General features: G+C 60.1%; 50 protein-coding genes and 3 pseudogenes (1 of these 53 cut by a window edge). 20 read left to right on the plus strand and 33 right to left on the minus strand.

What is annotated here, in order from left to right; all coding sequences use genetic code 11:
* Positions 1 to 279: 279 nt before the first annotated feature.
* Positions 280 to 1,113, minus strand: coding sequence for a metal-dependent hydrolase (locus tag DMX10_RS04595; protein WP_111260008.1), 834 nt, complete (start codon positions 1,111 to 1,113; stop codon positions 280 to 282).
* A gap of 123 nt (positions 1,114 to 1,236) precedes the next feature.
* Between DMX10_RS04595 and DMX10_RS04600 the strand changes: the two genes are divergently transcribed.
* The 3 genes and pseudogenes from DMX10_RS04600 to DMX10_RS04610 form a co-directional block, all read left to right on the plus strand.
* Positions 1,237 to 2,256 (plus strand): AraC family transcriptional regulator, encoded by a 1,020-nt coding sequence (locus tag DMX10_RS04600; protein WP_111260009.1) that lies wholly within the window; start codon positions 1,237 to 1,239, stop codon positions 2,254 to 2,256.
* Positions 2,257 to 2,304: 48 nt separating this feature from the next.
* Positions 2,305 to 2,379: pseudogene (locus DMX10_RS04605) on the plus strand (MBL fold metallo-hydrolase); the annotation flags it as partial.
* A 199-nt stretch (positions 2,380 to 2,578) separates the two neighbouring features.
* Positions 2,579 to 3,193: pseudogene (locus DMX10_RS04610) on the plus strand (transposase); the annotation flags it as partial.
* 529 nt (positions 3,194 to 3,722) lie between these two features.
* On the opposite strand, the gene istB (DMX10_RS04615) reads toward DMX10_RS04610, so the two are convergent.
* Both istB (DMX10_RS04615) and istA (DMX10_RS04620) read right to left on the minus strand, forming a co-directional pair.
* Positions 3,723 to 4,526 (minus strand): IS21-like element ISPst3 family helper ATPase IstB, encoded by an 804-nt coding sequence (istB, locus tag DMX10_RS04615; protein WP_010454871.1) that lies wholly within the window; start codon positions 4,524 to 4,526, stop codon positions 3,723 to 3,725.
* Complete coding sequence (istA, locus tag DMX10_RS04620; protein WP_024012635.1) at positions 4,519 to 6,018, minus strand: IS21-like element ISPst3 family transposase; 1,500 nt, start codon at positions 6,016 to 6,018, stop codon at positions 4,519 to 4,521. Before istA (DMX10_RS04620) ends, istB (DMX10_RS04615) begins: the two co-directional genes overlap by 8 nt.
* Before the next feature lie 720 nt (positions 6,019 to 6,738).
* Between istA (DMX10_RS04620) and DMX10_RS04630 the strand changes: the two genes are divergently transcribed.
* On the plus strand, positions 6,739 to 7,584 hold the full coding sequence (locus tag DMX10_RS04630; protein ID WP_003464995.1) for an AraC family transcriptional regulator: 846 nt from the start codon (positions 6,739 to 6,741) through the stop codon (positions 7,582 to 7,584).
* 29 nt (positions 7,585 to 7,613) lie between these two features.
* Here the strand turns inward: DMX10_RS04630 and DMX10_RS04635 are convergent, their stop codons facing one another.
* Complete coding sequence (locus DMX10_RS04635) at positions 7,614 to 8,132, minus strand: YkgB family protein (RefSeq protein WP_003464991.1); 519 nt, start codon at positions 8,130 to 8,132, stop codon at positions 7,614 to 7,616.
* Between the two features lie 730 nt (positions 8,133 to 8,862).
* On the opposite strand from DMX10_RS04635, the gene sdhC reads away from it, so the two are divergent.
* A complete protein-coding gene (gene sdhC, locus DMX10_RS04640; RefSeq protein ID WP_005005993.1) occupies positions 8,863 to 9,237 on the plus strand; it encodes a succinate dehydrogenase, cytochrome b556 subunit in 375 nt (124 codons plus the stop codon).
* A 467-nt stretch (positions 9,238 to 9,704) separates the two neighbouring features.
* Here sdhC and DMX10_RS32345 read toward each other — a convergent pair whose 3' ends face one another.
* The 4 genes from DMX10_RS32345 to DMX10_RS04655 all read right to left on the minus strand — a co-directional run bounded on the left by DMX10_RS32345 (position 9,705) and on the right by DMX10_RS04655 (position 13,163).
* Positions 9,705 to 9,983, minus strand: coding sequence for a hypothetical protein (locus tag DMX10_RS32345; protein WP_146602984.1), 279 nt, complete (start codon positions 9,981 to 9,983; stop codon positions 9,705 to 9,707).
* Positions 9,984 to 10,578: 595 nt separating this feature from the next.
* Positions 10,579 to 11,286, minus strand: a complete 708-nt coding sequence (locus tag DMX10_RS04645) for a Crp/Fnr family transcriptional regulator (protein ID WP_003090707.1) — start codon at positions 11,284 to 11,286, stop codon at positions 10,579 to 10,581.
* An 81-nt stretch (positions 11,287 to 11,367) separates the two neighbouring features.
* Positions 11,368 to 11,940 (minus strand): hypothetical protein, encoded by a 573-nt coding sequence (locus DMX10_RS04650; protein ID WP_021219115.1) that lies wholly within the window; start codon positions 11,938 to 11,940, stop codon positions 11,368 to 11,370.
* Positions 11,937 to 13,163, minus strand: a complete 1,227-nt coding sequence (locus DMX10_RS04655; protein WP_003090706.1) for a sterol desaturase family protein — start codon at positions 13,161 to 13,163, stop codon at positions 11,937 to 11,939. Before DMX10_RS04655 ends, DMX10_RS04650 begins: the two co-directional genes overlap by 4 nt.
* Positions 13,164 to 13,375: 212 nt before the next feature.
* Between DMX10_RS04655 and DMX10_RS04660 the strand changes: the two genes are divergently transcribed.
* On the plus strand, positions 13,376 to 14,068 hold the full coding sequence (locus DMX10_RS04660; RefSeq protein ID WP_021219117.1) for an SDR family NAD(P)-dependent oxidoreductase: 693 nt from the start codon (positions 13,376 to 13,378) through the stop codon (positions 14,066 to 14,068).
* A gap of 309 nt (positions 14,069 to 14,377) precedes the next feature.
* Here DMX10_RS04660 and DMX10_RS04670 read toward each other — a convergent pair whose 3' ends face one another.
* The 5 genes from DMX10_RS04670 to DMX10_RS04690 all read right to left on the minus strand — a co-directional run bounded on the left by DMX10_RS04670 (position 14,378) and on the right by DMX10_RS04690 (position 17,230).
* Positions 14,378 to 14,644: a hypothetical protein gene (locus tag DMX10_RS04670; RefSeq protein ID WP_003464988.1), complete on the minus strand. Its 267-nt coding sequence runs from the start codon at positions 14,642 to 14,644 to the stop codon at positions 14,378 to 14,380.
* A 169-nt stretch (positions 14,645 to 14,813) separates the two neighbouring features.
* Positions 14,814 to 15,095, minus strand: a complete 282-nt coding sequence (locus DMX10_RS04675) for a DUF427 domain-containing protein (protein ID WP_003464986.1) — start codon at positions 15,093 to 15,095, stop codon at positions 14,814 to 14,816.
* Positions 15,096 to 15,162: 67 nt separating this feature from the next.
* On the minus strand, positions 15,163 to 15,435 hold the full coding sequence (gene grxC / locus DMX10_RS04680) for a glutaredoxin 3 (RefSeq protein ID WP_005005995.1): 273 nt from the start codon (positions 15,433 to 15,435) through the stop codon (positions 15,163 to 15,165).
* A 453-nt stretch (positions 15,436 to 15,888) separates the two neighbouring features.
* Entirely contained in the window at positions 15,889 to 16,635 is a 747-nt protein-coding gene (locus DMX10_RS04685) for a ferredoxin reductase (RefSeq protein ID WP_002118292.1), read from the minus strand.
* Positions 16,628 to 17,230 (minus strand): sulfite oxidase-like oxidoreductase, encoded by a 603-nt coding sequence (locus tag DMX10_RS04690; protein WP_003464980.1) that lies wholly within the window; start codon positions 17,228 to 17,230, stop codon positions 16,628 to 16,630. Before DMX10_RS04690 ends, DMX10_RS04685 begins: the two co-directional genes overlap by 8 nt.
* A gap of 467 nt (positions 17,231 to 17,697) precedes the next feature.
* Between DMX10_RS04690 and DMX10_RS04695 the strand changes: the two genes are divergently transcribed.
* Positions 17,698 to 18,168, plus strand: coding sequence for a hypothetical protein (locus tag DMX10_RS04695; RefSeq protein WP_003464979.1), 471 nt, complete (start codon positions 17,698 to 17,700; stop codon positions 18,166 to 18,168).
* Between the two features lie 325 nt (positions 18,169 to 18,493).
* Here DMX10_RS04695 and DMX10_RS04705 read toward each other — a convergent pair whose 3' ends face one another.
* The 3 genes from DMX10_RS04705 to DMX10_RS04715 all read right to left on the minus strand — a co-directional run bounded on the left by DMX10_RS04705 (position 18,494) and on the right by DMX10_RS04715 (position 20,363).
* Positions 18,494 to 18,787, minus strand: a complete 294-nt coding sequence (locus tag DMX10_RS04705) for a DUF1330 domain-containing protein (RefSeq protein WP_010591688.1) — start codon at positions 18,785 to 18,787, stop codon at positions 18,494 to 18,496.
* Between the two features lie 58 nt (positions 18,788 to 18,845).
* Complete coding sequence (locus DMX10_RS04710; RefSeq protein WP_005006001.1) at positions 18,846 to 19,277, minus strand: heme-binding protein; 432 nt, start codon at positions 19,275 to 19,277, stop codon at positions 18,846 to 18,848.
* A 72-nt stretch (positions 19,278 to 19,349) separates the two neighbouring features.
* Positions 19,350 to 20,363, minus strand: coding sequence for a zinc-binding alcohol dehydrogenase family protein (locus tag DMX10_RS04715; RefSeq protein ID WP_002118279.1), 1,014 nt, complete (start codon positions 20,361 to 20,363; stop codon positions 19,350 to 19,352).
* Between the two features lie 75 nt (positions 20,364 to 20,438).
* Between DMX10_RS04715 and DMX10_RS32930 the strand changes: the two genes are divergently transcribed.
* Positions 20,439 to 20,606, plus strand: a complete 168-nt coding sequence (locus DMX10_RS32930; RefSeq protein ID WP_016487060.1) for a hypothetical protein — start codon at positions 20,439 to 20,441, stop codon at positions 20,604 to 20,606.
* 204 nt (positions 20,607 to 20,810) lie between these two features.
* On the opposite strand, the gene DMX10_RS04720 is transcribed toward DMX10_RS32930, so the two are convergent.
* From DMX10_RS04720 to msrB, 4 genes are all read right to left on the minus strand, one after another.
* A complete protein-coding gene (locus DMX10_RS04720; protein WP_003464971.1) occupies positions 20,811 to 21,779 on the minus strand; it encodes a magnesium and cobalt transport protein CorA in 969 nt (322 codons plus the stop codon).
* Positions 21,776 to 22,480, minus strand: a complete 705-nt coding sequence (locus DMX10_RS04725; RefSeq protein ID WP_003464969.1) for a glutathione S-transferase N-terminal domain-containing protein — start codon at positions 22,478 to 22,480, stop codon at positions 21,776 to 21,778. Before DMX10_RS04725 ends, DMX10_RS04720 begins: the two co-directional genes overlap by 4 nt.
* Before the next feature lie 140 nt (positions 22,481 to 22,620).
* Entirely contained in the window at positions 22,621 to 23,160 is a 540-nt protein-coding gene (gene msrA / locus DMX10_RS04730) for a peptide-methionine (S)-S-oxide reductase MsrA (RefSeq protein WP_003464967.1), read from the minus strand.
* 1 nt (position 23,161) lies between these two features.
* A complete protein-coding gene (gene msrB / locus DMX10_RS04735) occupies positions 23,162 to 23,605 on the minus strand; it encodes a peptide-methionine (R)-S-oxide reductase MsrB (RefSeq protein ID WP_003464965.1) in 444 nt (147 codons plus the stop codon).
* A gap of 163 nt (positions 23,606 to 23,768) precedes the next feature.
* On the opposite strand from msrB, the gene DMX10_RS04740 reads away from it, so the two are divergent.
* Entirely contained in the window at positions 23,769 to 25,040 is a 1,272-nt protein-coding gene (locus tag DMX10_RS04740; RefSeq protein ID WP_004423958.1) for an IS4-like element ISPa1635 family transposase, read from the plus strand.
* Between the two features lie 730 nt (positions 25,041 to 25,770).
* On the opposite strand, the gene istB (DMX10_RS04745) is transcribed toward DMX10_RS04740, so the two are convergent.
* The 6 genes from istB (DMX10_RS04745) to DMX10_RS04770 form a co-directional block, all read right to left on the minus strand.
* Positions 25,771 to 26,574, minus strand: coding sequence for an IS21-like element ISPst3 family helper ATPase IstB (istB, locus tag DMX10_RS04745; protein WP_010454871.1), 804 nt, complete (start codon positions 26,572 to 26,574; stop codon positions 25,771 to 25,773).
* Positions 26,567 to 28,066 carry an IS21-like element ISPst3 family transposase gene (istA, locus tag DMX10_RS04750; RefSeq protein WP_024012635.1) on the minus strand — a complete coding sequence of 500 codons (1,500 nt, stop codon included), beginning with the start codon at positions 28,064 to 28,066 and terminating at the stop codon, positions 26,567 to 26,569. Before istA (DMX10_RS04750) ends, istB (DMX10_RS04745) begins: the two co-directional genes overlap by 8 nt.
* Positions 28,067 to 28,250: 184 nt before the next feature.
* Positions 28,251 to 28,703, minus strand: coding sequence for a hypothetical protein (locus DMX10_RS04760; protein ID WP_178082916.1), 453 nt, complete (start codon positions 28,701 to 28,703; stop codon positions 28,251 to 28,253).
* Positions 28,700 to 30,727 (minus strand): hypothetical protein, encoded by a 2,028-nt coding sequence (locus tag DMX10_RS32350; RefSeq protein ID WP_146602985.1) that lies wholly within the window; start codon positions 30,725 to 30,727, stop codon positions 28,700 to 28,702. The genes DMX10_RS04760 and DMX10_RS32350 overlap by 4 nt, the downstream gene beginning before the upstream one ends.
* Positions 30,724 to 32,694 (minus strand): hypothetical protein, encoded by a 1,971-nt coding sequence (locus DMX10_RS32355; protein ID WP_146602986.1) that lies wholly within the window; start codon positions 32,692 to 32,694, stop codon positions 30,724 to 30,726. The genes DMX10_RS32350 and DMX10_RS32355 overlap by 4 nt, the downstream gene beginning before the upstream one ends.
* An 8-nt stretch (positions 32,695 to 32,702) precedes the next feature.
* Positions 32,703 to 34,160: a site-specific integrase gene (locus tag DMX10_RS04770; RefSeq protein WP_158545574.1), complete on the minus strand. Its 1,458-nt coding sequence runs from the start codon at positions 34,158 to 34,160 to the stop codon at positions 32,703 to 32,705.
* Positions 34,161 to 34,239: 79 nt separating this feature from the next.
* On the opposite strand from DMX10_RS04770, the pseudogene DMX10_RS04775 reads away from it, so the two are divergent.
* The 5 genes and pseudogenes from DMX10_RS04775 to DMX10_RS04795 all read left to right on the plus strand — a co-directional run.
* A pseudogene (locus DMX10_RS04775) lies at positions 34,240 to 34,815 on the plus strand (MBL fold metallo-hydrolase); the annotation flags it as partial.
* Positions 34,816 to 34,897: 82 nt separating this feature from the next.
* Positions 34,898 to 35,602, plus strand: a complete 705-nt coding sequence (locus DMX10_RS04780) for an OmpA family protein (RefSeq protein WP_111260013.1) — start codon at positions 34,898 to 34,900, stop codon at positions 35,600 to 35,602.
* A 193-nt stretch (positions 35,603 to 35,795) separates the two neighbouring features.
* Entirely contained in the window at positions 35,796 to 39,542 is a 3,747-nt protein-coding gene (locus tag DMX10_RS04785) for a response regulator (RefSeq protein ID WP_111260014.1), read from the plus strand.
* A complete protein-coding gene (locus DMX10_RS04790) occupies positions 39,523 to 41,658 on the plus strand; it encodes a bifunctional diguanylate cyclase/phosphodiesterase (RefSeq protein ID WP_111260015.1) in 2,136 nt (711 codons plus the stop codon). Before DMX10_RS04785 ends, DMX10_RS04790 begins: the two co-directional genes overlap by 20 nt.
* 143 nt (positions 41,659 to 41,801) lie before the next feature.
* Entirely contained in the window at positions 41,802 to 42,113 is a 312-nt protein-coding gene (locus DMX10_RS04795; protein ID WP_111260016.1) for an EthD family reductase, read from the plus strand.
* A 222-nt stretch (positions 42,114 to 42,335) separates the two neighbouring features.
* Here DMX10_RS04795 and DMX10_RS04800 read toward each other — a convergent pair whose 3' ends face one another.
* The 4 genes from DMX10_RS04800 to DMX10_RS04815 all read right to left on the minus strand — a co-directional run bounded on the left by DMX10_RS04800 (position 42,336) and on the right by DMX10_RS04815 (position 47,010).
* Positions 42,336 to 43,244 carry an acyltransferase gene (locus DMX10_RS04800; RefSeq protein ID WP_111260017.1) on the minus strand — a complete coding sequence of 303 codons (909 nt, stop codon included), beginning with the start codon at positions 43,242 to 43,244 and terminating at the stop codon, positions 42,336 to 42,338.
* A gap of 164 nt (positions 43,245 to 43,408) precedes the next feature.
* Positions 43,409 to 45,487: a phosphate acetyltransferase gene (gene pta, locus DMX10_RS04805; protein WP_111260018.1), complete on the minus strand. Its 2,079-nt coding sequence runs from the start codon at positions 45,485 to 45,487 to the stop codon at positions 43,409 to 43,411.
* 9 nt (positions 45,488 to 45,496) lie between these two features.
* On the minus strand, positions 45,497 to 46,681 hold the full coding sequence (locus DMX10_RS04810; protein WP_111260019.1) for an acetate kinase: 1,185 nt from the start codon (positions 46,679 to 46,681) through the stop codon (positions 45,497 to 45,499).
* Complete coding sequence (locus tag DMX10_RS04815) at positions 46,681 to 47,010, minus strand: DUF3565 domain-containing protein (RefSeq protein ID WP_111260100.1); 330 nt, start codon at positions 47,008 to 47,010, stop codon at positions 46,681 to 46,683. The genes DMX10_RS04810 and DMX10_RS04815 overlap by 1 nt, the downstream gene beginning before the upstream one ends.
* Between DMX10_RS04815 and DMX10_RS04820 the strand changes: the two genes are divergently transcribed.
* From DMX10_RS04820 to DMX10_RS04840, 5 genes are all read left to right on the plus strand, one after another.
* Entirely contained in the window at positions 46,979 to 47,464 is a 486-nt protein-coding gene (locus DMX10_RS04820) for a peptidylprolyl isomerase (RefSeq protein ID WP_111260020.1), read from the plus strand. The two genes, DMX10_RS04815 and DMX10_RS04820, sit on opposite strands and share 32 nt — an antisense overlap.
* A 137-nt stretch (positions 47,465 to 47,601) precedes the next feature.
* The gene (locus tag DMX10_RS04825) at positions 47,602 to 48,084 is read left to right on the plus strand and encodes a glutathione peroxidase (protein ID WP_111260021.1); all 483 of its coding nucleotides are present in this window, start codon (positions 47,602 to 47,604) and stop codon (positions 48,082 to 48,084) included.
* A 1,083-nt stretch (positions 48,085 to 49,167) separates the two neighbouring features.
* Positions 49,168 to 49,758 (plus strand): TetR/AcrR family transcriptional regulator, encoded by a 591-nt coding sequence (locus DMX10_RS04830; RefSeq protein WP_178082917.1) that lies wholly within the window; start codon positions 49,168 to 49,170, stop codon positions 49,756 to 49,758.
* A 59-nt stretch (positions 49,759 to 49,817) separates the two neighbouring features.
* The gene (locus DMX10_RS04835; RefSeq protein WP_111260023.1) at positions 49,818 to 50,927 is read left to right on the plus strand and encodes an NADH:flavin oxidoreductase; all 1,110 of its coding nucleotides are present in this window, start codon (positions 49,818 to 49,820) and stop codon (positions 50,925 to 50,927) included.
* 186 nt (positions 50,928 to 51,113) lie between these two features.
* A complete protein-coding gene (locus tag DMX10_RS04840; protein ID WP_111260024.1) occupies positions 51,114 to 52,073 on the plus strand; it encodes a DegV family protein in 960 nt (319 codons plus the stop codon).
* On the opposite strand, the gene DMX10_RS04845 is transcribed toward DMX10_RS04840, so the two are convergent.
* Both DMX10_RS04845 and cysZ read right to left on the minus strand, forming a co-directional pair.
* Positions 52,074 to 53,288, minus strand: coding sequence for a glycosyltransferase family 1 protein (locus DMX10_RS04845; protein ID WP_111260025.1), 1,215 nt, complete (start codon positions 53,286 to 53,288; stop codon positions 52,074 to 52,076).
* Positions 53,289 to 53,356: 68 nt separating this feature from the next.
* On the minus strand, positions 53,357 to 54,106 hold the full coding sequence (gene cysZ, locus DMX10_RS04850; protein ID WP_111260026.1) for a sulfate transporter CysZ: 750 nt from the start codon (positions 54,104 to 54,106) through the stop codon (positions 53,357 to 53,359).
* Positions 54,107 to 54,383: 277 nt separating this feature from the next.
* Here cysZ and trxB point away from each other — a divergent pair, with 277 nt between their 5' ends.
* Entirely contained in the window at positions 54,384 to 55,340 is a 957-nt protein-coding gene (gene trxB / locus DMX10_RS04855; protein WP_111260027.1) for a thioredoxin-disulfide reductase, read from the plus strand.
* Between the two features lie 105 nt (positions 55,341 to 55,445).
* On the opposite strand, the gene DMX10_RS04860 is transcribed toward trxB, so the two are convergent.
* A protein-coding gene (locus DMX10_RS04860; protein WP_111260028.1) for a putative glycolipid-binding domain-containing protein crosses the window boundary here: on the minus strand, positions 55,446 to 55,672 show its 3' portion. 376 nt of this gene lie beyond the right edge of the window; 227 of the gene's 603 nt are visible here — the last part of the coding sequence; its start codon lies beyond the right edge, outside the window; it ends in the stop codon at positions 55,446 to 55,448.

A 55,672-nucleotide genomic window follows, 5' to 3' on the forward strand; every position in this document is an offset into this window, starting at 1 on the left:
GCGTAGGGTGGGCTTCAGCCCACCGTTCTCTCTCTCTGCTCCAACTTCTTCGCCTGGTTCTGGATAAGTGTGCGCTCCAATTTCCCGGTGCGCGCAGCACACCCTACGACGGGGCTTCGAGCTCTTTGTAGGCACGACCTACCCATAGGAGCGAGCTCCGCTCGCGAAGCCCTTCGAACGAACCGCAAAAAGAGCGGTGGGCTGAAGCCCACCCTACGATCCCCTTCCACTCCAGAAACGACAACGGCCCCGAAGGGCCGTTGCGTTAACACCGAGGAATCACGCCGCCGCAGGCACGCCGTCGAACTCCTCGCGGGTCTTGTGCAGCAGTTCGAGGTTGTCGTGCTGCCAGGGGTGGAAGCCTTTCTTGAAGAAGTCCATGTACGCCGGGATCAACTGGCGGAACATGCCGTTCTTGCCCCACATCCAGCTCAGGCCGTCGCGCCAGACGCGCCAGTTCCACAGCAGGCCGTCGCGCTTGAGCATGTGGATGAGGCCGCGGTGGGTGTCGAGCATGAAGAAGAAAGTGCCCATGATCATCGCCCGGCGCAGCAGTTTGCGGCTGCCGCAGACCTGGTTGTAGACGTCGAAGGCCACCGCCTTGTGCTCGGTTTCCTCCAGCGCGTGCCAGCGCCACAGGCGGGCCAGGGTCGGGTGAGCGCCGGCGATGTGCTCGGGGTTCTTCAGCAGGCCGTCGGCCATGATCGCGGTGATGTGCTCCAGGGCGGCGGTAGCGGCCAGCTGGCGGCGCTTGGAGAACTTCTTCTGGGTGTAGCGGATGCGCGCCTGGGCGCGGCGCTCAATGCGGCCGATGTCGTAGCCGAGGTCGCGCAGGCGGTTGCTGTATTCCAGGTGCTCGCGGCTGTGGTGGCCTTCCTGGCCGATGAAGCCGCGGATCTGCTCCTTGAGCACCGGGTCGGTGATCTCCTCGCGGAAGTTGCGCACCGAGTCGATGAAGAAGCGCTCGCCATCGGGGAAGAGCACCGACATGGCGTCGAACAGGTGGGTCTTGAAGGCATTGCCACTGTGCCAGTGGCGCGGCAGCGGATTGGGTAGGTCGAAATCCATGTGTCGCGGTCGGATTACCAATCCTTCTGGGGTCGTGCTGGTCATGGGGACTCCCTGAGTCTATGCAGAAACCACGCTCCAACTTTGGCTTGCCGGGTTTTGTCGGACAAGGTTATCTTCTGCCAATCATCGGGTCATATCTGGCCACGGCCGACAACAAGAATACTCATGAAGCAACCGCTGACCTTCTCTGCCGAACTGGTGCCCGTCGCCTATGCCGAGGCGCTGCTGGCCCTCGCCGAAGAGCTGGGCGTAGCCCGCGAAACCCTGCTCGCCCAGGCTCGGGTGCGACCGGAACTCCTCCAGAGCCCCAATGGCCGCCTGTCCTTCATCGACTTCAACCTCCTGGCCAGCGCCGCCCTGGTGCTGTGCGACGAGCCGGCGCTGGGGCTGGTGCTCGGCCAGCGGCTGAATGTCTCCACCCACGGCATCCTCGGCTACGCGGTGCTCTCCAGCGCCAACCTGGGGCGTGCCCTGCAGTTCGCCATGAAGTACTACCGGGTGCTGGGCCTGGCCTACGAACTGGAGCTGGTGGAGCAGGGCGACGACCTGCAGATGCGTGCCGTCGAATCCTTCCCCATGGGGCCCCTCGGGCGTTTCGCCGGGGAGGGGCTGATGACCAGTTTCTGCACCATCGCCCGCTTTCTCCTGGGCGAGGAACTGCACGGCCTGCGCGTGGGCTTCGCGCACCCGGCGCCGGCCTACGCCGCCCGCTATGTCGAGGTGTTCGGCGCCCCGGTGGAGTTCGAGCAGCCGTACCACTGGATGACCCTGCCCAAGCACTACCTCGACCGCCCCATGGCCCTGGCCAACCCGGCGACGGTGCAGATGTGCGAGCAGCAGTGCGAGGCGCTGCTGGCCACCCTCGACGTGCAGGACGCCCTGCTGACCCGCGTACGCCGCCTGCTGCTGGCCCGCCCCGGCGACTTCCCCGACCTCGACAGCGCCGCGCGCTCGCTGCACACCAGCGGGCGCAGCCTGCGCCGCCACCTGGCGTCCATGGGCACCAGCTACCAGCAGGTGCAGGACGAGGTGCGCAAGGGCCTGGCCCTGCAGTACCTCACCACCACCCACCTGCCGCTGTTCGAGATCGCCAGCCTGCTGGGCTTCAGCGACCCCTCCAACTTCCGCCGTGCCTTCAAGAAATGGACGGGCAAGCTGCCCAGCGATTATCGTGCTGACCCCTGATCCGACCGGCCCGCACAGAGGCCGGCGACCTGGCCTGGAGGACCGGCAATGACCGCAGCGCAACCCACCCTGATCCGCGAGACCTTCCCCGTCGGCCCGTTGCAGTGCAACTGCACGCTCATCGTAATCGAAATGTAGGGAGTGCGGACAAGTCCTCTAGGGCTTGCTATACGTGGTATCTGGCATCTTCTTGCGAAGTCCATATGGACATGGCTTTGATGTGGACATGTGAAGTGATCCCGTGTCCACATCAAAGCCTTCTCAGGCACTACCCGTCGGCCGACCAGATTTTCTCGCTGGGGAGTCTTGAAGAGTGCCTGGTGAGCGATGCGCCACGCAGTTCGATCTCACCCCGGAACGCCTTATCGGCGATACCGCTTATGGCACCGCCCCGATGCTGGCCTGGATGGTCGAAGAAAAGGACATCGAGCCGCATGTGCCGGTGTGGGACAAGACCGAGCGCAAGGACGACAGCCTCTCCAGTAACGACTTTCACTGGAATCAGGACGCCAATGAATATCGCTGCCCAGCCGACAAACCGCTGCGCAGTGAATGGCGCGCCTTCACCCAGCAAAGGTCGCGGGTGACCAAGGCCAACACCATCATCTACCGCTCCAGCCAAACCGACTGCGCTACCTGCTCGTTGAAAGCGAAATGCTGCCCCAACACGCCGAATCGGAAGATCGTCCGCAGCATCCATGAGGCTGCCCGCGACGTGGCTCGACGCATCGCCAAGACACCGGAGTATCTCGTCTCTCGCTGCGAACGAAAGAAGGTGGAGATGCTTTTCGCCCACCTCAAACGGATCATGAAACTCGACCGTTTACGACTGCGTGGCCTAACGGGTGCCACTGACGAATTCACTTTGGCGGCCACGGTGCAGAACCTGCGCCGCATGGCCAAGCTTTTGCCTCAAGGGCCACCGCTGATGGGATAGGTACGCCTGCTACGAGCAGAAACCCTCAAATTAACCCTTACACCTGAGCAAGGACGCTCAGTGAAACGCCGAAAGGCAACTTGAAGTGGCTTGCAGCCACTTCGACAGCAGGCACACTTGATCCGCAGGCTGCCGCTGAAGCTACTTTTTCAACAGAATCGACCGACAGCAGTCGTCTGCTAGATGCGGCTTTTGGCCATAGCCAGCCAAGCATTTTGGCTTCATAGCTACTGATCTGAGCGGCGATCAGATTAATCAGTTAGCTGCCGATTTAGCTTCTGTCCTCACTGTGCTTCAACCAATACAAGATAACCCAGGATCAATAGTGGCCATGCTGTTGGCGCTGATGGAAAATTGACCCACCCTGCCGATTGAAATTTGACCCAGGGCGGATTGCTGATTTTGTTACCAGCAACTGTGGATAAGTCTACCAGCGCAGCTGCTGTTGCCCCCACTCCTTCGCTAGCCCAGTTCAGTTGTTTAAGACCTGCCACACGCAGCCATGTAGCAGGCCGTCGTCGCCATGAAATCAGAACGGCTCATCGTCCTCCGGTTCCTGGCCGCCCTTACGCTTTCGCTCCCGTGATTTGATCTTGGCCTGGGCCGCCAAGCTACTGTGTTGCAGGCGATAGGACTCGTTACCGGTTTCGACGATGTGGCAGTGGTGGGTCAGCCGATCCAGCAGGGCGGTGGTCATCTTGGCGTCGCCGAACACGCTCGACCATTCGGCGAAGCTCAGGTTGGTGGTGATCACCACGCTGGTGTGTTCGTACAGCTTGGACAGCAGGTGAAACAGCAACGCACCGCCGGCCTGGCTGAAGGGCAGATAACCCAGTTCGTCGAGGATGACCAGATCCATGCGCAGCAGAGCTTGGGCGATCCGCCCGGCTTTGCCGTCGTGCTTTTCGCGCTCCAGCAGATTGACCAGATCGACCGTGGAGTAGAAGCGCACGCGCTTGCCGTGCCGGGTGATGCCGGACACGGCCAGCGCAGTGGCCAGGTGGGTTTTACCGGTGCCAGGCCCACCGATCAGCACCACGTTCTGCGCGGTGTCGGTAAAGGCCAGACTGGCCAGTTCGCTGATCAAACGAGCGTCTGCGCTGGAGGCGCTGAAGTCGAAGCCGGCCAGGTCGCGGTGCATCGGCAGCTTGGCCATGTTCATCTGGTGGCTCACCGAGCGCATGGCGCGATCTGTGTGCTCTTGTTCCAGCAGGTGTTCGAGCAGCCACTTGGACGAGGCTGTGTTCGACTCACCCTGCGCAGTCAACTCCGCCCAGGCCGTGGCCATGCCGTGCAGGCGCAGCTCCTTGAGTTCCGCCATCAAATCACGCATGACCGATCTCCTCGGTCTGGCCACGCAGGCGGTCGTAGCGCGCCGTGTTAGCGACGGGGGCTTCCTTGAGCGACAAGTGGGTTTCGACGCTGGGTGGTGGTTCGGTCGCGGCCAGGCGCGCCACGACATTGAGGATGTGTTCGGCGCTCAGGCTGCCGCTTTCCAGTACCAGCTCAACAGCCACCAGCACCGCATCGAGCCCGGCGACCGGTACGGCAGCCAGAACTTGCGCCATGATCCGGTCACCGCCGGCATGACGCCCCAGACCGTGCTTAAGCTGACGCAGCGGCGCCGGCAGATCAGCAAAGGGCGCGCCGTTGCGCAGCGCACCGGGCTTGCGTTCGATCAGCGGGAGGTAGTGCTGCCAGTCATAGCTGACCTGGTCGCGATCCAGCAAGCGGACATGGCTGGCGATCAGCGCGTCGTCAGCCACCACCTCGATTCGCGTCGGATACAAACGGCTGCTGACCCACTTACCCGCATACTCACACGGCACCGAGTAGCGGTTGCGCCCGACGCTGACCAGGCAGGTGCTGGAGACCCGCGCAGGCCGCTCGACGTAACCGTCGAATGGCGCTGGCACAGGCATCAGTTCAGCGCGCTCCAACTCCAGCACTTCGGCCACACTCAGCCCGCTGTATTGAGGGTGCGTCAGCTCGTTCCAAAGCGCGCGGCAGCGCTGGCCCAGCCAGGCATTGAGTTCCTCGAAGGAGTGAAACTGGCAGTCCTGGGCGTCTAGCCAGATACGCCTGCGGCTGTCTTGCACGTTCTTTTCAACGATGCCCTTTTCCCAACCAGCGGCGACGTTGCAGAAGTCCGGATCGAACAGGTAATGCGCGCACATCACCGCAAAGCGCGCATTCACCGCCCGGCCTTTGCCCTTATTGACCTTGTCGACGGCGGTCTTCATGTTGTCGTAGATGCCCCGGCGCGGCACGCCGCCCAAGGAGCCGAACGAGCGTGTATGGGCGTCAAATAACATCTCATGGCCCTGGCTCGGATACGCCACAAGCCAGAACGCACGGCTGGCACACAGCTTCAGATGTGCCACCTGCATACGCCGGTAAATGCCGCCGACCAGCAAGCCTTCCTCGCTCCAGTCAAACTGAAACGCCTCGCCAAGAGCAAAGGTCAGCGGCACAAAGGCCTGCGACGCCTTGCCCTGTCCCCCTCGCCAGGCACGGATAAACGCGGTGAGCTGGCTGTAGCCACCGTCATAACCTTCGGCTTTGATTTGCGCCAACAGCGCCTTGGCACTGCGCCGCTGTTGCTTGGGCCGCAGCGAATCGGCTTTTAGCGCCTGCTCCAGCGTGGCGTGAAAAGGGCTGAGTTTGTTGAAGATCGCGCGGCGTTGGTAGACCGGCGGCTTGGCCTCAGGTGCTCTGACCCACTTGCGAATCGTGTTGCGCGCCAACCCGGTGCGCTTGGCTATCTCATGCAGCGACAGCTTGTCGCGGAAATACATCCGGCGAATTTTGCCCATCATTTCCATACTGATCACCCTGTGTTCTCCTGCTCAAAAATTGAGCAGAAGCAGTTGAACACCTGGGTCAGTTTTCAGTCGGCAGAACAGCCTCTACTGGGTCAGTTTTCGGTCAGCGGCAACAGATTAACCATGTTGCTGGCTTGCCACCAACACCGCTCAAGGTACGGGTGGACATTTCCCCGGAAATTTTCGAAAAGGTCGCTTTGGATGACAGTGTGTTCGTTTTCGTACAGACGCTATCGGGCTCCAAGGTACCTCTCGCTACCATACGACTTAAGGTCTCAAGTCTGCCGGCCGAGGTGGAGTTTTCAGGCGCTGATGCAATAGTTACCAGCAACACCTTATCGCAGACAGCCGCGATTCAAGTGACTGCTAGGGTCTCTAGGGGAGGGAAGAGTAGGTCGGGGGAATGGTTGGGCCGAAGCTCGACGACATTAAATTCGAAGAGCGCTAGGCTGAAGCTTACGATCAACCTTCCGGATATCTGATCGACTGCACCGCAAAGTGCTGTTGCCAGGTACTGTAAAATAGAAGAGTGAGCACTTGATTTGCTGGTGCTTTCAAACAACGGTGTTGTTTTTTTAACAGCCGAACTGGAAAGGGAGGCTGAGCTGCTCAGTGATCACTTTATCCGTTGGCTGATTTACGCCGGCATGTTCGCTACAGGCACTGAACGACAACGCAGATGGTATGGTCTGTGCGTTCTGACTCGTCAAGGATCGGCCAATGGATCGTTTGTCTAATTTGCTCTCGCGGTTCGGCGTGCGGGCCAATCTGTTCTATGACGGCGACCTATGCGGCTCTGCATCTTACGATGGCGCCGAGCGGCGAGGTTATATCCATCTGCTTCAGGCCGGCAGCGTGACGTTGCTTGGTCCCGATCGCAAGGATTTGCAGCTCACTCGCCCTAGCTTGATTTTTATGCCACGCCCCGCCAAGCATCAATTGTTTGCGGGTGAGTCCGATGGCGCAAAGTTGTTGTGTGCTTCCATGGAGTTTGAGGGCGGAATTGATAATCCTTTGTCGGCTTCATTACCGGACTGTTTGGTGCTCGCACTCGATGATCTGCCCATGCTGGCAGACACGTTGGAGTGGATGTTTGCCGAGGCGGCAAATGTGCATTGTGGAAGGGAAGCCGCGCTTGAGCGCTTATTTGAGCTCCTAATCATTCTGTTGCTCCGTTACCTGCTCGATCATCACCAGTTGCGCACCGGAATGATGGCTGGACTGGCCGACATGCGGCTTGCCCGATCGCTTTTACAGATGCACAACTCCCCGGAACATGCCTGGTCAATAGCAGAGCTGGCCAGTGAGTCAAATATGTCACGCGCTGCGTATGCCGTGCATTTCAAGAGTGTCATCGGACAGACGCCTGCTGATTATTTGTTGAGTTGGCGAGTTAGCCTGGCTCAGAAGCTGATGCGAGAAGGGCGCTCGATTACGCTGATTGCAGCTCAAGTCGGCTACGAAAGTCCTTCGGCGCTGTCTCGCGCATTTAGACGCAAGACGGGGTTGAGCCCTCGTGACTGGTTGAAAGATCTGGCGGGGGAAAATGATGGCAAAAAGGCCTAAGGCATTACTGCCTTAAGCCATTGAAAAAATTATGCATTAATTTTACGTTTTTCCAGTTCAACCAGCGAATGGCCTGCCACAAATATCGAAACAGCAAGCAACCCTAAGTCTTTAAGCAGAAACTGACCTGGCGCAACGGAAATCGCCGGAAACCCTAAACTAGGCTCAATGACGCCCGGAGTGGAAAACATAAAGCTAAGGGTTGTGAAGAACAGGCCTGCAGACAGAGCGCCTCCTACCACGGATAGTTTGGGCGACAGCATGCGGCCTGCGATCAGAGTGCCGATCGAAATCTCTAGTATGCCGAGCAGGCTGGAGAACATGTCGACCGAAAAAATGCTATACACCCATCCCAAAAGCGGGCTGTTGCTCACCAGTGGAACCAGGCCCTCGGCCTCGTAGTGGGTAAATTTCATGCCGCCGAACCAGAAGTAAATAATAGCGAGAGCCAAGTACGCGCCATAGATACCTAGCCCCATAGTTTTGGTTCCAAGCGTTAAGTGGGCCTGTACGCTGGACTTCGAGTTTTCAATGCCTATGGTTTTCATGTCTGAGCTTCCAGTAGTGAGTGAGAGTGTGTTGGCTGCCGAACGCCGTATGCGTTGGCGATGAGATGATTATGGCTGGCATCTCTAATCAAGAGGCATCAGAAAGTATTGATTTCAGTGCAGATCGTCTTGGGCGGTGCAATTCGCGATGAAGGGATCGCCGTGGAGAGCGATGAGTGCACTATTTCGATAAAGGAGTCGTTTTACATAGGTCGATGAAGCGCGTTGCGGCATCGCCTACTGTCATTTCTCAAATCTGACTATGGGGCTTGGGGCGAAGGGCGGCACTGACTAGGCTTAGAACAGCTACCAACTAGCCGCGCGGCCGCGATGCACAAAGAATGGTAACTGAGCCGTGAGTGCGGTGGGCGCCCGCATTTATTTCCAAACCCTACAGATACATCGATCTTCGACTTCAACCGGGCAGATAGCTGTTGCAGCAAGCCTATCAATCGACTTTGACGTGTTAAAGAGGATAGGTTTTCCAGGGTTGGGGAACAGCATGCCCTGCAGAACGACACACGTCACTTTTGTTAAATTAATAAGCTAGCTACCTATTGGGCATAACCTTGCAATTTGCTTCAATTTACGCACATGCACTTGCGACCTCAAAATGCAACGTAAGCCCCGAATATCTCCATTATTGTCGCCGCCAGCCTTAGTTACAGCTGCTATGATGAATGAGATCGAAAACTGAAATCCCCCACTAGAATTGTTGACTGGAGTCAAAATGAATAAAAAGCGGCCGGTTAATCTTGATATTCGAACCATTCAGCTTCCTCTCACGGCGCTTACATCGATTCTGCACCGGATTTCAGGAATTATGCTCTTTATTTTTCTGGGACTGATACTGTATATGCTGAGCAAATCGTTGGAGTCAGAAAAGGGTTTTAATGAAGTCAAGGAGATTTTTTCTTCACCTTTCGGCAAAGTTAGTTTCTGGTTGGTATACTCTTCATTTATTTATCATCTCGTAGCCGGAATTCGACACCTAGTTATGGATGTGGGTGTTGGTCATACTTTGAAAGGCAGCAATCGCGCCTCTACTATTGTTTTAGTAGTGTCGGGTGTTTTAATGGTTGCTGGCGCCGTATGGATTTGGTAGCTGTGGAGTCGTAATGCGTATTTACAAGGACTAAAAGCGTCCTTTAAAGCTAACTTACGAAAGTATTTATAATCGACGGTTCACGCTTAAACGGTTGAATCCTTTCGGGCTTCCGAATAGCTGTTAGCTGAAAGCTATCATGAGCTAAGTTTTCTGTGCATCATCAAATGTGTTAATGGGAGCGCCATAGTACTAGGTACAAATATGGCTCTAGGACAATGTTAGATGTTTTGGATTTTGAGGCGGATCGCTCTTATCGAAGATCGTCTAATTCGCTCTGAAGCGCAGGTTTTTTGAAACTATCACCTGGTTGGCACACTGTGCGAATCAACATCAGATATGAGAAAGCCAATCAGGTGAACACTACCCTCGAGGGCTCATCTGTCCAGTTAAAGCCTCGAGTCTTTCTGGGTGCGCAAAAGACAAGAAGGTTATATGGGAAAATTATGAGGCCTGGATACCATGCGTCATGGGCGTGCCGATGCTGTGAGTGACAGAGCGAGAAGCAAGTGAAAGTCCCTGAAGTAGGGGCGGGATGCGCCCGAGTGGCATTTTTTCTGGTTTTTTATGGTTATAACTGTGCCATAGATATATTTTTCATCTTGGTCAATTATTATTTTTCTCGCACTATCAGTGCGGATTGGAAAGTCAATATCGGCTCCTACTAATGACACGAAGAAATTAGTTAGCGCGATGTCGCTTTTTTTTGTTGAAAAGGAGACGCCGTAGTTTTTAACAGTGAACATTGCTGATCAATTTCCTTTTGATTCTCGAAATATAATATATTCGTTAGTTTTTTAGCTTGTAAAATTTATTATTCACTTCAAGCCTGCCCAGCTCCATTAATGTCATGTGTTGAAGCAGGCGGCTGTCGATATGTTGCAGCTTGATATTAACATTGTGGCTGAGGACGTAATACATCACTACGCATTCTCAGCGCGGTAGCCTGGATGACCACTGGTGGAAAATGCTCCGCAGTTTTCCACCCTACAGGGACTTGATGGCTTTGTAGGGTAGACAACGCCTTCTTGTCCATCAGCTTTTGCGAGCGACAGCAATGGGTCGGACACACCATTGTCGACCGGCCGCTTTTGGCCGATTCAAGCCTGACGCGATAGACCGGACTCGGCCAAAAGCAGTCTTTGATTGGTGACCAAGCGGCCCTCGTGCGGGGGCAGTTATTAGGCCCAAAGGTCTCTAGGAAAGCCGGGGCTATTGATAGGGCCGGTTCACCTCTAGCATTGTGGTCAGGTGGTACTGATGAAGTCAGGTGGTGAGTCCACTCATGATCAACAGCGATGCACTCGGCCCTGCGAAAATTACATCGAGATTAGTGCCGGCTCAGTTAGCCGCGTGCTCAGAAAGCCCAGCTGGATCAATTACTCGAATATGCCGAAAACCGATCTTAATCAGTCCCGCCTTTTCCAGTTGTTTTAGCAGCCCGTTGATAGTCTGGCGGGAAGAACCAAGTATGGAGGCTAAATCCGCCTGAGAAACATTCAAAATAACTTCCTCAGAGCCTGTTGCCGGTGGTTGCAGCAACAACAGTTCTGCTAAACCTGTACGCAGCCGTTGCAGCGGCACGATCATCTGGCCATCGGCAAAGTGCCGCATAAAAGCGGCATAGCGCTTGGCAATAAAAAGTGTAATTGCCTTGCAATAGAGAGGTTCCTCTTCAAGGATTCGCTCGAATTGCTGCAGAGGCAGCATTAGTAATTGCACATTGGTATCGGCGATCACAGCCACATCGGCCTTTTCGCCTGTAATCAGGGCGAGGAAGTTGAACCAAAATCCTCTCTCGCCAATCATATAAAGCTTCTCCTCACCCTCGAATAGCAGCCGCGAAACCCGCACGCGCCCCTCAAGCACTACTGAGGCTGCAGTCGGTCGGCTGCCTTGGGCAGTGATCACCTGCCCTTTGCGATAGTGGCGCAATACGGAAGACTGGATGATTTTGTCTTGCACTTCCCCCGGCAAGCTTGCGAACCAGTCATCTGCCTCGCGCAGGCGGTAGATTGTCTGATGGGCTGCGTCATCTATGTTTTGCATTTGGAAACCTTGGAAACATCGATGTTGGGTCTTAACCACATTCGACAGTTTCCCAAGATATGGGATGCAGGGGAAGCCGAATTAACGGCTCGCAGCTAACAGCGGCACCACCCTATCCCGGTGCAGCAGCAGCAGGGCTAAAGACAGCAAGTAGTGCAGCCATTGGATGCCAGATAGCGGTCCGAGCATCTCTTCACCGGTTGCACCGGCCGCTAGACTAACGATGAACACTAGCGCCGCCCCGAGTGGCATTACCCGCCGCGTCACTAAGGCTGTGGCACAGATTAACAAGACAGAGCCAAGAGGCACCAGCATGCGCCAGGTGTCAAATCCCGACACGCTAATCACCACCCCGAAGCTCCCAACCAAGAGCGCGAAGCGCCCTGCGGCCGTGATGCGCTGAGCAACAGAGTCATCTGGCCAGCGCAGTGCAATGACCAGCAGCGGGAAACCTGCGCTGGCGGCAACCAGGCCGGTAAAGCGATGTGGGCCGGCGAACAACTCACCATACTGGTAATGCAGTGTACCAATCGCTGCCGCCAGGCCGATCAGGCCGCAACCAATGGCTAGAGCAGGGCGCTGGCGCAGCTGGACAAAGGCAATGGAAAAGGCAACCACAGCCAAGATCAAGTCGGAAATGGCATCGGCATTCATTGGGAAGTCCACAAAGCAGCAGGTTTGAAGGAAGTGCGGCTGAGCCATGCAGCGCTGCCTAGCATTACAACCAATAACATCAGCTTGAGTGCGATGGGCATACTAAAACCGAACCAGTCAGGTAGAGCAGCAAAGGCAATGCCCAGTCCTATGACACGGCACTGCTCAAAACGCCGTGCATTGGCACGTCCTTCCAATAGTGACGTGAGAGAGATTGCCGAAATGGCAAAGCCAGCGGCGTAGAGTGCCAGTAAGGTCTTCGGCAAGGTGTTGAGTAGCGTCAGAAAATGCATGAGGAACAACATTGCAAGCACCTGATGCACTACCGCATAGCGTTTGACCGCATCGGGTGTACACGGATCGTAATACTTAAACTGCGACGGCTCGTAAGGCTCGCTCGCCTCATCGTGCCAGCCACCAGGTGGTGCCAGCCAGACGCCAAGTTTAGCCCGCCAGCCCGGGGTGGCTTTGGATTTCTGCCAGAGCTCAATGTAGTAATGCATGTTGCCCCAGAATGGGTTAAGGCTCTGCAACGGTGTGCGCACGCCGTAGATGACCTTCTCGTCCTTGCGCTCCTCGGCGAAGGTACCGAATAGGCGATCCCAGAGAATCAGAATGCCCCCGTAGTTTGTGTCCATGCAGTAGTCATTTTGCCCATGATGGACGCGATGGTTTGAGGGTGTGACGAAGATGCGATCAAGCCAGCCCAAACGACCAATTACCTCGGTATGCACCCAGTACTGGTAAAGCAAGTCGATCAGCAACACCCCGGCAAACACGCTGGGCGGCACACCGGCCACTGCCATCGGTAGATAGAATATCCAGCCCAGAAGTGCGCTCGTCGAGGACTGGCGTATGGCTGTTGCCAGGTTGAAGTACTCGGAAGAGTGATGCGATACGTGCCCGGCCCACAGCAAGCCAATTTCATGGTTCATACGGTGATGCCAGTAGTAGAAAAAGTCGTAGGCCACAAGGGCTCCGACCCATACCCACAGGCTATCGCTAGGCAAGGTCGTGGCGCGGTAGGCTTCGAATACCAGAGTGTAAACGCCCAGTTTCGCCAACTTGGTGAACGCCCCAACCACCTGGCTCAATAGACCATATTGGTAGCTGCTGATGGCATCAGGTATGGAATACGCCGCTAGCCCGCGGCGGTGCGCCAGCCATGCTTCCAGCAAGGTGGTGGTTAAAAAAATCGGTATGGCAAACACGATCAGATTCATTGCGCGCGATCCTTTTCTCTCGACTCAAGAAAGTTGAGCGGCTGATGGCTTTCAGCGACTCAGCGACCAGGCAAGTTAGCACTCTTGACTGTGCCCACTTGTCGGCTCGGCGACAGGTTCTGCACGGCAATAGTGGCAACCTAGCTGACCACTCGTGCCGGGGCTCAGTGCTCAGTGCAGCCCTGGTGTAGTCCACTTCAAGGAGAATAAGCGTGAGTAAAGTAGTCGCAATTAGCGGTGGATTCGGTTGTCTAGGTATAGCGGTAGGCGAGGCGTTCGCGGCCAATGGTTGGCGGGTGGCCCTGATTGATCAGGCCAGCGTGCCGCGACCCCTGGCCGACACGGCGCGCTCTGAAAAACTGCTTATCGGCGCGGTCGATCTAACCGATCTGCACATGGCAAATTGTGCAATGCAGCAGGTGCAGCAGCATTTTCAAGGATTAGATGCGCTCATCAACGTGGCGGGTGGTTTTCGCTGGGAGACCATCGAGGGCGGCGATCTTGCGACCTGGGATTTGATGTATCAAATGAACGTGCGCACTGCCGCAACGGCTAGCATGGCCGCGCTGACACACCTGAAGAAAGCCGAAGCCGGGCGCATTATCAACATTGCAGCCGGAGCGGCCAGTAAGGCCAGCCTAGGCATGGGGGCCTATGCTGCAGCAAAGTCCGGGGTGATGCGCCTTACGGAGGCGTTGGCCGAAGAGTTGAAAGATCAGCGCATCACGGTCAATGCGATCATGCCATCGATCATCGATACCCCGCAGAACCGCCTCGATATGCCTGATGCGGATGCCACCCGCTGGGTTACGCCAGAGCAGGTCGCTAATGTGATCGTATTTTTAGCCTCTCAGGAGGCTAGTGCAATCACAGGTGCAGCTATCGCTGTAAATGGGCGGTGCTAATTTTGTGTCTTAAGGTAGATCGCGTAGCTGTTCTTCAGAATAATCTTCAGAGCGTTGACGACAGCCATCGCTGTGCATTCCTCAAGAATAGAATGTGTCGGAAGGGTGGCGTCATTGGTGTTAGTCATCGCTTAGGATTTCTCAATCTGGCTTACACGGGCGCCTGTACCGATATCCCCGCGGATGGCGACGTATCGATGTTGAATTCCTCGCCAGACGAAGTGCAATGAGCTGCGGCTATAGGCTTGCGCAGCCTTAGATAGCCGGCCGTCGCAGGCGCGCCGGTTGGCCGGGATCTTCTTCTGCCCGTCAGGTGTCCGGTCGGAACTCCAGCACGAACGCTACGACCTTTTCGGCGGACATTTCGCACGGCTTCAACAATGTCCTATCTGATGTAACGCGGAAGAGGTTGAAGCTGACAATGTCAGTCCCGTCCAACTCCCTGGCGAACAGACTGTTGCGACGTCCGTCCCCAGATCGCCGGACGATCAAGCTGAAACGCCGGCCTTCATAAGTCCCTTCTCTGTATCCCTCCGCAAGCTTCGCGAAAGCGGCATCGAACTCGGAATGCTCCATGTCATCCATCCTTATTGATAGAACAGAGGCGCGGCGGGTGCGAGACCGCCAGTGCCGGGTCGCGCTAAGGTGCCGGGCAGATTCCTGCAGCCGACGAGGCCCGGGGTGGGCAGGATAATTGAGATGTCGGCGCCCGCATGGCTATCAGCGAAGTCGTCCGTCCAGTCTGCTAGGCAACGTCCACGCCTTTCCAGAAAGCGATGTAATCCCGGATACCCTCGGCATCCGGAGTGGGGGCGGGATAGGTCCAAGCGGCGTTCACGTTGAGCGCGTCACCCGCGCGAACATGAAAGAAGCGCGCGGCGCCTTTGATCGGACAGACAGATGTGTGCGGGCTCATCTCAAGCAGGCTCAGGTCGACTCCTGACGGTGGGAAGTAGTGATTTCCCTCGACGATGACTGTTTCGTCGCTTGTGGCGATAGTAGTGTCTTTCCAGATGGCTGAGACCAACGGACTCTCCTTTTGTATTCATCAACCGGCGAAGGCTCGCGGGCTGGCTGCCCCAAGCCGCACCTCCTCAGGTGGCAGGCGGGTTGCGCCCGAGAAGTTTGTCGAGCTCGCCTCTGACATCGAGCGCGAATAGCTCATCGGAGCCACCGATAAGGGTGCCATTGATGAAGATCTGCGGCACGGAGCTTCGCCCCGACGCTTCCGCCATGGCCTGCCGGTGAGCCGGATCCGCCTCAATATCGAGCTCCTTCCATCGCACGCCCTTTTCCTTGAGGAGCGCCTTCGCTCGGCGGCAGAACGGGCACCAATTCGTGGTGTACAGCAATACATCAGTTGTCATATTGCATCTCCGGCAGTTGCACGCGGATCGCTGTCATGGCGTTGATCTCCAATTCGCGGCGTTCAAAGATGGCGACTGCACCTTGGCCGACATCGGAGCAGATGCTGACGATTGGCCGCTATCCAGGCGACATGGCCCAAAGTGCTTTCACCGCCAGGCAGAGGCCGCACGCGCCTCCTGTAGCGCCGAGCCGATGCTCTAAGGTAACCGAGCCTCGATTGGGACGGAAGCGGTCCCGCTCGAATCGCCCATCATGCTGGTCGAGCATATCAGGACGACGGATAGTGCAGGAACTTTCAAATTGAGCTTGATGTCGAGCCAGGTATCGCGAGCGAAGGCGTTCTAGAGGCCGGGGGGTACGAAGACTGTGTTCGGCAAAACGGTTCACGTTGATCGCCAAAGCTTCCCAGGGCGCACGTCTACGATCGGCGCGACGTGAGATAGCTCGCGCCGCTAGCCCCCGTAGCGCTCCGTCTTGATGATGGAGGCGTCCAAGCCCGCCAGCAGCGCGCTATCGGTTGCGATGTTGACGAATCCGTTAGACCCGCAGACGAACACTTGCGTCGGCTTTCCCTGAAGCCTGGTTAGAATTTCTTGGACCATCATGCCGTCGATCCGTCGCGCAAAGTCCGATGCGCGAACCGGTTTCTCGCGCGTAATCGCGAGCGCCAGGACGAACGCCGGATCGCTGATTTCGATGCAATGAAGTTCTTCTGAGAAGAGAACGTCCTCGGCGGTTCGTGCGGACAGGAGCAACGCTGTCGGAACGGCTTGGGCCAATGCGCGGCGCTGCCGGATCATTGCCATCAACGGCACGAGGCCGGAGCCTCCCCCGATCAACAGAACCGGATCTATGGCAGGCTCAGGCCAAAGGAAATGGCCACCGAGCGGACCGCGAACTTCGATTTCGTCACCAATCGCCGCGATGTCGTGAAAAAACGGCGAAACTTCGGCATCCGGCATGCGCTCGATAGCTATCTCGACGATCGGGGTCGAAACTGCCGATGACGCGATCGAGTAGCTGCGCATTGCACTGTAGCCGTCGGGCGCGGTCAGCCGGATATCGACGTGCTGACCTGCGGTGTGCGCGAACGGCTTGCTCAACCGAAGGAAGAAGCTCTTGATACTCGGTGTTTGCTGGATGATGTCGTCGATCACGCATGATTGCCACGAACGGACTTGCGCTTCGTTTTCAGTCATGGGTGTATCGTTGTTCGCGCCACGGATCGCCGTAGATGTGATAGCCGTGCAGCTCCCAAAAGCCGGCCTCGTCACGCGTCGTGAATTGCAGCGCATTCACCCATTTGGCGGATTTCCAGAAGTAAAGGTGCGGCACTAGAAGACGCGCCGGCCCCCCATGATCGCGGGAAAGTGGCTTGCCCGCATAACTGAGGGCGACCATCGCTTTCCCGGAAAGCAGATCCGTCAGAGGGACGTTTGTCGAATAATTATCGTAGCAGTGCGCCAAGACGAAATCGGTAGGCCGATCAAGCTCTGCATCTGCAAGGATGTCTTCAATGAGTACACCCTCCCAAACGGTATCCAGTTTGGACCAAGAGGTGACGCAGTGAATATCCTTTGTCACCTGGGTCTTTGGTAGAGTGTTGAATTCGCCCCAATTCCACGTTTTGACGGGCTTCGGACCAATTTTGACTGTGAATTTCCAGTCGGAGGGCTCTACCCTCGGCGTAGGGCCGGCCGACAGAACAGGGAAATCCTCCACCAGATGCTGACCTGGCGGAATCCGATCGGACTGGTCGCCTGAACCGCGACCGGTGAAACCTCTGGTGACCATAGTGACCCCTCTTGCTCGATACGGCAGACCGAAGCCGGCCTTCATTTCAGTACTCTGCGTAAAGCATTTGCCCGCACATCCGCCGAATAAGCCAATCGACTAAAAATCAGATACAGATGCTCTATCATCGTAAAAAATCGCGTATCGAACATAGCGTCAGGCCAGCATGATTCCCAATACCCAATGGCTATAGGGTAGATAACCCCAAGGCTGCGTACGCTGATCTGCGGTATGCGGAGCGGAAGTTGCAGGTTCGCTCTCAAACGGATGGGCAGCGTGCAAAGCTCAAGGCTCACCAGCGCATGGTTGCCCAGTTCGCGCTCGCCGGCAGCTTGAGTATATTAAGGACGAAATGTCGATCTGATCTATTCTGGCTTCAGGAAATAGGGAAAATAAGGTCGGACGTTCGCGCACCGTCGCGACGCGCGATCATCCACTAAGCTTCTGTATCGGGGTTGGAGGATCAGATGAACGAGATCGAACGACAAGCGCCTGAGCTGCGGGTGCAAAAATGGATTGGCAAAGATGGGGAAAGTATCGCGCCGTTCAAACTGTCAGATATCGGGCCCGGCCCGAAAATCTTGTTTGCCTTCCAGCATTGGTGCCAAGGTTGCCATTTGCATGGGTTTCCGACGCTACAAAAGTTGCATGCAGCGTTGAGCTCAAAAGACGTGGGGTTCGCAGTGATCCAGACCGTCTTCGAAGGAACGCATGAGAATACCTTCGAGAAGTTGCGCGTGAACCAGCTCAAGTATGAGCTTCCTATCGTTTTCGGTCACGACGAGCAACCGACCGGCTCGCCGTTTCCAACCTTCATGGAAGACTACCGCACACGAGGAACTCCGTGGTTTACGGTTATCGACGCTGGCGGTAGCATTGTTTTCTCGGACTTCCATCTCGACGCGGAGCGACTAGTGAAGCAACTTGAGCAAGGTTAATCGTTGGAAGGTGGGCAATCATCCTGATTGCCACCCATCCCCTGATGCCCACTACAGGCGTTGCGCGCTGTAACTCTGTTGATCAGCGTGCGAAAACCCGGATCCGGATAGGAGGAGCGTCAACGATTGAATCAATCCGTTGGGAGAGGGCGGCTCCGCTCCGTCAGCTCGGCAATAGATAACCCATTCTCGCCGAGCAACTCTCTGATCCGATCGACGATATGAGCCCCTAGCGCCGCTGTCTTGGTCCCCCCCACAGATTCCCAAGATGCGAGTTCACACGCCGATACCTCGTGGTCAGCGCCGAAGTGCTTCTGTCGGTATGTCACCGCCGCCCTTCAATGATAAAGGCGCGGTAACGGGAACCGGCAAAGCGTTGAGCAGCGATGGTTTGGTAGGCGGGACTGTCATACCAGTCGCGAGCGGCCTGCATCGTCGGGAAACGCAAGATTACGGCCCCTTCGATGGGCGGCCCCTCCAAATGCTGGATCGCGCCATAAGCGGCGAGAAAGGTAACGTCGTGACCATCGAACGATGGTCCGACGCCTGCAGAATAGGTTGCGAGTGCATGTGGGTCGCTGGTTTCTTCCCGCGTAAAGACGACGAACGCTTCCATCATTAGGCCTCTCAAAGGTTGGATCTGTTGGCCATTACCACCGGTGATGGCCTCACAGTCGTCAGGCTGGCAACTGGAACCCGATTTTCATGAGTGCCTCGACGCACGCATCCTGATCCTGCTGATAGTTGCCTCCGGAGATGCCTATGCCGCCGATCAACTTCCCATCCTCCAGAATCGGATAACCGCCGCCGACAGCGACCATCCGAGGGCGATAGGCTAGCGGCGCCACTTTTGGATCGTTGGTCACATAGTCGTTCCAGACATGGGTCGGGAACCCAAACGAGGCGGAACTCCAGGCCTTGTCGATGGCAACATCGACGGTAAGGAACGGCGCATCGTCGGTGCGCTCGAACGCGCGCAGGTTACCGGTGGCGTCGACGACGGCGACGGCAGCCGGGATGCCGATGGCACGGGCCGCAGCGAGCGCCGCGTCGATGAGGGCGACTGCGGTTTCGCGGTTGATCGAGGCGGTGGCAATAGATTTGGTCATGGGATTCTCATCGCTGGGGCATAACCCGTTCGGCTTTTTGAGGTTGGACAAGATGTTTGGCGATCGCGGTCGTTAGAAGCCTTCGAGGACGATCTTGCCTTTAGCCGCGCCACTTTCGATCAGTGCATGCACCGTCTTCAGATTGGCGGCATTGATCGGCGACAGTCGCCGGGTCAGCGTCGTGCGGATTTTGCCGTCGTCAACCAGCGCTGCCATCGCATCCAGAATCTCGCCCTGCTCATTCATGTCGGGCGTGCCGTAGATCGACCGCGTGAACATCAGCTCGTGGTGGATCGACACCGCCTTGCGCTTGAAAACCATGATATCGAATGCCTTGGGATCGTCGATCAGTCCGAACCGTCCTTGTGGGGCGATCAGTTCGGCGATGTCGGCGACATGTTGCTCGGTATGTGTGGTCGAAAAGACGAAAGCGGGAGCACCGATGCCGAGTTCGGCGATCTGTGGCGCGAGCGGACGAGAATGGTCGATGACGTGGTGAGCTCCAAGCCCTCTTACCCACTCTTGGGTTTCCGGTCGAGAGGCTGTGGCGATGACGGTGAGGTCCGTGCGCTGTCGCGCGATCTGGACGGCGATCGACCCAACCCCGCCCGCGCCACCGATGATGAGGATCGCCTCCGCCGCACCGGGTACGGGCTTCGCCACGTCCAGGCGGTCGAACATCGCCTCCCAGGCCGTCAACGTCGTCAGCGGCAGCGCCGCCGCTTCCGCCCAGGAGAGCGACGCAGGTTTGTGACCGACAATCCGGGCGTCGACGAGATGGAACTCCGCATTGGTACCGGGCCGTGTGATCGATCCGGCATAATAGACCTCGTCGCCTAACTCGAACTGCGTGACGTCGGGGCCGACCTCGCGCACAATCCCGGCGGCATCCCATCCCAGCACCTTCCAATCGCCATCTGCCGGCGGCGTGCTGTTGCGGACCTTGTAGTCGACCGGGTTGACCGAGACGGCCTTCACCTCAACCAGGATATCGTATCCTGCAGCGACAGGCCGAGGCAGATTGATGTCGACCAGCGCGGCATCCGCGGCGATGGGTCCCGGAACCTTGTAACCAATGGCTTTCATAAATGTCTCCAGCTTGCTTGATCGGATGACGCGAATGCTCGTTAGTCAACTTCTTCTACATTGAGGTCCCGACTCTTGAACTGGGTCGCGGTAGCAGATTTCATCGAACACGTCGATCAACAGGCCCTTATGCTCGGTCGCCGGATCGGTGATCGCGTAGAGGGTGGAGGCGTTATCGCCATCATCACCGCTTCCGAGGCGAAACGCCGCGTCGACGCAGATGCCGCACGGACCGATGGTTGATCCTGGCTCGAGATCGACGAGATTGCTGTCCTTGACGCGCTATTCGCGGTCTTAGCCCTTGGCGATGAAGGACTGAACTGCTTGTAGAGCGTCGGTCAGCTGCTATGTCATGGACGCACCTTCATCTTGAGTTGGATTGGACAAGCTTCCGTATAAGGCCCGCTGTAACCGTCAGATGACGGCGAAGAAAACGATGGGCAGTATTCACAGCCACTTAGCCTTCTTGAAGCGCACAAATAGGAAAACGCACGATATCGCTATCACTCCGAGCACGACAAAGTATCCGTAGGCCGTGTCCAGCTCCGGCATGTGCTTAAAGTTCATGCCGTATATTCCAGCGATCGCCGTCGGGACTGCCAGTATTGCCGCCCAAGCCGCCAGCTGGCGGGTGATCACCCCCGTCCTTTGCGCTTCAAGAAGGCTGCTGGCCTCAAAGACCGTGGACAGGACAAGCAGGAGGCCGTCGACCATGGACTGCACGCGGTGGACATGGTCCGCGACGTCGTGGAAATATGGTGTCATTTCGGCGCTGATGCAGGGAAAGTGGCCGCGAACGAGCTTTCGCACCAGCTCGGCCATAGCCCCGAGCGTGCGCTGGAACCGCGTGAGTTCGGACCTTAGTTCGAAGATTCGCGCCACCTCTTCTGGCCCGAGGAAATCGTGCAGCGACCGTCGCTCCATCGCCAGGACGTCGTCCTCGATCATTTCGAAGATGGGCAGATACTGGTCGACCACGCGATGCAAGATCGCGTGCAGCACATAGTCGACACCCTTGCCGAACTGCGTCGGCGATGCCTCGAGTTGCTCCCGAAGTTTGCCCAGCGCTCCGGCATTGCCGTGCCGCACGGTGATAAGGTGATTGTGACCGGTGAAGATCGCCATCTTGCCGTAGCTGATCCGGTCGCCGACCAGCTCGGCGGTCTGCGCGACGACGTACAACTCATCGTTGTAGACCTCGAGCTTGGGCGGGCACAGCGGGTGCATCGCGTTGTCGATCGCCAACGGATGAAGATTATATGTCCTTTGGATCGCGAGTAGTTCCTCGGGGGTGGGTTCGCTAAGCGCGATCCAGCAGAAGCCCGAGCGACTCTCGCCCAACTTGACGTGCTCATCGAGCGCGATTTCGCGAACTCGCTTGCCTTCGTTGTAATAATAGGCGGCGATGATGCTCATGCTGGCCTCGCGGGAATGTGGAGGCCACGCTGGACGGCCGGTCGAGCCAGCCCGCGTCCAAGCCATGCGCGGACGTTCGAAAAGCTGCTGAGGCCAAGGATGTCACCCGCAGCGTAGAATTCCACCAGCGCATTCACCCAGCCGAGCGTCGCGATGTCCGCGATCGAATAGTCGTCGACGATCCAGTCGCGGCCTTCCAGCCGGCGATCCAGAATCCCCAGCAGACGCGTGGATTCGTCGATAAAGCGCTGTTGCGGCCGCTTGTCCTCATAGTCCTTGCCGCCAAATCGCAGGAAGAAGCCGAGCTGACCGAACATCGGCCCGATGGCCGACATCTGAAAGAACACCCACGCTAGGGTCTCGTAACGCTGGCCTGGTTCGGTGGAGATGAACTGACCCGTCTTGTCGGCCAGATAGAGGAGGATCGCACCGGATTCCCATAAGGCGATGGGTCTACCGTCAGGGCCAGCCGGATCGATGATCGCCGGTATGCGTCCGTTCGGGTTCAGCGACACGAACGCCGGATCCTTCGACTCGTTGTTCGAGATGTCGATCAGGTGGGGCTCGTACGCCAGGCCAGTCTCCTCAAGCATGATCGAGACCTTGACGCCATTGGGCGTAGGGGCTGCGTAGAGTTGCAGGCGATCGGGATGAGATGCCGGCCAGCGCTGCGTGATCGGAAAGGACGAGAGGTCTGGCATAAATCTGCGATCCTGGTGTTGCGATGGCGACTGACTGGAACGAGCCGTCACTCTGAAGTAGGGTTCGATGACCGCGTCGCTGAACGACGCGGTCACGAAGATTGCGGACCGGATCGGCGCAGTGGCAACGGCAGTGAAGCCTATTCCGCCGCGGTCCCGGCCGCTGGCTGTACGTCGTCAACCTTTTGGCGCTTCGGAAGCACCCAGCCGGGACGGACGAAGTGGCAGGTGTAGCCGCCCGGGCGCTTCTCCAGATAATCCTGGTGATCGGGCTCGGCCTCCCAGAACTCGCCGACCGGCTGGACCTCGGTCACCACTTTGCCATCCCACAGCCCCGAGGCATCCACATCGGCGATCGTATCCTCGGCGACGCGCTTCTGCTCCTCGTCGACATAATAGATGCCCGACCGGTAGGAGAGCCCACGATCATTGCCCTGGCGGTTCAGCGTCGTCGGATCGTGGATCTGGAAGAAGAATTCCAGGATGTTCCGGTAGCTCGTCACTGTCGGGTCGAAGACAATCTCGATCCCCTCGGCATGCGTGCCGTGATTACGATACGTGGCGTTCGGAATATCGCCGCCCGTGTAACCCACACGGGTCGAGATGATGCCGGGCCGCTTGCGGATCAGATCCTGCATGCCCCAGAAACATCCTCCTGCGAGAACAGCGCGCTGATGCATGTTAAGCCTCCTCTACTTGATCGAGATATTCACCGTATCCCTCGGACTCCATCTCGTCGCGCGGGATGAAGCGAAGGGACGCTGAGTTGATGCAGTACCGCAGACCGCCGCGGTCGGAAGGACCATCGGGGAACACATGGCCGAGATGACTGTCTGCGTGTACTGACCTGACCTCCGTCCGGACCATGCCGTGTGCGCTGTCCCGCACCTCGTTCACGTTTGCCGAAACGATCGGCTTGGTGAAGCTGGGCCAGCCAGTACCCGAATCGAACTTGTCCGTCGAAGCGAACAGTGGCTCTCCCGACACTATGTCGACGTAGATGCCAGGCTCCTTGTTGTCGTTGTACTCGCCCGTGAAGGGCCTTTCGGTGCCCGCCTCCTGGGTAATTCGGTGTTGCTCGGGAGTCAGGTGGTCGATTGCTGTCTGTGACTTTTCAAACTTCATTACAGTCTCCAATACTTATCTAGAGGGCCAGGCACGCTACCAATGTCATCAACTTTGGAAATTATCCATAAATATCATATAATTAGCGCTCAAATCAGTGCATGGGAGAAGCCCTTTTGACTACCTATACCGCATCGCTTGACACCGCCAGCCAAACCCTGGCTTGAAAATTGTACAAAAAATAACCAGCCCGCTCGATTGTCCCGCCTTCATCGCCGCCCACCGCCAGAATCCTCAAGACTTTACCCGCCGACGCCAGCTCACCTTCAAGAACCTCGTCCTGTTCCTGCTCAATCAGCCGCGCACGGCCCTGCAAACCGAACTCGATCAGTTCTATCGCGTACTCAATCAGGCGTCGACTGAGACGCAAATGGTCACTGCGCAGGCCTTCTGCAAAGCGCGCAAAAAGCTCAACCCCGAGGTATTTGAAAGTCTCAATCGCCTCCTGCAGCAACAAATTGACTGCTTCGGGCTGCGTCAGAAGTGGCGTGGGCTGAGGGTGCTCGCGGTGGATGGCTCGACCGTGCATTTACCCCTGGAGTCGACCATGGCGACCTTCTTTGGCAGTCACTCTGGCTTTCCCATGGCTCGCTTGTCCACACTCTACGAAGTCGCTGACGGTCAAACCTTGCATAGCCTGATCGTGCCCCTGACCGTCGGCGAGCGCGACTGTGCCCATCTGCACCTTGAGCACCTGCCGGCTGACAGCCTGACGCTGTTTGACCGTGGTTACCCTGGGCACTGGTTATTCGCGCTGTTCGCGCAGCAACAGCGGCACTTTCTGATGCGCCTGCCCTGTGGCTATAACGCCCAGGTCAAAGCGTTTCTACACTCTGGCCAAGTTGAAGACACACAGCTTTTCGTGGCCAACCATCCTGAAGCACGTCTGTTCTGCTCCGAGGCTGGCGTTGATCCTGCCAGCCAGATCGAGCTGAGACTGATCCGGGTCGAGTTGGCCAACGGCGAAAGCGAAGTATTGCTGACCTCGCTGCTGGATCGAGAAGCCTTTCCCGCTGAGGTGTTTGCCGAGCTTTACCACCGCCGCTGGGGCATCGAAACCGATTTCCGTCGCCTCAAACAAACCCTGACGCTGGACAACTTCAGCGGCCGCAGCGTGACCGCTGTAAAGCAGGACTTTCATGCCGCTCAACTGTTGAAGAACCTGGCGCTGTTGATGCAGCACCTGCTACAGCCGGTCATCGAACAGCGCCACAAAGGTCGCAAGCTGCGATGGAAAGTCAACTTCACCCAAGGCGTGTCACGGCTCAAAAATACCCTGGTCGAGCTGCTGGTGCGGCACTGTGCTCAGGGGCTGAGCAATGTGCTGGCCTTGATGGCTAAAAGCCTCAGTGCCGTACGCTCAGGCCGTAGCTTTGCGCGCCAACGCAAACGCGCAGCCAGCCGAGGTTGTGAGGGCTACAAACCGACGCGCTGAAGAAACACCACCGCCCAACCTCCGTGCAAAAAAGCTGGCCACAAGCGGTCGGCATAGGCTCGTCCGGAGAACGAGAAATCTCGCCTAGACAGCCGGAACAGACGATGATCACATCACCGCCAGCCCAGCTAGACCGCCTGATTGAGCGGCAGAGGCCTGGTCATCGCCCGACGGCCATGGCGGCTGGCTGCTTCGGGGGGCTTGCCTTGGGCAGGGCTGCAGCTTAGGTTGATGACATTGGGCACGCTACCGCTAATTTTTTATGTCTCCTGATTTGCTCCTACAATGGTAGTGGGATGGCAAACGAGGTTTTACTAAGTGTTGGAAAATTAGAGATTTAAATTTCGCGTCTATTAGTTCTAGCGCAACTGAGTGGTTAAGCAAGTACGTAATCAGTAAATATTAAAAAAATAACACAAAAGCACGATTATATAATACAGTGTCAGTGTTTTATGATAATCAACAACGCCTGTTTAGATGCTGGTAGATGCGAATTTTTTGGCGTACAGTCAAAATTTTCTGATGGTTGCTTAGTGTGTTGGCGCTGATGGAAAATTGACCCACCCTGCCGATTGAAATTTGACCCAGGGCGGATTGCTGATTTTGTTACCAGCAACTGTGGATAAGTCTACCAGCGCAGCTGCTGTTGCCCCCACTCCTTCGCTAGCCCAGTTCAGTTGTTTAAGACCTGCCACACGCAGCCATGTAGCAGGCCGTCGTCGCCATGAAATCAGAACGGCTCATCGTCCTCCGGTTCCTGGCCGCCCTTACGCTTTCGCTCCCGTGATTTGATCTTGGCCTGGGCCGCCAAGCTACTGTGTTGCAGGCGATAGGACTCGTTACCGGTTTCGACGATGTGGCAGTGGTGGGTCAGCCGATCCAGCAGGGCGGTGGTCATCTTGGCGTCGCCGAACACGCTCGACCATTCGGCGAAGCTCAGGTTGGTGGTGATCACCACGCTGGTGTGTTCGTACAGCTTGGACAGCAGGTGAAACAGCAACGCACCGCCGGCCTGGCTGAAGGGCAGATAACCCAGTTCGTCGAGGATGACCAGATCCATGCGCAGCAGAGCTTGGGCGATCCGCCCGGCTTTGCCGTCGTGCTTTTCGCGCTCCAGCAGATTGACCAGATCGACCGTGGAGTAGAAGCGCACGCGCTTGCCGTGCCGGGTGATGCCGGACACGGCCAGCGCAGTGGCCAGGTGGGTTTTACCGGTGCCAGGCCCACCGATCAGCACCACGTTCTGCGCGGTGTCGGTAAAGGCCAGACTGGCCAGTTCGCTGATCAAACGAGCGTCTGCGCTGGAGGCGCTGAAGTCGAAGCCGGCCAGGTCGCGGTGCATCGGCAGCTTGGCCATGTTCATCTGGTGGCTCACCGAGCGCATGGCGCGATCTGTGTGCTCTTGTTCCAGCAGGTGTTCGAGCAGCCACTTGGACGAGGCTGTGTTCGACTCACCCTGCGCAGTCAACTCCGCCCAGGCCGTGGCCATGCCGTGCAGGCGCAGCTCCTTGAGTTCCGCCATCAAATCACGCATGACCGATCTCCTCGGTCTGGCCACGCAGGCGGTCGTAGCGCGCCGTGTTAGCGACGGGGGCTTCCTTGAGCGACAAGTGGGTTTCGACGCTGGGTGGTGGTTCGGTCGCGGCCAGGCGCGCCACGACATTGAGGATGTGTTCGGCGCTCAGGCTGCCGCTTTCCAGTACCAGCTCAACAGCCACCAGCACCGCATCGAGCCCGGCGACCGGTACGGCAGCCAGAACTTGCGCCATGATCCGGTCACCGCCGGCATGACGCCCCAGACCGTGCTTAAGCTGACGCAGCGGCGCCGGCAGATCAGCAAAGGGCGCGCCGTTGCGCAGCGCACCGGGCTTGCGTTCGATCAGCGGGAGGTAGTGCTGCCAGTCATAGCTGACCTGGTCGCGATCCAGCAAGCGGACATGGCTGGCGATCAGCGCGTCGTCAGCCACCACCTCGATTCGCGTCGGATACAAACGGCTGCTGACCCACTTACCCGCATACTCACACGGCACCGAGTAGCGGTTGCGCCCGACGCTGACCAGGCAGGTGCTGGAGACCCGCGCAGGCCGCTCGACGTAACCGTCGAATGGCGCTGGCACAGGCATCAGTTCAGCGCGCTCCAACTCCAGCACTTCGGCCACACTCAGCCCGCTGTATTGAGGGTGCGTCAGCTCGTTCCAAAGCGCGCGGCAGCGCTGGCCCAGCCAGGCATTGAGTTCCTCGAAGGAGTGAAACTGGCAGTCCTGGGCGTCTAGCCAGATACGCCTGCGGCTGTCTTGCACGTTCTTTTCAACGATGCCCTTTTCCCAACCAGCGGCGACGTTGCAGAAGTCCGGATCGAACAGGTAATGCGCGCACATCACCGCAAAGCGCGCATTCACCGCCCGGCCTTTGCCCTTATTGACCTTGTCGACGGCGGTCTTCATGTTGTCGTAGATGCCCCGGCGCGGCACGCCGCCCAAGGAGCCGAACGAGCGTGTATGGGCGTCAAATAACATCTCATGGCCCTGGCTCGGATACGCCACAAGCCAGAACGCACGGCTGGCACACAGCTTCAGATGTGCCACCTGCATACGCCGGTAAATGCCGCCGACCAGCAAGCCTTCCTCGCTCCAGTCAAACTGAAACGCCTCGCCAAGAGCAAAGGTCAGCGGCACAAAGGCCTGCGACGCCTTGCCCTGTCCCCCTCGCCAGGCACGGATAAACGCGGTGAGCTGGCTGTAGCCACCGTCATAACCTTCGGCTTTGATTTGCGCCAACAGCGCCTTGGCACTGCGCCGCTGTTGCTTGGGCCGCAGCGAATCGGCTTTTAGCGCCTGCTCCAGCGTGGCGTGAAAAGGGCTGAGTTTGTTGAAGATCGCGCGGCGTTGGTAGACCGGCGGCTTGGCCTCAGGTGCTCTGACCCACTTGCGAATCGTGTTGCGCGCCAACCCGGTGCGCTTGGCTATCTCATGCAGCGACAGCTTGTCGCGGAAATACATCCGGCGGATTTTGCCCATCATTTCCATACTGATCACCCTGTGTTCTCCTGCTCAAAAATTGAGCAGAAGCAGTTGAACACCTGGGTCAGTTTTCAGTCGGCAGAACAGCCCCTACTGGGTCAGTTTTCGGTCAGCGGCAACACGATTGCCCGCTTTCAAAATCGGCAAGGGCTGAAGTTGACGCGAAATACCCAGCTACTTCAGACCTTCCTTAGGATTCTTTACTAGGATGTAGTTTACGAGCGTTTTTTGCTTCGGTAATTCTAACGATTTTATTGTTCCTCCGAATTTCCTCGGTAAGCTCCTGGATTTGCCCCTTAAGAATATGGTTCTCGTGCTCCAGCGAAACGATCTTGGTAAGGGCCAATTCGTAATCCTCTTTTAGACTTCCAAGTTTGACCTGAGCAGCCTTTTTAAGAGCTTTATGCTTCTCGACTTCTTGAGTAGGGGTCGGCTTAGCTTGCTCATTCTGAGCGGCAGCAGCAGCCTCTATCTCGGCAATAAGTTGTGCATGTTCCTCTCGGCTCTTTTTGATCGAACCTCGCTTTCGACCTGCCTCCAGAGCGACCGTATCCTTATTTATCGCAGAACCCTTGGGAACATTGAACGTTTTGTCCGCGATTAGCCGCTGTAGCGCGGCGCGGTAATCTTCGAGAGCACTCATCCCATCGCCTCCATTTTTTCACGAAGTCCACGCTTTTCGAGCTTTTCGTACAGCGCGTTGATTTCTGATTCAAGTTGCTTGAACTGCGGATTCTTTGGATTAAACAGGGCCTGCTCGCGTTTCAGGTTATTCACGCCGCGCTTGATACTCTTCAGGCTGCGGTTATCATCAAGAATTGATTTATCGCAATCGAGGCACGCAAAAATGCTAGTGAACGCGATTTTGTCGCAATGATCCGTGTTAGTACAGCCGCCAGTTGGGCCGGTCTTATAGACCATTTCACCTTTCAAAAATTTTCTTTGAGTCAATAATCTATCTGTAGTAATAACCAAAGGCTGGCCTTTATCGCGCGCTACTTGGATGCGATTTCCCTCTCCACCCCACAGGCGATTAGTGGTATTTATCACATCTGCCTCATATTGAATAAACTGAGCTACCCTGCGCTCGTGCTCCAGTTCATCCATCCAGTTCTGTGCATCATCCGTATTGAGAAAATTAACAGCAAAGATGCTGTCTTTTCGATAATACGAGGCCATTGCTTCTGTTAGTTGTTTAAATTGCAGCGCACTTGCTCCGAGTGAAAGCAGACCTGAGCGAGCTCCGTAAACTGCAAGCGAGCGACGGCATTGGTGAGTTGCTAGTGGCCACGGCTCGCCAATTTTTATAGTAGGATCGTCGCGCCAGTTGCGGAACCCGTCGAACCTCTCTAATTCGCAAATATCTTCCTCCCGTACACATAGGGCAGGAATGCCTGCAAGCAGTTCACGTTGGGTTGAATCAGGGATACTTCCGGCTGTTGGAGCACACTCAAAGTGCCAGGTGTGTTTATTTGCGGATCCGCTGCCTTCCTTTCTAGCAACTTTTCCTGGGAAAAGAGGAAACTGCCTTTTATTCGTGTCGTCCCATCCACATTTTAATGCTGCTATTCTGCCGACAGCACTGGCTGCATTGATACCTTTTTCTACAATATTGTGCGTAACCCAAAAAGTTGCGGTGTGGTTTTGAGCGGAGAACTTTGACGTGTAACCCTGCAAAATCTGGAAGGAGACATCGCCTGTATCAATTGACGTGTAAGAATCGGCAGGTAAAAAGTTTGCTTCGTTGTCTCGCATGCCAGAAAATAAATGAATCCAATATTTGGCGGCGGCTTGTATCTTTCCAAGATAGAAGTTTAGTAGTCGCCAATTTGTGATGGATAACTGTTCTAATAGCGATGTAAGTCCATGCTGGCTTATTGCGTCTGACCAGGGAATAGTTTCCTTGCTTCTATTGTGATGTGCTTGCGGAACTCCATATTGCGGATTGCCAATACGCTGCTCATATAATGAGCATATTCTGGCGGAATGACAATTGAAAATATCTAGCATGGTGCCTAAGGCGCAAATAAGCTCTCCATATATTCTTGAGGGAATAAGCTTGGTTTGTTGTGGTTCATCTAATTTTGCCTTGGGGAATTTGTTGTAGATTTCCTCCAGGCAAGTTATGAGCCCGTAGTTGGCCGGGGCAATTTCGAAATCTGGATGCTTGGCTCGTATTTCAAATAACTCTCTTATTACAGCCAGCATTAACTTCATTGTAGCAGGCGAAAGCGTGGAGAAGCTTGATAAGATAGAGGCGTGATGTGCGGAATTGTTGAATAGTTCGGTGAGGGATGCTTTGTTGTTAAATGCGAGTTTTGCCAGCTTTCGCGGGTACATCATCCTGACGGAGTTAACTTTTCGAGGCTTTCCAGCCAGATAAAGGCGCGCAAGTTGCATTATCTTCAATTCGCGCTTAATGCTTTGCGCCAGATCACTGGTTGGTGATGGGCACCATGATGAAAAGTTATAGACGCATTTATTTTTGGCGTCATACATGCGGACATCCCAGGTGTCGTGGCTAAAGCGCGAAACAACTGAGCCATCTAGTCCGCGCGACACCACAAAATCATCATCGGGAGAAAGATAAGATGAGAGATGGGTATAGCTGTCCGGGAGTCGGTTTTCTTCCCCTTCGCTGAACGTGAGGTTAGAAATGATGTTCAAGTGACCGCTCCTACATAAACCAATGTGTCAAAGTGTATTGCCCAAAAAGGGTCAAGTAATCCAGATTCGACTTCATTGCGTACGCGGCTGATGGTTTCTTCTAAAGTCGTGTCTGTGTCATTAATGGCTGTTAAGATTTCTTCGATCCGATGAATGGTCGGGCCAAATTTATTTTCCCAATGTTCATGGTCAAGCTGAGATTTCGCAGTTTGAACGAGATAGCGCAGCGATATTAATCGGCGTATATCTTCTTCATCTGCATGGACTGCGTAGAAATCACAAAACAAGCATGTTTCGGGGTCACGGCAAGATGGCTGTGGCGCCTGATCTGTGAAGCCAGGGGCCCGCCGCGGCTCAGTCGCAGACCCTTTCTCACAACTGCCAATGCCCGTAACCGCATCAAGTCGTTTTTCAGCCGTAATATGCACGGGAATAAGATCTAAATTGCGTGTGCGGGCTACTGCCGCCAAGTGAATTGCTTCAAAGAGTTCGGCCATTTGACTGGCAAAATCTTCAAGTGCTGGTCTGGAGTAATTCTTCCGCAAGGTTTTCTCGGTATTACCCAGTTTTTCTGCCGTCAAGGCAGTATCGCCACCGCTACTGCTAATGTATTGGTAACTTAAATTTTTTCTCCACTGGACGGCTGGCACCCAAGTAATGTTGGGGTGGTATTTTTTAAATACTGCTCTAAGTGTCTGGAAAGCGCTAGTTCCTATATAACCAATGGTGTCCGTTCTTTTGGGTGAAATTGGGAACACAAGGTGGCATGCTTTGCCATTTAAAATCCATTTCCGCAACTCAAGAATCTTCTCGAATATTGGGATGAATCGCGCCCCGAATTCCGGGGTGACTGATTTTCCGTCCGCTCTAGGCTTGGTGCCGTAAAATCTTTGACCTTGTGTGCTTGGTACGATTTCCGAATTATTAACATCAAGGTTCTGTGCAACACTTAGATTGCAGCCTGTTGCAGCAATGAATGCTAGCATTCCGGCAGTCATAGCATGGTTCGCTATCTGCAACCTCAGATCGGATCTTAGATCTGTAATACTTTCTACATGTCTTCTTTTTAAACTTTCATAGTTTGATTGTTGATGAAAGTTTTTCCACCTTGGTCCAGAAATATTATAGTGATTTTGCACTTCTTCCCATGTTGGAAATTGCGGGGTCTCATCGAGCAGGCGAAGAACGCTGAATTTTGCGTTATTGGTCTTTTCTGATCCTTGATGTAGGCTGTATAGATAGTAAGGTTCGCTGCCTGGTGAAACTAGGCGCATCGGAAAATCACCGCCATTTACTAATATGCGATGAGCTTCTTCCACAAAGTTAACCAGCGTTGCAAATGTCCTGGCCTGGATATCTGCGCTAGGCTGCTTCAAATTGACATGGTCCTGACCATGTACCTGAGGAAGAATGGTGGCTAGCGCCATAACCTCTTTGTCGTGCATGCCAGTCGCGAAGGTGACCACTGAACGCGCGGCAACTTGAAGCTTTGATGCCGTGGCTAATTTAATAGCCCCACCTCTGATGGAGGAGGTGTTCACCCTATGAAGTAAATGTTGAGTATATTCGATATAGGCTTCATTAATGGATTCAGCTTGATTAATGGAGTATTTTTGTTTTTGCGCATCCATCCAGTCAAAAAAGCATTTTGAGGTTGCATGTAATCCAATTGCCGATGCGAAGCTTTGTTTGAATCTGGCAAGCTCTATAATCTTGCTCACGACGGAGAGGCGATTAATGTCTAGCGAGGTCTGATCAACTTTGACGCCGTCATAGTTGCTATATCTATTTTTGCTTGCTCGATCTTTGCGGCGCACATAACATAGTGAGCCGAAGTCAAGATAGCGTTTGCCATTGGTTGCAATATTGTCGCCGGCGATAATAATCGATTGGGGATGAAGTACTTCGAAATCGCAATCGTTATGATCAACTATTACGATAGGGCGACACGTAAAGTTCTGGTCCATTGGCGCTTTCAAGAGGACGGGCTGTTAATGTGGGCGAACAGTTTTGTTTCAAACTCGTTTTGGATGTGGGTCTTCCACTCCAGGCGAGACTTATAGTTTAGGTACTGCAATGTCGTTGTCTTGTCTCGGTGGCCCATGCGTTGCTGCACATAGTCCAATGCAGTAGTAACGGATTTATCTCCAATTTGCTGTAACTGGCTTTCCAGCAAATTCATGCCAAATGTGGCACGCAGATCATGGAATGAGAAATCTTGGAAGTCAGGGTTATCAATGTGTATTCGCGGAGATAGTATTTCTCGGATATGCTGGCGCAGAGCAGCACCATCTTGAATTGACATCTGCTGTGCGCGATCTTTGATATGTGTATTCCTGCTTACGCTTGTGTCGCGCCTGTCAAACAACTCCTTTTTGCTGGTGTAATAAGGGGTGCCGTTTTTACTCAGGAATAAATAATTATCTTCTGTGTCGTTGTAAAATGAACGCTTGCGCCGCTTTATGGCTTCGGCGCTACGGCTATAAATCAACATATCTTTCACGAGCCAGCCCGGCACAAGCAGCGTCATTTGTCTTCCGCGCTTAGTGTCAATGAGCGTTCCAGCTCCGATTGGAAGTCGCAGATACCCATTTCCATCGAGCTTTCCGTGAAGGTGCTTGACTCGTAAGGTTCCTACAGTCTGAATACGGGCGCCTGTGAATAGAGCGAAATAAAACATTAGCTGATACTCACGAGACGACTTTAGCAGTGCTTCTAACACGATCACTTGATCGGTCACAGTGAGCGGGCGCAATAGTCCTCCATCATTGATGTACTCGGACTGAATCTGCCCCTTCGATGTTTTGATGGCGAGGTTGTGAGATTTAATTTTTACTGTATTTTCTGTGCCAAATTTAGAGGTTATGCTAATTTGCTTAAGGATCTCCTCAAAAGGTTCATTTTCAAGTTCCTCTTCGTTGATCAGGCCCCAATCTATTATTCCACGGTAAAAATTCACTACCGCATTTATTCGAGCGCTCGCTGTGCTTGAAGATAGCTCGCTGTTGTCGCGCAATTCTATTAGGTGCTTCTTGTAGCGGAAGGTGACTTTCAGGCGATTATTCTTGGGGAGGTGAAGGTAGTCCAGGTTTTCATCTTCTAGAAAGCGTAGGTAGTCGAGAAGGTGGTCTGCAATGCTTCTGAAAGTTCTAGACTCATAGCCACTTTCGCGCTGAAGTTTAGTGGTTAAGTAGAGGTTCGCTATTCTCCAGGGTTCACCATTGCCTTGAATAATTACTGGGAAGTTTGGGTAGTATCCGTCATCATTCTCTGAAATTTTATAATCAAGCAGATGCCGGCCAAGAGGAGCTGCCTCAGCATGGGATTCGAGAAATTGAACTTTTAACAAACGAAACTGAGGGATAAGAACGCGCCGTGCTTTTGAGTCATAACGGTCTTGCCCGGTTTTTCTCTTTTTCTGATTGCGCGACATGAGTGCCATTCGTGCCAGTCGGTTCTGTCCACATCGTCATACATGCGGATATTGGTGTCAACGCTGCTACATGCGGATTATGATCGGCGACCCCATCAGCAAGAAGGCCATCGTGGTCGACCCGGGCGGCAACCACGAGCAGATCATCGCGCGGCTGGAGGCCCACGGCCTGAAGCTGGTCAGCATCATCCACACCCACGCGCACCTGGATCACTTCCTCGCCTCCGGCGAGCTGAAGAAGGCCACCGGCGCCACCCTGCACCTGCACAAGGAAGACCAGTTCCTCTGGGACAACCTGGAGATGCAGTGCCGCATGTTCGGCGTCCCCTACAAGCCGGTGCCGGCCCCCGACCAGTGGCTGGCCGACGACGAGGAGCTGGCCTGCGGCTGCGGCGTCGCCCTGCACACCCCCGGGCACACGCCGGGCTCGATGAGCTTCTGGTTCCCCGAGGCGCGCCTGCTGATCGCCGGCGACACCCTGTTCCGCCGTGGCATCGGCCGCACCGACCTGTGGGGCGGCGACTACGCCACCATCGAACGTTCCATCCGCCAGCGGCTGTACAGCCTGGACGAGGAGGCCACGGTGGTCACCGGCCATGGCCCCGATACCCGCCTGGGCGACGAGATGCGCGAAAACCCGTTCATCCGTGCCTGAGGCCACGGAATTTCCACAATGGGCCATGCTCTAATCCTCGTCAGTCCACCGGGACTGACGAGCATTCAGGAGTAGAAAGTCCATGTTCACCACGCGTCGCCTGATCATCGCCGCTACCGCCGTCGCCTTGCTGTCAGGCTGTGCTTCGCAGAACCCCTACGAGAACCAGAGCCAGGCGCCCCGTCAGGGCATGAGCAAGACAGCCACCTACGGCGGCCTGGGCGCGTTGGCCGGCGCCGTCGCCGGCGCCGCGATCAACCATGACAAGCGTGGCAAGGGTGCGCTGATCGGTGCGGCCGTGGCCGGCGCCGCCGGTGCGGGCTACGGCTACTATGTCGACCGGCAGGAAGCGGAGCTGCGCCGCAGCATGGAAGGCACCGGCGTGCAGGTGCAGCGCCAGGGCGACAACATCAACCTGGTGATGCCCGGCAACATCACCTTCGCCACCAACTCGGCGGACATCGCCAGCAACTTCTATACCCCGCTGAACAACCTGGCCAACTCCTTCAAGCAGTACGACCAGAACAGCATCGAGATCGTCGGCCACACCGACAGCACCGGTAGCCACCAGTACAACGTCAACCTCTCGCAGTTGCGCGCGCAGAGTGTGGCCAACTACCTGATGGCCCAGGGCGTCAACGGTGCGCGGCTGAGCTCGCGCGGCATGGGACCGGACCAGCCGGTGGCGAGCAACGCCACCGAGGCCGGCCGTTCGCAGAACCGCCGCGTGGAAATCAAGCTGACCCCGCTGCCCAACGCCCAGGTGCCCCAGCAACAGGGCTACTGATCCACCGCTCGCGTGCAGGGCCCCCGTTCGGGGGCCTTGTCGTTTCTTGCCGTCCGTCGTATCCCTGCTGGCGCAAGGCCATGCTGCAGATTCCTGACTAGACTGCCGAAACAGGGCGCCTCACGCGCCCCGTTTGGCCGGTCGGAGGCTCTGGAAAAGTGCGCCTCCGGAGAAGGAACGGACAGGAGCATGCATGGACGAGCGAACCGGCACCGCCGCGAGGAAACCCTGGCTGCCCCTGGCTGTGGCCCTGGCGTTGCTGGTGGGGCTCGGGGGCCTGGTGCTGTGGCAATGGCTGTCCCTCGAAAGCAGCCACCAGGCGGAGTACCAGCGGCGTTTCAGCCTGGAAAGCGAAGAGATCGCCGAGCGCCTCGCGACCCGCATGAGCGCCTACGAAATGGTGCTGCGGGGGATGTCCGGCCTGCTGGTGGGCAGCTCCGACGTCCAACCGGACGAGTGGGCCAAGGCGGCCGACCAGCTGCACCTCCAGGACCGCTACCCCGGCATCCAGGCCCTGGCCTGGAGTCGCTTCCTCAGGCGCGACGAGCTCAATGACTACGTCGGCTCCACCCAGGCCGATGGCCGCCGCGACTTCCGCGTCTTCCCGCCCGGCCCGCGCGAGGAGTACCTGATCGTCGACTACACCAGCCCGCTGGACTGGCGCAACCGCCGCACCCTGGGCTTCGACATGCTCAGCGAGCCGGTGCGTGCCCAGGCCATCCAGTCGGCCCGGGAGAGTGGCGAGGCGCGCCTCAGCGGCCCGCTGCGGCTGAAGCAGGAAACCGAACAGGACCAGCAGAGCGGCGTATTGCTCTACATGCCGGTGTACCGTCCCGATGCGCCGGCCACCACGGTCGAGGAGCGGCGTGAAGCCTTCATCGGCGCGGTGGCCGGTGCCTTCCGCCTGCACGACCTGATGGAAGGCATCCTCGGGAGCCGGGGACGCCTGTATCGCGTCGGCCTCAGCGACCTCGAGGCCCAGGTTCCCCTGCTCGCGGCGGCCGACGACCGCGGCCCGCCACCGCGTTTCGAGGAACGGCGCCAGCTCCGGTTGTTCGGCCGCACCTGGATGATGACCCTGAGCAGCACCCCCGAATACGAGGCGCTGCTGGTCGACGGCCGGCTCAGCTACAGCCTGTGGACAGGGCTCGCCGCCGTGATGCTGCTGTCCCTGCTGGTGGGGGGCTATCTCTACCTGCGCGAGCGTGAGCTGAGCGCCAGCGACCAGGCGTCGGGACTCCTGCGCGAGCGGGAGGAGCGCTTGCGCATCCTGGTGGAGCGCCTGCCGGTGGCGACCCTGCTGTGCGACATGCAGGGGCGCATCGAAATGGCCAACCGCAGCGCCGGCGAACTGCTCGGCTGCGAGTCGGAGCTGCTGTCCGGGCAGCGCGTGCGTCGCTTCCTGCCGCGCCTGGAGACGCTCGACGATGAGCGCCTGCGGGGAGAGGGCGATGGCGATGGTGCCGCCGAGTTCGTCACCCAGCGCGACGATGGCAGCCAGGGGCTGGTGGCCCTGAGCCTGACCTCGCTGCAGCAGCGCGACGGCACGCGCTACCTGATCAACCTGGTGGACCTGCAGGCGCGCCGCACCGCCGAGGAGCGTTTCCGCCTGGTGGTGGAGGCCTCGCCCAACGCCATCATCCTGGTGGACCTGCGCGGCAGCATCGTCATGGTCAACCGCCAGGCCGAGCACATGTTCGGCTACAGCCGCCAGGAGCTGCTCGGTGCCACCGTCGAACGCCTGCTGCCCGAGGCCCTGCGCGAGGCCCACGTAGGGCTGCGCGAAGGCTTCCAGCGCAATCCCGAGCCACGCCGCATGGGCAACAACCGCGAGCTGTTCGGCCAGCACCGCGACGGCCGCATGATCCCACTGGAGGTCGGCCTGTCGCCGATCCGCAGTGGCCGCGAGACCTGGGTGCAGGCGGTGGTCATCGACATCAGCGAGCGCAAGGCCGCCGAGCAGCGCCTGCGTGACCAGGCGGAGCAACTGATACTGGCCAACCGCTACAAGTCCGAGTTCCTCGCCAACATGTCCCACGAGCTGCGCACGCCGCTCAACAGCATCCTCATCCTCAGCGACCAGTTGCGCCAGAACGCCGCCGGCAACCTCACCGAAAAACAGTCCCGCCACGCCGATATCGTCCACCGCGCCGGCAGCGACCTGCTGCAACTGATCAACGACGTGCTCGACCTGGCCAAGGTCGAGGCCGGGCGCATGCAGCTCAAGCTGGAGCCGCTCAACGTCCAGGACATGCTGGTGGAGCTGGACGCCAGCCTGCGGCCGATGGCCGAGATCAAGGCCCTGCGCCTGATCACCCAGGTGGAGGCGGGCGTGCCGCGGGTCATCCACAGCGACCGGGTGCGCCTGCACCAGATCCTGCGCAACCTGCTGTCCAACGCCCTCAAGTTCACCGAGCAGGGCGAGGTCGAACTCAGCATCGGCCTGGTCGACAGGACGGACGGCGATGGCCGCGAGATCATCCGCTTCACGGTGCGCGACACCGGTATCGGCATCCCGCCCGAACAGCACGAACGCATCTTCCAGGCTTTCCAGCAGATCGACGGTTCCACCAGCCGGCGCTTCGGCGGCACCGGCCTGGGCCTGGCCATCACCCGCCAGCTGGTGCTCGCACTCGATGGCGAGATCCGCATCGTCAGCCAGCCGGGGCAGGGCTCGAGCTTCATCGTCGAGCTGCCGGTGGCGGTCGCCATCGAGGTGGAGAAGGACGCCCCCGGCGAGCACGGGCCGGTGCGCGCTGGCGAGGGGCCGGCGGTGCTCATCGTCGAGGACGACGACGGCTTCGCCAGCGTCATCGCCGAGGCCGCCCAGGGGCACGGCTACGCCACGGTGCTCTGCGGCAGCGGTCGCCAGGCCGTCACCCTGTTGCAGCAGGAGCGCTTCGCGGCGGTGATCCTCGACATCCTCCTGCCCGATGTCAGCGGCTGGCAGATCTTCCGCCGCCTGCGTAGCCAGCCTCTGCACCGCACCACGCCGGTGCACATCATCTCCTGCGTACCGCAGCCGACCGATTGGTTGGACGATTCCACCCGTTACCTGGTCAAACCCATCGGACGCGAGGACCTGGAGCGGGTCTTCGACGACCTGGAGGCCAGCGCGCCGCCGGACCCACATCGCCTGCTGCTGGTGGAGGACGTCGCCATCGAACGTGATCACTACCGCGACCACCTGGAGGAGCTGGGCTTCTCCGTGACCGCCACCAGCAGCGCCGAGGGGGCGCGCCAAGCCTATGCGGACGGGCATTTCTCCGCGCTGGTGGTGGACCTGAACCTGCCCGACCAGGACGGTTTCGACCTGCTCGACAGCCTCGATCGACAGCGTCCGCTGGCCGACTCGCGTGTGGTGATCAACACTGGGGTGGACGTCACCCTGCAGAGCCTGCAGCGCCTGCGCCGCTATTCGGCGGTGGTGGTGCGCAAGTCGGGTGACGACCTCCAGGAGCTCGGTTCGGCGGTCCAGGGATTCCTCGGCAGCGTGCGTGCCCTGGCCGGTGAGGCGCCGGGCAGCGCGGGGCGCACTTCGCTGCAAGGCCTGCGGGTGCTGCTGGTGGATGACGACGTACGCAATATCTATGCGCTCAGTGCGCTGCTGGACGAGGTCGGCCTCGAAGTCAGCGCCGCGCGGGATGGCCTGGAGGCCATCGAGTGTTACCAGCGTGAACCCTTCGACCTGATTCTGATGGATATGGCGATGCCCAACATGGACGGATATACCGCAACCCGCCTGCTCAAGGACGAGCACGGCTGCAACATCCCGATCATCGCGCTCACGGCCCATGCGATGAAGGGTGACCGGGAAAAATGCATTACCGCAGGCGCCGACGACTACCTGGCCAAGCCAGTGAGCCGCCAGGAACTGATCGACCTGCTCCATCGCTGGCTGGACGTATCCGGAGGCGGCAATGACGCAGCCACTGCCTAAGCTCAAGGGGCCCGAGAACATCCTCCTGGTGGTCGACGACCGCCACGAGAACCTGGCCGCCATGGAAGCGGTGCTGGAAGACTCCACCTGGGACGTGCGCACCGTCGATTCCGGCGAGGCGGCCCTGCAGGTGCTGCTGGAGGAGCAGGTGGGGCTGGTGCTGCTCGACGTGCAGATGCCGAAGATGGACGGCTTCGAGGTCGCCCGGCTGATGCGCGGCAGCCCGCACACGCGCTACACCCCGATCATCTTCATCTCCGCCATCGCCCACACCCAGGAGGCCGTGCTGCGCGGCTACGCCAGCGGCGCGGTGGACTTCATCCTCAAGCCCTTCGACCCGCAGGTGCTGCGGCACAAGGTGCAGTCCCTGCTGGAGCACGAGCGCAACCGCCGCGACCTGCTGCAGCTGACCCAGCAGCTGGACAGCGCGCGCGCCTTCAACGCCTCCGTGCTGGAGAACGCCGCCGAAGGCATCCTCGTGGTCGGCGAGGACGGTATCGTCAACTTCGCCAACCCGGCCATGGCGCTGATGCTGCAGGGCTCGGTCACCGACCTGGAGGGCGGCAGCTTCCTCTCGTTGATCGCCAGCCCCGAGATCGTCGGCGACTGGCGCCTCTCCGAGTTCTATCGCCACTGGAAGCGTGGCGAGCCCTATCGCCTGCACGACGCGGTGCTCAACACCCTCAATGGCAGCACCTTGCCGGTGGCGCTGTCCTGCGCGCCGCTGCCACGGGCGCAGCGCTCGATGGTGGTGATCAGCCTGGACATGTCCACCGTGCGCCAGCTGCACGCGCAGCTGGAATCCCAGGCCATCACCGACGCGCTCACCGGCCTGCTCAACCGGCGCGGTTTCCACCAGGCACTGGACGCCGCCCTGGCGCGCATCGAGCGCAGTGGCAAGCGCATGGCGGTGCTCTATCTGGACCTCGACGGCTTCAAGCGCATCAACGACTCCCTCGGCCACGATGCCGGCGACCAGGTGCTGCGGCGCGTCTCCGAGCAGCTCAAGACCTGCCTGCGGCCCTACGACATCCTCGCGCGCATGGGGGGCGACGAATTCACCGCGCTGATCGACTCCCTGGAGCACCCGGAGGACGCTGCGCGGGTGGCCGAGAAGCTGATCGAGCTGGTCTCGGTGCGCTACCGCATCGACGGCATCGACATCACCCTCGGCGCCAGCGTCGGCATCGCCTGCTTCCCCGAGTGCGGGCAGACAGTGGACGGCCTGCTGCGCGCCGCGGACATCGCCATGTACGAGGCCAAGCGCGCCGGGCGCCAGCAGTACCGCTTCTTCTCCCCGGAGATGAATGGCCGCGCCCGTTCGCGGCTGATGCTGGAGGAAAGCCTGCGCAACGCCATCGAGCAGGATGATTTCGTGCTCGTCTACCAGCCGCAGATCTACCTCGACAGCGGCCGCCTGCGCGGCTTCGAGGCGCTGCTGCGCTGGGAGCACCGGGTCGCCGGCACGGTCGCGCCGAACGTGTTCATCCCGCTGCTGGAGGAGACCCGGCTGATCAACCGCCTGGGCGACTGGATCCTCGAGCAGGGGGTCAACCAGTGCACCCAGTGGCGCGAGCGTTTCGGCGAGGACCTGGTGATCAGCATCAACTTCAGCCCGGTGCAGTTCGGCATGCCGACCCTGGTGGACGCCCTGCGCGAGGTGCTGGCGACGCACGGGCTGAAGCCGTCGCAGATCGAGGTGGAGGTCACCGAGAGCGCGCTGATGCAGGACCTGGACAACACCCGCGAGCAGTTGCGCCAGCTGCGCGAGCTGGGCGTGCGCATCGCCATCGACGACTTCGGCACGGGCTATTCGTCGCTCGCCTACCTGCGCCACTTCGAGCTGGACACGCTGAAGATCGACCGGCTGTTCATCTCCAACATGCTGGAGTCGCCGCGCGATGCCGCCGTGGTCAGCACCATCATCGACCTGGGCAGCCACCTGGGCCTGGAGGTCATCGCCGAAGGGGTGGAGACCCTGGCACAGCGCGACTGGCTGATCGACCATGGCTGCTCGATCATGCAGGGCTTTTTGGTCTCCCCCGGGCTGCCGGTGGCCAAGGCGGAGAACTTCCCGCTGCAGGTGGACTGGGCGAGCCTCAAGCCGCAGGGCTGAAACCGAGGGGCGGCGCCCGGCGCGGGCGCCGCTCACATGCCCATCCGCGACGACGACCCCATGATGGCAAGCGTCCCTCAGGGAGCGTCCTACACTTGCCCCACGGCGCGCCCGTGCAGCCGGCCAACCCAAGGAGTTTTCCCATGTATTGCCTGTTTGTGGCCTATCCGAACAACGAGGGCGGCACCTTCGATTTCGACTACTACCTCAAGACGCACATCCCCATGGTGAGCGAGATGCTGGGGGACAACCTGGTCAGGGTCGAAGTGCGCAAGGGGCTCGCTTCCGGCGATGGCTCGGCCGCGGCCTTCCTGTGCATGGCCAACATCTGGATCAGGTCCATCGACAGCCTGCAGGCGACGCTGCGCAAGAACGGCCAGGCGATCAACGAGGACATCCCGCGCTACACCAACATCGCCCCGCTGCTGCAGGTGGATGAGGTGTTGTCTGGCTGAAAGGGAACACCGTAGGTTGGTGCCGAGCGCAGCGAGGCCCAACGGTGCCGGGCTCGGTCCGCCGCGCGGGGCTTTTAGTGGGGCCCCGCGTGCGCGGGGATGACGGCGTTGCGGGATGCTCCGCATGGCCAGCCACTCCCGCAAACGCGGAGACCATCGAACAGACGTATCCACGACGAGAAAGCCCGCCGATCGGCGGGCTTTCTCATTCCGGGACGCGCCTCAGCGGCTCGGCGGGAACTGCCGGTGCAGCTGCTCCAGCTCGGCGTCCTTGGTTTCCCACAGCTGGTTGACCCAGAGCTGGAAGGTCTTGCGGTAGGCCTCGTCCTGGTCGTAGCTGCGGCCGATGAATTCCTGGGGAATCGGCATCGCCTGGATGCGCACGATCACCTCGGGGATGTCGCCGGCCATCAGCGTCCAGAAGCTGGGGTTGCCTTCCGGGTAGTGGATGGTGACGTTGAGCAGCGCCTGCATCTGTTCGCCCATGGCGTCGAGGACGAAGGCGATGCCGCCCGCCTTGGGCTTGAGCAGGTACTTGAAGGGCGAGGCCTGTTCGCGGTGCTTGCCCTCGGTGAAGCGCGTGCCTTCGAGGAAGTTGAAGATGCCCACCGGGTTGTCGCGGAACTTGTCGCAGGTGCGCCGTGTGGTTTCCAGGTCCTTGCCCTTCTTCTCCGGGTGCTTGGCCAGGTAGGCCTTGGAGTAGCGCTTCATGAAGGGGAATTCCAGCGCCCACCAGCACAGGCCGATCACCGGGACCCAGATCAACTCCTGCTTGAGGAAGAACTTCAGCGGGCGGATGCGGCGGTTGAGCACGTACTGCAACACCAGGATGTCCACCCAGCTCTGGTGGTTGCTGGTGACCAGGTAGGAATGCTGGTAGTCGAGGCCGTCGAGGCCCTCCACCTTCCAGCGGGTATCGCGCACCAGGTTCATCCAGCCCTTGTTGCAGGTCACCCAGGCTTCGTGGATGAAGTTCACCACCCAGTTCAGCGCCAGGCGCGCCGGGCGCAACGGCAGGATCAGCTTGAGCAGGGTGACGGCGAACAGCGGCCAGCACCAGAACAGGGTGTTGAGCGCCAGCAGCAGGGAGGCGAGTACGCCGCGAACGAAGGCGGGAAGAAAGCTCAGCATGAAGGTCGGGACCTCGTTCCTGGACGGTCTCTGCCGCCCTGTTGAGGGGATGCCGCGCACGCGGCGGGGCCAGTGGTGGCACAGGTTAACGCCTGTTCACTGAACTGCAAGCGGCAAGGGTGACCACCCGGTCGGGCAGCGTGGCCACCCGCCGGGCGCGGTGCTCAGCCGCGGGTCGCCGCCTGGATGGCGGTCAGGGCGATGGTGTAGACGATGTCGTCCACCAGGGCGCCACGGGAGAGGTCGTTCACCGGTTTGCGCAGGCCCTGCAGCATCGGCCCGACGCTGATCACCTGGGCGCTGCGCTGCACCGCCTTGTAGGTGGTGTTGCCGGTGTTCAGGTCGGGGAACACGAACACCGTGGCGCGGCCGGCCACCGGGCTGTTGGGCGCCTTCTGCCGGCCGACGCTGTCGATGGCGGCGGCGTCGTACTGCAGCGGGCCGTCGATCAGCAGGTCGGGGCGCGCGGCACGGGCCAGGCGTGTTGCCTCGCGGACCTTCTCCACTTCCTCGCCGCTGCCGGAGTCGCCGGTGGAGTAGCTGATCATCGCCACCTTGGGCTCGATGCCGAAGGCCGCGGCCGAGTCGGCGCTCTGCAGGGCGATCTCGGCCAGCTCGGCGGCGCTCGGGTCGGGGTTCACCGCGCAGTCGCCGTAGACCACCACCTGCTCCGGCAGGAGCATGAAGAACACCGAGGACACCAGCTTGTAGCCGGGCGCGGTCTTGATCAGCTGCAGGGCCGGGCGGATGGTGTTGGCGGTGGTGTGCACGGCGCCGGAGACCAGGCCGTCGACCTCGTCCAGGGCCAGCATCATGGTGCCCAGCACCACGCTGTCCTCCAGCTGTGCGGCGGCCATGGGCGCGTTGAGGCCCTTGCCCTGGCGCAGCTCGACCATGGGCTCGACGTAGCGCGGGCGGATCAGGTCGGGATCGAGGATCTCCAGCCCCTCGGGCAGGACGATGCCCTGGGCGACGGCGACCGCCTGCACGTCCTCGGGCTTGGCCAGCAGCACGCAACGGGCGATGCCCCGGGCCTGGCAGATGGCGGCGGCCTGCACGGTGCGAGGTTCGGCGCCCTCGGGCAGGACGATGCGCTTGTCGGCCAGCTGCGCGCGCTTGACCAACTGGTGGCGGAAGGCCGGGGGCGAGAGGCGCAGCTCGCGCGGGGTGCCGCAGCGGTCGCGCAGCCAGTCCTGGTCGAGGAAGCGGGCGACGAAGGCGGTGACCTTCTCGGCGCGCTCGCGGTCGTCCACCGGGATTTCCTTGTTCATGCGGTTGAGGTTGGTGGCCGTGTCGTAGGAGCCGGTGGCCACGGCCAGCACCGGCAGGCCGCCCTGCAGGGCGCCACGGCACAGCTCCATGATGCGCGGGTCCGGCGGGAAGTCGCTGCACAGCAACAGGCCGGCCAGGGGCACGCCGTTCATGGCGGCGAGGCTGGCGGCGAGGATGATGTCGTCGCGGTCCCCCGGGGTCACCACCAGCACGCCGGGCTTGAGCAGCGGCACGGTGTTGGGCACGGCGCGGGCGCAGAGGACGATGGTCTGCACGCGGCGCTGGTCGTAGTCGCCGGCGTTGATCACCCGGGCGCCGAGCAGGTCGGCCACATCGCGGGTGCGTGCGGCGTTCAGTTCGTCTTCCCAGGGGATGCAGCCGAGCAGGCGGAAGTCGTCGCTGCGCAGGAGCGAGGAGTTCTCGCGGATCTGCTCGGCGAAGTCGGCCTCGCGCACCTTGTTGAGGATCACCCCGAGCACCTTCGGATCACGCGGCCCGCCGAACAGCTGGGCCTGGATCTCGATGCGGTCGGAGAGCTCGGTGATGGTCTCGTTCTCCGGCGCGGAAACCAGGATCACCTCGGCGTCGAGGCTCTTGGCCAGGTGGAAGTTGACCCGTGCGGCGTAGCTGGCGTGGCGGGTGGGCACCATGCCCTCGACTATCACCACGTCCTTGCCCTCGGCGGCCTGCTGGTAGCGGCTGACGATCTCTTCCAGCAGCTCGTCGAGCTGGCCGTCGCCGAGCATGCGCTCGACCTGGGACAGCTCCAGCGCCTTGGGCGGGGTGAGGCCGTGGGTGCGGGCGATCAGCTCGCTGGAGCGCTCGGGCCCGCGATCGCCCGGGTGGGGCTGGGCGATGGGTTTGTAGAAGCCGACCTTGAGGCCGGCCAGTTCCAGGGCACGCACCAGGCCCAGGCTGATGGAGGTGAGGCCGACGCCGAAACCGGTGGGGGCGATGAAGAATGTATGCATGGAGCCGCCTTAGTTGAGCAGGGCGAGGGTGTCGAGGGCGATCTGCCGCTCCTCGTTGGTCGGGACCACGAGGATGCGCGTATGACCGTATTTGTGGATCGGGCCGGCGATGCCACGGATGCAGCGGGCGTTGGCTTCCTTGTCGATGGCCAGGTCGAAGAGCTTCAGGTGCGTCACCGTCTTGCTGCGGATCAGCGGCGAGTTCTCGCCGATGCCGCCGGTGAAGATCAGACCGTCCAGCTGGGGCAGGGCGCAGCTCATGGCCGCGAGGCTCTTGGCCAGGCGGTAGCAGAACACCTCGATGGCCAGGGTGGCGCCGGGGTGGCCCTGCTCGCGGGCCTGTTCCAGGGCACGCATGTCGTTGGAGAGCCCGGACAGCCCCTTGAGGCCGCTCTCGCTGTTGAGCACGCGGGTGATCTCTTCGAGGCTCCAGCCCAGGGTGCTGGCCAGGTGGCTGTGCAGGTTGGGGTCGATGTCGCCGCTGCGGGTGCCCATCGCCAGGCCTTCGAGGGGCGTCAGGCCCATGCTGGTGTCGCGGCTCTGGCCGTCGACGATGGCGCAGGTGGAGCAGCCGTTGCCCAGGTGCGCCGAGAGCCAGCTGCTGTCGCCGATGGACAGCCCGGCGATCTCCGCCGCGCGGTGGCTGACGTAGCGGTGGCTGGTGCCATGGAAACCGTAGCGGCGCACGCCGTGGTCGCGGTAGAGGTGCTCCGGCACGGCGTAGCGGTAGGCGTGCTCGGGCAGGCTTTGATGGAAGGACGTGTCGAACACCGCCACCTGGGGCAATTGCGGGTAGACGCTCATGGCCGCCTCGATGCCCTGCAGCGCCGCCGGGTTGTGCAGCGGGGCGAGGGGGGCGATGGCGCGGATCGCGGCGATCACCTCCTGGTCCAGGCGGTGCGCCGAGGTGAAGCGTTCGCCGCCGTGCACCACGCGGTGGCCGATGCCGTGCAGCTTGCCGCCGGTGGCCGCCTGCACCAGGGGGAGCAACTGCGAGAGGGCGACGCGGTAGTCCCCGTTGGGAATCATCAGGCTGTCCTTGTCGCCGCCGCGCTGCCAGCGCAGTTCGGCGTCGCGGCTGCCCAGGCGCTCGGCGATGCCGAACAGGGGGAATTGCGAATGGGCCTCGCTGACCAGGGCGAACTTGATCGACGAGCTGCCACAGTTGATCACCAGAATGTTGCGTGAGGGCATCATTGCTCCTTGGTAGTTTCGGGGGCCGCGCCACGGGCGCACCAGCCACAGGAAAAAGGCTGGCCGCGCCGTGCTTCGCGCTGTGCCGGGTCCAGCACCCAGGCACGTGATTGCCAGGGCGGCTGGTGGCGCAGGTGCTGGGTGTGGCCGCAGGACAAGACTGCCACCCAATGGCCGTCGTCATCCTGGCGGAAGTCAAGCAAGCGTACGATCCGTCCGTCATCCTTCGGGTCGCAATCGGCCGACTTGGCAGTTAGACTTGCACGTTCTTCAATCTTCTCCAAAAGGTCTCGCACCATGCTGATCGCCGCCAACAAGGCTGTCTCCATCGACTATACGCTCACCAACGACGCCGGTGAGGTCATCGACAGCTCCGCTGGCGGCGCGCCGCTGGTGTACCTGCACGGTTCCGGCAACATCATCGTCGGCCTGGAAAAGGCCCTGGAAGGCAAGCAGGCCGGTGATGCGATCAAGGTCGCCATCGAGCCCGAGGAAGCCTACGGCGAATACAGCGCCGAGCTGGTCGCCACCCTCAGCCGCGCCATGTTCGAAGGCGTCGATCAACTGGAAGTCGGCATGCAGTTCCACGCCTCCGGCCCGGACGGCGGCATGCAGATCGTCACCATCCGCGACATCGACGGCGACGACGTGACCGTGGACGGCAACCACCCGCTGGCCGGCCAGCGCCTGAACTTCGACGTGAAAGTGGTCAACGTGCGTGAAGCCAACGCCGAAGAGATCGCCCACGGCCACATCCATGGCGAAGGTGGTCACCACCACTGATCGGCGAGCGGCCAGGCGACTTGCGGCAACGCTCTGTCGCCATTGGGCTGCTAAGCTCTGATCAACCGAAAAGGCGCCTACGGGCGCCTTTTTTGTCCCGCTGCGTTGTTCCCCTTGCGACGATCCAGGAGTTTGTCATGAGTGCATTCCACGACCTCAACCTGCGCGCCCTCGACGGTCAGGAGCTGCCTCTGGCGCCCTACAAGGGGCAAGTGGTTCTGGTGGTCAACGTAGCCTCCAAGTGCGGGCTGACACCGCAATACGCCGGGCTGGAAAAGCTCCAGCAGCAGTACCGCGACAAGGGCTTCACCGTGCTCGGCCTGCCCTGCAACCAGTTCGCCGGCCAGGAGCCGGGCAGCGAGGACGAGATCCGCGAGTTCTGCAGCCTCAACTACGGCGTCAGCTTCCCGCTGGGCAGCAAGCTGGAGGTCAACGGGCCGGGACGTCATCCGCTGTATCGCCTGCTGGCGGGAGAGGGCGCCGAGTTCCCCGGCGACATCACCTGGAACTTCGAGAAGTTCCTCGTCGGGCAGGACGGCCGCGTGCTGGCACGCTTCTCTCCGCGTACCGCCCCGGATGATCCCGCGCTGGTGCTGGCCATCGAGAAGGCGCTGGGCTGAGTCGTTCCCCCTGCTCGACGGCGGTACCGGTGTAGGGTGGATGGCGCTTTTTCATCCACCAGGCGAGGCCACCGGGAAGCCCCGTGGTGGCAGCCCTGCGGCCTGCTTGGCGACTGAAGTCGCCCCTACATGGGCCGTGGTGGGGATTGTTGGTCGGGTGCAACCCGACAACGTCGCACCCACCCTTCGCGGGTTTCACCCGCCCTACGGCCTGAAGTCGCCCCTACATGAGTCGTGATTGGGAGGCACATTCCGTGGGAGCGAATTCATTGGCTCTGTCTGCGTTAAGTGTTGCTAGAGGATTTGAGCCCAGCTGATTGCCGAGCTCTGATGATGTTTCTAGTTTCGCCCCCCCGGGCGAGTCTCTTTTGGCAGTCGTCGGGGTGCCGAACCACCCAAAAGAAACCAAAAGGGCTTGCCCCATCATCCGGCCCCGGCTTCGCCGGGGTTCCCTCACTCCATCGCCGTTACTCGCTACGCTCGCCCTTCGGGCCGCACTGAAGTGCGTTCGCCGCAAGCGTCGTCTGGGGGCCGGCGCTATGGGCCATCCATGGCCTGGCGCGCCTCTCGCGGCATCCATGCCGCTCGTCCCCCGGCGCAACGACTGCGTTCGGCCTCCTGGAGGGGCGTTGGCGGCTGCTCCAACTTCTTCGTCCAGCGCATCGCCATGTGGTGCGCACGGGCTTTCGTAGGATGGTGTAGAGCGAAGCGAAACCCATGCGGTGGCGGTGGCACGAACCCTTGGGTGCCCGGAAAGAGCCGTGCTTGAGGGCTTGCATTAAAGCCACAACAGCTAACGCAGACAGAGCCAATTCATTCGCGATGGAGCCCCCAGTCGCTCGCAGCCAGGTGCCGGCGACGGGGCTTTCGCGGCTGAAGCCACTCCCACAGGGGGCTCGCAGCGGGGCCGAACATCGCTGCGTTGGGCCTCGCTGCCCTCGGCGCCAACCTACGACGCCCACACAGCCCTTACCTTCACCACAGGCCATTACCGCTGGGTAAGGCGCGCCTGCTTTCTGACCCAAAATCACCCTGATCAATAGTGCTGTGCCGAGCGAGACGACCGGTCATATGCTCGGCGCCATGAACAGCATCCGACTCGACAAGCGTGACCTGATCCTGGCCAAGGGCACCGGCGTGATGACCCGCTCGGGCTATCACGGCACCGGTGTGCAGGAGATCGTCCAGGCGGCGGGGATTCCCAAGGGGTCCTTCTACCATTACTTCGCCAGCAAGGAAGATTTCGCCCTGCAGGCACTGGACTACCTCTACTCGCCGCGCCTGGAGCGCTATGCCCAGGCCCTGTCCGATCCGGCGAAGAGCCCGTGCCAGCGAGTGCTCGACTACTACGGTGAACTGGTCAGCCACTTCACCCGCCACGAGAAGCTGGAATACCACTGCTTCATCGGCAGCCTGAGCTTCGAGATGGCCGAACTGTCGCCGGCCATCGGCGCCCAGGTGGACGCCATCCTGCAGCGCTCGGCGGACATCCTCCAGGCCTGCCTGGAAGAGGCCCAGCGTGCCGGCGAGCTGCCGGAGGACGAGGACTGCGCCAACCTCGCCGGCTTCATCGCCAACGCCTGGCAGGGCGTGCTCACCCGCCTCAAGGTCGGCGCCGGTGCCCGGCCGCTGTTCGATTTCATGACCCGCCTGCAGCGCCTGCTGCGGGTGTGACCCCCTAAAAAGCCCTTAAACGAGACGACCGGTCACTTGGCCGGAATCAGGAGACCCCGATGACCGCATCCGTAGACGCCCTGTTCGCCCCCTTCCGCCTCGGCGCCCTGGAGCTGCCGACCCGCGTGGTGATGGCGCCCATGACCCGCTCCTTCTCCCCGGGCGGCGTGCCCACCGAGCAGGTGGTCGAGTACTACCGCCGCCGTGCCGCGGCCGGCGTCGGCCTGATCGTCACCGAAGGCACCACCATCGGCCACCAGGCCGCCAATGGTTACCCCCACGTGCCGCGTTTCTACGGCGAGGACGCCCTGGCCGGCTGGAAGCAGGTGGTCGATGCCGTGCACGCCGAAGGCGGCAAGATCGTCCCGCAGCTGTGGCACGTGGGCAACGTGCGCCGCCTGGGCACCGAGCCGGACGCCAGCGTCCCCGGCTACGGCCCCAGCGAGAAGCTCAAGGACGGCCAGGTGGTGGTCCACGGCATGACCCAGCAGGACATCGATGACGTCGTCGCCGCCTACGCCCAGGCCGCCCGTGACGCCAAGGCCATCGGCATGGACGGCGTGGAGCTGCACGGCGCCCACGGCTACCTGATCGACCAGTTCTTCTGGGAAGGCACCAACCAGCGCACCGACGGCTACGGCGGCAGCCTGGCCAACCGCTCGCGCTTCGCCATCGAAGTGATCAAGGCCGTGCGCGAGGCCGTCGGCCCCGACTACCCGATCATCTTCCGCTTCTCCCAGTGGAAGCAGCAGGACTACACCGCCCGCCTGGTGCAGACCGCCGAGGAGCTGGAAGGCTTCCTCAAACCGCTGTCCGAGGCCGGCGTGGACATCTTCCACTGCTCCACCCGCCGCTTCTGGGAGCCGGAATTCGACGGCTCCGACCTCAACCTGGCCGGCTGGACCCGCAAGCTCACCGGCAAGCCCACCATCACCGTCGGCAGCGTCGGCCTGGATGGCGAGTTCCTGCAGTTCATGGTCAAGACCGACAAGGTCGCCCAGCCGGCCAACATCGAAGGCCTGCTGGAACGCCTGAACAAGGAGGAGTTCGACCTGGTGGCCGTGGGCCGCGCCCTGCTGGTGGACCCGGACTGGGCGACCAAGGTCCGCGAAGGCCGCATGCAGGACATCCTGCCGTTCAGCCGCGACGCCCTGACCAGCCTGGTCTGAGCATGACCCCCGGTGCGCCGGCCTGGCCGGCGCACCCATTTCCAGCCCCGTCTCGTGCGGGGCTTTTTTATGCCTCGCGATATGCCGTCGAACCCTCAATCGGTTGGGCTGACTTGGCCGGGTGGAAGGCGCATGGTCGCGAACATCACAACAAGCGCCGGTTCACCGGCCGAAGGAGTAGTCGTCATGCGCACTGGACTGGTAGTGGATGCCACTTGTGACCTGCCTCAGGAATTCCTCGCCGCCCACGGCATCCGTGTGCTGCCGATCCGTATCCACCTGGGGCGAGACGCCCTGGTGGACCGTCGCGTGCCGGAAGCCACGCGGCAGTTCTATGCCGAGCAGCTGGCCGGCGTCGCCCCCGGGGACCACAGCGACGCGCTGTCGGTGGCGGAGATGCAGCAGTGGTTCCTCGAAGAGCTGGTGACCGCCTACGACCATGTCATCTGCCTGACCATCTCCAGCCTGCGCAGCCCGATCTTCGAGCACGCCACCCAGGCCTCCTTCGGCCTGCTCCAGCATTACCGCGAGCGCCGTGCCGAGGCCGGCCTCAACAGCCCCTTCGCCATGCGCGTGGTGGATGGCCGCAGCATGTTCGCCGGCAGCGCCGTGCTCGCTGCAGAGGCGGCCCGGCTGATCGCCGGCGGCGCCCACCCGAGCGCCGTGCGTGCGCGCCTGGAACAGTTGTCGGAAAGCGTCTGCACCTTCCTCATCGCCGACGACCTCGGCCACCTGCGTCGGCGCGGCTTCCAGAAGGGCGAGCGCGGCGGCCTGCTCGACCGCATGCGCGGCGCGGCCCTGGGGCTGGGCTCGCTGCTGGATGTGAAACCGGTGATCAGCGTGCAGCAGGGCGAGGACAAGCCCGTTTCGCTGGCGCCGAGCTTCGAGCGCGCGGCGGAGAAACTGCTGGCCCACGCTACCGCCCAGGTGCTGGCGGGCGAGCTGCTGGCGCCGCAGCTGTGCCTGAGTTACGCGGGGGATTTGTCGGTGGTGCGCGACCTGCCGGGGTTCGCCCAGCTGGAGGCGACCTGCGCCCAGCGCGAGGTGAACCTGCAGGTGGCGATGCTCAGCCCCACCGGGGCCATCAACCTGGGCAAGGGCGCCCTGAGCCTGGCCTTCGCCGCCCCACCCCGGCCCTTCGGCTGATCAGCGCTGCAGGCGGTCCAGCCCCGGCGCCGGCTGGGGCTCGGGCAGTGCCTGGTGGACGCTGTGCAGGTGCTGTTCGAACTGCTGGATGATCGCCTCCCAGCCCTGGCGGCCCGCATGCTGGCGTGCGTTCAGGCGCACCCGGCGCAGGGTCTCGCTGTCTTCCAGCAGCCAGCAGGCGGCATCGCTGAAGGTCACCGGCTCGTCCGGCATCGCCAGTGCGCCGTTGTGCCCGTGGCGGATGTGCTGCGCCGCCGCGGCCTGGTCGAAGGCCACCACGCCGAGCCCCGAGGCGAGGGCCTCGAGCACCACGTTGCCGAAGGTCTCGGAGAGGCTGGGGAACAGGAACAGGTCGCTGGAGGCGTAATGCCTGGCCAGCTCCTCGCCCCGTTGCAGGCCACGGAACAGGGCGTCCGGCAGTTCCGCCTGGAGTTGCGCGCGCTGCGGCCCGTCGCCCACCAGTATCAGCTTCATGGTCTTCTGTGGATAAGCCTGCTGCAGGGCGCGGAAGGTCGGGCCGAGCAACTTGAGGTTCTTCTCCGGCGCCAGGCGGCCGACGTGCAGCACGGCGATGTCGTCCGGCCCCAGGCCCCAGGATTCACGCAGCGCGGCGCAGCGCCGGGCCGGGTTGAACAACTGGCCGTCGACGCCGCGCGAGAGCAGCGCCAGGCGCTCGAAGCCGCGACGCCGCAGTTCTTCGCTCTGGCTGGCGCTGGGCACCAGGGTCAGTTGCGAGGCGTTGTGGAACCAGCGCAGGTAGTTGGTCATCAGGCGGGTCAGCAGGCCGACGCCGTAGTGCCCGGTGTACTGCTGGAAGTTGGTGTGGAAGCCGCTGATCGCCGGGATGCCCAGGCGCCGCGCGGCGCGCAGGGCGGAGAGGCCGAGCGGGCCTTCGGTGGCGATGTAGAGCACGTCCGGCCGCTTGCGCTTCCAGCGCGCGACCAGCTTGTGCAGGCTCGACTGGCCCCATTGCAGGCCGGGGTAGCCGGGCAGCGGCCAGCCGCGCACCAGCAGCAGCTCGTCGCTGCTCTTGACCCCCTGGTCGCAGGCCTGGCGCGGGCGCACCAGTTGCAGGCGGTGGCCACGGGCGCGCAAGCCGTCGCACAGGCGCGCCAGGGTGTTGGCGACGCCGTTGATCTCCGGCAGGAAGGTTTCGCTGATCAGCGAGATGTTCAGGGGCAGCAGGCTCATGGATGCAGTGTCGATCAGCGCCATGTAGCCAGTGTGAAATTTGTATGACGGCTGGGTGACAGCCCCGGCGCGAGCGGCCGGGGCAGGGTGGTTCAGGCCTGCGGCAGGGCCTTCTCGCCGCCTTCACGGACCCAGAAAAGCGTGGCCCCGGCGACGGCGGCGGGCATCATCACGATGTTGACGAAGGGGATCAGCAGCGCCAGGTACACCGAGCCGCCGAAGCCCAGGCTCTGCCAGCGCTTCTCGCGCAGCCAGGCGAGCATCTCGTTCCAGCCCAGCTTGTGGTTGTCCGCCGGGTAGTCGATGTACTGCACCGCCATCATCCACACGCCGAAGAGGAACCACAGCGGCGTCGCCACCAGGTTCACCCCGGGAATGAAGCTGAGGATCAGCAGGCCGATGGCCCGTGGCAGGAAGTAGCCCAGCTTGCGCAGTTCGCGGCCCACGGTGCGCGGCACCATGGCGGTGAGTTCGGCCCAGCTGAAGGGGGGGAAATCATCCTGGCCGCGCACCACCACTTCCACCTTCTCGGCGAGGAAGCCGTTGAACGGCGCGGCGATGATGTTGGCGATCATGGTGAAGCTGAAGAACACCATCAGCAGTACCAGGATCACGAACAGCGGCCAGATCAGGTATTCGAGGAAGCTCGCCCAACTCGGCAGGCTGGGCATGAAGGCATCGACCCAGCCGCTGAACTGCTGCATGGCGAAGCCGATCAGGGCGATGAACAGGACCAGGTTGAGCGTCAGCGGCAGCAGTACGAACAGGCGCAGGCCTGGGCTGAGGATGAGTTTCAGGCCTTCGCCGAGGTATTGCGGGCCGGACAGGGCGGGGGCGGGCATCGAGGGCTCCAGAGGGTGGACATGGCGCGACCTTACCGGCTTTGCGTGACCGGTAAAAGCGGCTGCGTCGCGCTTCCCACCGAGCGATAGGACGGCCCTATGGTCGGGATAAGGAATACACATTTCCCGGCCCCGGGGGCGCTCGGTAGCCTTGCCAGCAATTTCGGGGCTCCGGCAGTCGCCAGGCCCGCCCCACCGGTTCGCGAGATCGCTGCATTCCTGAAAGCCTTCCCCAAGTGCCCGCAGCGATCTCCTTTTATTTCACGAGGTGTCAGCCATGTCCGCCACGCGCCATTCCCGGGTCATCATCCTCGGCTCCGGCCCCGCCGGTTACAGCGCGGCCGTCTATGCCGCGCGTGCCAACCTCAGGCCGCTGCTGATCACCGGCATGCAGGCCGGCGGCCAGCTGACCACCACCACCGAAGTCGACAACTGGCCCGGCGACCCCCATGGCCTCACCGGCCCGGCGCTGATGCAGCGCATGCAGGCGCACGCCGAGCGTTTCGAGACCGAGATCGTCTTCGACCACATCAATGCCGTGGACCTGGCCGGCAAGCCCTTCACCCTGCGCGGTGACAGCGGCACCTACACCTGTGACGCGCTTATCATCGCCACCGGTGCCAGCGCCCGCTACCTGGGGCTGTCGTCGGAGGAGCGCTTCATGGGCAAGGGCGTGTCCGCCTGTGCCACCTGCGACGGCTTCTTCTACCGCAACCGCGAAGTGGCGGTGGTGGGCGGTGGCAATACCGCCGTGGAGGAGGCGCTGTACCTGGCCAACATCGCCAGCAAGGTGACCCTGGTGCATCGCCGCGAGACCTTCCGTGCCGAGAAGATCCTGCAGGACAAGCTCACGGCGCGCATCGCCGAAGGCCGCATCGTGCTCAAGCTCAACGCCCAGGTGGAAGAAGTGCTGGGCGATGACATGGGCGTCACCGGCGTGCGCCTGCGCCACAACGACGGCAGTGCCGACGAGCTCAAGGTGGATGGCCTGTTCGTCGCCATCGGCCATACGCCCAACACCTCGCTGTTCGAGGGTCAGCTGGCCCTGCGCGACGGCTACCTGGTGGTCAACGGCGGCCGCGATGGCAATGCCACCGCCACCAACATCCCCGGCGTGTTCGCGGCGGGCGACGTGGCCGATCACGTCTACCGCCAGGCCATCACCTCGGCCGGTGCCGGGTGCATGGCGGCACTGGATGCGGAGCGCTACCTCGACGAGGTCCGAGGAGTGTGACTGTCCAGGTGTTGGGCCTCGCTGCGCTCGGCGCCAACCTGCGGTGCACGTCATCCTCGTGAACAAAAGGCCCCGCTTCGGCGGGGCTTTTTCATGGCGCGCGATTCACACCAGGGTGCTGATGGGCAATTCGTCCAGGCTCAGGGTGCGGGCGCTGATGCGCAGGAACTGGTCGCTGGCCTTGAGCACCAGGCCGTTGGGGTCGAGGGCAAGTTCTGTGCTGCGTCGGCCCTGGGGTTCGCAACGGTAGAGGGTCTGTTCCGCTTGCCGGCGCAGGCATTGGTAGCGCTGGCTGCGAGCCTGCACGGCGAGGCTGGGCAGGTCGATGAAGA

Source organism: Pseudomonas sp. 57B-090624, from assembly GCF_003234055.1.
In the GTDB taxonomy this organism is placed as follows: Bacteria; Pseudomonadota; Gammaproteobacteria; order Pseudomonadales; family Pseudomonadaceae; genus Metapseudomonas; species Metapseudomonas tohonis.

What these genes read in the sequence shown, in the direction of transcription:
- DMX10_RS04595 (WP_111260008.1), bottom strand. Translation starts at nt 1,113, where the DNA reads ATGACCAGCACGACCCCAGAAGGATTGGTAATCCGACCGCGACACATG.
- DMX10_RS04600 (WP_111260009.1), top strand. Translation starts at nt 1,237, where the DNA reads ATGAAGCAACCGCTGACCTTCTCTGCCGAACTGGTGCCCGTCGCCTAT.
- istB (WP_010454871.1), bottom strand. Translation starts at nt 4,526, where the DNA reads ATGCGTGATTTGATGGCGGAACTCAAGGAGCTGCGCCTGCACGGCATG.
- istA (WP_024012635.1), bottom strand. Translation starts at nt 6,018, where the DNA reads ATGGAAATGATGGGCAAAATTCGCCGGATGTATTTCCGCGACAAGCTG.
- DMX10_RS04630 (WP_003464995.1), top strand. Translation starts at nt 6,739, where the DNA reads ATGGATCGTTTGTCTAATTTGCTCTCGCGGTTCGGCGTGCGGGCCAAT.
- DMX10_RS04635 (WP_003464991.1), bottom strand. Translation starts at nt 8,132, where the DNA reads ATGAAAACCATAGGCATTGAAAACTCGAAGTCCAGCGTACAGGCCCAC.
- sdhC (WP_005005993.1), top strand. Translation starts at nt 8,863, where the DNA reads ATGAATAAAAAGCGGCCGGTTAATCTTGATATTCGAACCATTCAGCTT.
- DMX10_RS32345 (WP_146602984.1), bottom strand. Translation starts at nt 9,983, where the DNA reads ATGTTCACTGTTAAAAACTACGGCGTCTCCTTTTCAACAAAAAAAAGC.
- DMX10_RS04645 (WP_003090707.1), bottom strand. Translation starts at nt 11,286, where the DNA reads ATGCAAAACATAGATGACGCAGCCCATCAGACAATCTACCGCCTGCGC.
- DMX10_RS04650 (WP_021219115.1), bottom strand. Translation starts at nt 11,940, where the DNA reads ATGAATGCCGATGCCATTTCCGACTTGATCTTGGCTGTGGTTGCCTTT.
- DMX10_RS04655 (WP_003090706.1), bottom strand. Translation starts at nt 13,163, where the DNA reads ATGAATCTGATCGTGTTTGCCATACCGATTTTTTTAACCACCACCTTG.
- DMX10_RS04670 (WP_003464988.1), bottom strand. Translation starts at nt 14,644, where the DNA reads ATGGAGCATTCCGAGTTCGATGCCGCTTTCGCGAAGCTTGCGGAGGGA.
- grxC (WP_005005995.1), bottom strand. Translation starts at nt 15,435, where the DNA reads ATGACAACTGATGTATTGCTGTACACCACGAATTGGTGCCCGTTCTGC.
- DMX10_RS04685 (WP_002118292.1), bottom strand. Translation starts at nt 16,635, where the DNA reads ATGACTGAAAACGAAGCGCAAGTCCGTTCGTGGCAATCATGCGTGATC.
- DMX10_RS04690 (WP_003464980.1), bottom strand. Translation starts at nt 17,230, where the DNA reads ATGGTCACCAGAGGTTTCACCGGTCGCGGTTCAGGCGACCAGTCCGAT.
- DMX10_RS04695 (WP_003464979.1), top strand. Translation starts at nt 17,698, where the DNA reads ATGAACGAGATCGAACGACAAGCGCCTGAGCTGCGGGTGCAAAAATGG.
- DMX10_RS04705 (WP_010591688.1), bottom strand. Translation starts at nt 18,787, where the DNA reads ATGATGGAAGCGTTCGTCGTCTTTACGCGGGAAGAAACCAGCGACCCA.
- DMX10_RS04710 (WP_005006001.1), bottom strand. Translation starts at nt 19,277, where the DNA reads ATGACCAAATCTATTGCCACCGCCTCGATCAACCGCGAAACCGCAGTC.
- DMX10_RS04715 (WP_002118279.1), bottom strand. Translation starts at nt 20,363, where the DNA reads ATGAAAGCCATTGGTTACAAGGTTCCGGGACCCATCGCCGCGGATGCC.
- DMX10_RS04720 (WP_003464971.1), bottom strand. Translation starts at nt 21,779, where the DNA reads ATGAGCATCATCGCCGCCTATTATTACAACGAAGGCAAGCGAGTTCGC.
- DMX10_RS04725 (WP_003464969.1), bottom strand. Translation starts at nt 22,480, where the DNA reads ATGCCAGACCTCTCGTCCTTTCCGATCACGCAGCGCTGGCCGGCATCT.
- msrA (WP_003464967.1), bottom strand. Translation starts at nt 23,160, where the DNA reads ATGCATCAGCGCGCTGTTCTCGCAGGAGGATGTTTCTGGGGCATGCAG.
- msrB (WP_003464965.1), bottom strand. Translation starts at nt 23,605, where the DNA reads ATGAAGTTTGAAAAGTCACAGACAGCAATCGACCACCTGACTCCCGAG.
- istB (WP_010454871.1), bottom strand. Translation starts at nt 26,574, where the DNA reads ATGCGTGATTTGATGGCGGAACTCAAGGAGCTGCGCCTGCACGGCATG.
- istA (WP_024012635.1), bottom strand. Translation starts at nt 28,066, where the DNA reads ATGGAAATGATGGGCAAAATCCGCCGGATGTATTTCCGCGACAAGCTG.
- DMX10_RS04760 (WP_178082916.1), bottom strand. Translation starts at nt 28,703, where the DNA reads ATGAGTGCTCTCGAAGATTACCGCGCCGCGCTACAGCGGCTAATCGCG.
- DMX10_RS32355 (WP_146602986.1), bottom strand. Translation starts at nt 32,694, where the DNA reads ATGGACCAGAACTTTACGTGTCGCCCTATCGTAATAGTTGATCATAAC.
- DMX10_RS04770 (WP_158545574.1), bottom strand. Translation starts at nt 34,160, where the DNA reads ATGTCGCGCAATCAGAAAAAGAGAAAAACCGGGCAAGACCGTTATGAC.
- DMX10_RS04780 (WP_111260013.1), top strand. Translation starts at nt 34,898, where the DNA reads ATGTTCACCACGCGTCGCCTGATCATCGCCGCTACCGCCGTCGCCTTG.
- DMX10_RS04785 (WP_111260014.1), top strand. Translation starts at nt 35,796, where the DNA reads ATGGACGAGCGAACCGGCACCGCCGCGAGGAAACCCTGGCTGCCCCTG.
- DMX10_RS04790 (WP_111260015.1), top strand. Translation starts at nt 39,523, where the DNA reads ATGACGCAGCCACTGCCTAAGCTCAAGGGGCCCGAGAACATCCTCCTG.
- DMX10_RS04795 (WP_111260016.1), top strand. Translation starts at nt 41,802, where the DNA reads ATGTATTGCCTGTTTGTGGCCTATCCGAACAACGAGGGCGGCACCTTC.
- DMX10_RS04800 (WP_111260017.1), bottom strand. Translation starts at nt 43,244, where the DNA reads ATGCTGAGCTTTCTTCCCGCCTTCGTTCGCGGCGTACTCGCCTCCCTG.
- pta (WP_111260018.1), bottom strand. Translation starts at nt 45,487, where the DNA reads ATGCATACATTCTTCATCGCCCCCACCGGTTTCGGCGTCGGCCTCACC.
- DMX10_RS04810 (WP_111260019.1), bottom strand. Translation starts at nt 46,681, where the DNA reads ATGCCCTCACGCAACATTCTGGTGATCAACTGTGGCAGCTCGTCGATC.
- DMX10_RS04820 (WP_111260020.1), top strand. Translation starts at nt 46,979, where the DNA reads ATGCTGATCGCCGCCAACAAGGCTGTCTCCATCGACTATACGCTCACC.
- DMX10_RS04815 (WP_111260100.1), bottom strand. Translation starts at nt 47,010, where the DNA reads ATGGAGACAGCCTTGTTGGCGGCGATCAGCATGGTGCGAGACCTTTTG.
- DMX10_RS04825 (WP_111260021.1), top strand. Translation starts at nt 47,602, where the DNA reads ATGAGTGCATTCCACGACCTCAACCTGCGCGCCCTCGACGGTCAGGAG.
- DMX10_RS04830 (WP_178082917.1), top strand. Translation starts at nt 49,168, where the DNA reads ATGAACAGCATCCGACTCGACAAGCGTGACCTGATCCTGGCCAAGGGC.
- DMX10_RS04835 (WP_111260023.1), top strand. Translation starts at nt 49,818, where the DNA reads ATGACCGCATCCGTAGACGCCCTGTTCGCCCCCTTCCGCCTCGGCGCC.
- DMX10_RS04840 (WP_111260024.1), top strand. Translation starts at nt 51,114, where the DNA reads ATGCGCACTGGACTGGTAGTGGATGCCACTTGTGACCTGCCTCAGGAA.
- DMX10_RS04845 (WP_111260025.1), bottom strand. Translation starts at nt 53,288, where the DNA reads ATGGCGCTGATCGACACTGCATCCATGAGCCTGCTGCCCCTGAACATC.
- cysZ (WP_111260026.1), bottom strand. Translation starts at nt 54,106, where the DNA reads ATGCCCGCCCCCGCCCTGTCCGGCCCGCAATACCTCGGCGAAGGCCTG.
- trxB (WP_111260027.1), top strand. Translation starts at nt 54,384, where the DNA reads ATGTCCGCCACGCGCCATTCCCGGGTCATCATCCTCGGCTCCGGCCCC.